34 protein-coding genes are annotated in these 46530 nt (G+C 60.2%); 12 read left to right on the top strand and 22 right to left on the bottom strand.

What is annotated here, in order from left to right; translation table 11 throughout:
• Positions 1-371 precede the first annotated feature (371 nt).
• A complete protein-coding gene (locus FJ398_04540) occupies positions 372-1286 on the bottom strand; it encodes a redoxin domain-containing protein (protein MBM3837224.1) in 915 nt (304 codons plus the stop codon).
• Between FJ398_04540 and FJ398_04535 the strand changes: the two genes are divergently transcribed.
• From FJ398_04535 to FJ398_04525, 3 genes are read left to right on the top strand one after another with little or no spacing between them, the layout of a single operon-like run.
• Positions 1273-1644, top strand: coding sequence for a hypothetical protein (locus tag FJ398_04535; GenBank protein ID MBM3837223.1), 372 nt, complete (start codon positions 1273-1275; stop codon positions 1642-1644). The genes FJ398_04540 and FJ398_04535 overlap by 14 nt on opposite strands.
• Positions 1645-1674: 30 nt before the next feature.
• Positions 1675-2766, top strand: coding sequence for a 3-dehydroquinate synthase (locus tag FJ398_04530; protein MBM3837222.1), 1092 nt, complete (start codon positions 1675-1677; stop codon positions 2764-2766).
• Positions 2767-2799: 33 nt separating this feature from the next.
• Complete coding sequence (locus FJ398_04525) at positions 2800-3438, top strand: hypothetical protein (protein ID MBM3837221.1); 639 nt, start codon at positions 2800-2802, stop codon at positions 3436-3438.
• Between the two features lie 8 nt (positions 3439-3446).
• Here FJ398_04525 and FJ398_04520 read toward each other — a convergent pair whose 3' ends face one another.
• The 8 genes from FJ398_04520 to FJ398_04485 form a co-directional block, all read right to left on the bottom strand.
• The gene (locus FJ398_04520; protein ID MBM3837220.1) at positions 3447-4661 is read right to left on the bottom strand and encodes an ATP-binding protein; all 1215 of its coding nucleotides are present in this window, start codon (positions 4659-4661) and stop codon (positions 3447-3449) included.
• 44 nt (positions 4662-4705) lie between these two features.
• On the bottom strand, positions 4706-7411 hold the full coding sequence (locus FJ398_04515; protein MBM3837219.1) for a VCBS repeat-containing protein: 2706 nt from the start codon (positions 7409-7411) through the stop codon (positions 4706-4708).
• A complete protein-coding gene (locus FJ398_04510; protein MBM3837218.1) occupies positions 7347-7766 on the bottom strand; it encodes a YjbQ family protein in 420 nt (139 codons plus the stop codon). The genes FJ398_04515 and FJ398_04510 overlap by 65 nt, the downstream gene beginning before the upstream one ends.
• Before the next feature lie 13 nt (positions 7767-7779).
• Positions 7780-9801 (bottom strand): DNA topoisomerase IV subunit A, encoded by a 2022-nt coding sequence (locus FJ398_04505; protein MBM3837217.1) that lies wholly within the window; start codon positions 9799-9801, stop codon positions 7780-7782.
• 1114 nt (positions 9802-10915) lie between these two features.
• The gene (locus tag FJ398_04500) at positions 10916-12487 is read right to left on the bottom strand and encodes a methionine--tRNA ligase (GenBank protein MBM3837216.1); all 1572 of its coding nucleotides are present in this window, start codon (positions 12485-12487) and stop codon (positions 10916-10918) included.
• Between the two features lie 586 nt (positions 12488-13073).
• On the bottom strand, positions 13074-14111 hold the full coding sequence (locus FJ398_04495; GenBank protein MBM3837215.1) for an undecaprenyl/decaprenyl-phosphate alpha-N-acetylglucosaminyl 1-phosphate transferase: 1038 nt from the start codon (positions 14109-14111) through the stop codon (positions 13074-13076).
• Positions 14108-15262, bottom strand: coding sequence for a glycosyltransferase family 4 protein (locus FJ398_04490; GenBank protein MBM3837214.1), 1155 nt, complete (start codon positions 15260-15262; stop codon positions 14108-14110). The genes FJ398_04495 and FJ398_04490 overlap by 4 nt, the downstream gene beginning before the upstream one ends.
• Positions 15263-15413: 151 nt before the next feature.
• The gene (locus FJ398_04485) at positions 15414-18488 is read right to left on the bottom strand and encodes a tetratricopeptide repeat protein (GenBank protein MBM3837213.1); all 3075 of its coding nucleotides are present in this window, start codon (positions 18486-18488) and stop codon (positions 15414-15416) included.
• A gap of 132 nt (positions 18489-18620) precedes the next feature.
• On the opposite strand from FJ398_04485, the gene FJ398_04480 reads away from it, so the two are divergent.
• Positions 18621-18863, top strand: coding sequence for a hypothetical protein (locus FJ398_04480; protein ID MBM3837212.1), 243 nt, complete (start codon positions 18621-18623; stop codon positions 18861-18863).
• Between the two features lie 83 nt (positions 18864-18946).
• Here the strand turns inward: FJ398_04480 and groL are convergent, their stop codons facing one another.
• The 4 genes from groL to FJ398_04460 form a co-directional block, all read right to left on the bottom strand.
• Positions 18947-20584, bottom strand: a complete 1638-nt coding sequence (gene groL / locus FJ398_04475) for a chaperonin GroEL (protein MBM3837211.1) — start codon at positions 20582-20584, stop codon at positions 18947-18949.
• A gap of 38 nt (positions 20585-20622) precedes the next feature.
• The gene (locus FJ398_04470) at positions 20623-20916 is read right to left on the bottom strand and encodes a co-chaperone GroES (GenBank protein ID MBM3837210.1); all 294 of its coding nucleotides are present in this window, start codon (positions 20914-20916) and stop codon (positions 20623-20625) included.
• A 138-nt stretch (positions 20917-21054) separates the two neighbouring features.
• Entirely contained in the window at positions 21055-22992 is a 1938-nt protein-coding gene (gene dnaK, locus FJ398_04465; GenBank protein ID MBM3837209.1) for a molecular chaperone DnaK, read from the bottom strand.
• Between the two features lie 204 nt (positions 22993-23196).
• Positions 23197-23907, bottom strand: a complete 711-nt coding sequence (locus FJ398_04460; GenBank protein ID MBM3837208.1) for a redoxin domain-containing protein — start codon at positions 23905-23907, stop codon at positions 23197-23199.
• Between the two features lie 254 nt (positions 23908-24161).
• On the opposite strand from FJ398_04460, the gene FJ398_04455 reads away from it, so the two are divergent.
• Positions 24162-25649, top strand: a complete 1488-nt coding sequence (locus tag FJ398_04455; GenBank protein MBM3837207.1) for a response regulator — start codon at positions 24162-24164, stop codon at positions 25647-25649.
• A gap of 6 nt (positions 25650-25655) precedes the next feature.
• On the opposite strand, the gene FJ398_04450 is transcribed toward FJ398_04455, so the two are convergent.
• Both FJ398_04450 and FJ398_04445 read right to left on the bottom strand, forming a co-directional pair.
• Positions 25656-26102, bottom strand: coding sequence for a type II toxin-antitoxin system VapC family toxin (locus tag FJ398_04450; protein ID MBM3837206.1), 447 nt, complete (start codon positions 26100-26102; stop codon positions 25656-25658).
• 18 nt (positions 26103-26120) lie between these two features.
• Positions 26121-26312 carry a hypothetical protein gene (locus FJ398_04445; GenBank protein ID MBM3837205.1) on the bottom strand — a complete coding sequence of 64 codons (192 nt, stop codon included), beginning with the start codon at positions 26310-26312 and terminating at the stop codon, positions 26121-26123.
• A gap of 517 nt (positions 26313-26829) precedes the next feature.
• On the opposite strand from FJ398_04445, the gene FJ398_04440 reads away from it, so the two are divergent.
• A complete protein-coding gene (locus FJ398_04440) occupies positions 26830-30681 on the top strand; it encodes a tetratricopeptide repeat protein (GenBank protein MBM3837204.1) in 3852 nt (1283 codons plus the stop codon).
• Between the two features lie 547 nt (positions 30682-31228).
• Entirely contained in the window at positions 31229-32338 is a 1110-nt protein-coding gene (locus FJ398_04435; protein ID MBM3837203.1) for a glycosyltransferase family 9 protein, read from the top strand.
• Positions 32339-32430: 92 nt separating this feature from the next.
• Here FJ398_04435 and FJ398_04430 read toward each other — a convergent pair whose 3' ends face one another.
• The 5 genes from FJ398_04430 to FJ398_04410 form a co-directional block, all read right to left on the bottom strand.
• Entirely contained in the window at positions 32431-33216 is a 786-nt protein-coding gene (locus tag FJ398_04430; GenBank protein ID MBM3837202.1) for a sigma-70 family RNA polymerase sigma factor, read from the bottom strand.
• A 228-nt stretch (positions 33217-33444) separates the two neighbouring features.
• Complete coding sequence (locus tag FJ398_04425; GenBank protein ID MBM3837201.1) at positions 33445-34092, bottom strand: hypothetical protein; 648 nt, start codon at positions 34090-34092, stop codon at positions 33445-33447.
• A gap of 451 nt (positions 34093-34543) precedes the next feature.
• The gene (locus FJ398_04420) at positions 34544-34819 is read right to left on the bottom strand and encodes a hypothetical protein (GenBank protein MBM3837200.1); all 276 of its coding nucleotides are present in this window, start codon (positions 34817-34819) and stop codon (positions 34544-34546) included.
• On the bottom strand, positions 34816-35076 hold the full coding sequence (locus FJ398_04415) for a hypothetical protein (GenBank protein MBM3837199.1): 261 nt from the start codon (positions 35074-35076) through the stop codon (positions 34816-34818). The genes FJ398_04420 and FJ398_04415 overlap by 4 nt, the downstream gene beginning before the upstream one ends.
• Positions 35077-35752: 676 nt before the next feature.
• The gene (locus FJ398_04410) at positions 35753-37495 is read right to left on the bottom strand and encodes a response regulator (GenBank protein ID MBM3837198.1); all 1743 of its coding nucleotides are present in this window, start codon (positions 37493-37495) and stop codon (positions 35753-35755) included.
• A 184-nt stretch (positions 37496-37679) separates the two neighbouring features.
• On the opposite strand from FJ398_04410, the gene FJ398_04405 reads away from it, so the two are divergent.
• From FJ398_04405 to FJ398_04385, 5 genes are all read left to right on the top strand, one after another.
• Positions 37680-37940 carry a hypothetical protein gene (locus tag FJ398_04405; protein ID MBM3837197.1) on the top strand — a complete coding sequence of 87 codons (261 nt, stop codon included), beginning with the start codon at positions 37680-37682 and terminating at the stop codon, positions 37938-37940.
• Entirely contained in the window at positions 37930-39135 is a 1206-nt protein-coding gene (locus FJ398_04400) for a murein L,D-transpeptidase (protein MBM3837196.1), read from the top strand. The genes FJ398_04405 and FJ398_04400 overlap by 11 nt, the downstream gene beginning before the upstream one ends.
• A 469-nt stretch (positions 39136-39604) precedes the next feature.
• Complete coding sequence (locus tag FJ398_04395; GenBank protein ID MBM3837195.1) at positions 39605-39916, top strand: DUF3506 domain-containing protein; 312 nt, start codon at positions 39605-39607, stop codon at positions 39914-39916.
• 123 nt (positions 39917-40039) lie between these two features.
• Positions 40040-42496 carry a DUF1800 domain-containing protein gene (locus FJ398_04390; GenBank protein MBM3837194.1) on the top strand — a complete coding sequence of 819 codons (2457 nt, stop codon included), beginning with the start codon at positions 40040-40042 and terminating at the stop codon, positions 42494-42496.
• A 318-nt stretch (positions 42497-42814) separates the two neighbouring features.
• Entirely contained in the window at positions 42815-44278 is a 1464-nt protein-coding gene (locus FJ398_04385; protein MBM3837193.1) for a DUF1501 domain-containing protein, read from the top strand.
• A 149-nt stretch (positions 44279-44427) separates the two neighbouring features.
• Here the strand turns inward: FJ398_04385 and FJ398_04380 are convergent, their stop codons facing one another.
• Positions 44428-45810: an FAD-binding protein gene (locus FJ398_04380; protein ID MBM3837192.1), complete on the bottom strand. Its 1383-nt coding sequence runs from the start codon at positions 45808-45810 to the stop codon at positions 44428-44430.
• An 18-nt stretch (positions 45811-45828) separates the two neighbouring features.
• Complete coding sequence (locus tag FJ398_04375) at positions 45829-46062, bottom strand: DUF2007 domain-containing protein (GenBank protein ID MBM3837191.1); 234 nt, start codon at positions 46060-46062, stop codon at positions 45829-45831.
• Positions 46063-46530: the final 468 nt, after the last annotated feature.

Genomic DNA, 46530 nt, shown 5'->3' with positions numbered 1-46530 from the left:
TGAGCCGACGCCGGAGACCGCTGAACAGCCGCAGCCAGCTTAGTGGTCCATTTCATAAATACGCTCACGTTCGCGGCAAGGGATTTTTCGGCCAGACGAGGCGCGAGCGACGAGCATATCCCGAAGTAGATCTGTAAGGAGCAAGCAACGAAGTCTGGCGAAAAAGAACTGCCGCCCTTCGGGTTGCGCCGAATTTTGCCTGGGGCTGCGTTGCTCCTCGGTCACAGCCCCACTGGCGGGGGATGCTCGCTCGTCGCGCCTTGCCCCAGGCCAAATTGGGCGCAACGAACGTGAGCGTATTTACGAAACGGACCACTTAGGGTCATTGTGAGGATATGAGGAGCAGGCAGGATGCCGGCAGGATGCCTGCCCTACTTTTCACCCGCCGCCTTCATGATTTCGGAGAGCAGTTCGTCGGCGGTCCATTGATTGCCTGGGAAAATTCTCTGAATGCGGCCCGAGGCGTCGATGACCACGGTCCGCAGCTTATGTTCCCAGTTTTCTCCCTGTTTGACGATCGGCAGATCGAACTGCTCCGTGATCGCATCGATGTCGATCATGGCGCCGGTCACGAAGCTCCAATGCCTGGGATCCTGGCGATACGTATGCGCGTAGGCCCGTAAAACCAGCGGCGTATCGAAATGCGGGTCGAACGAGATCGAGAGCAGTTGCCAGTTCGTCGGGGCATTGGGCGTCGTCGTGAGCTGCTTCTGAACGGCCCCGAAATGGCGCGACATCAGTGGGCAAAACTCCGGCACGGGACAACGCGTGAAAATGAACGTCAGCGCCACGGCCTTGCCTTTGAAATCGCTTAGGCTGACCGCCTGCCCAAGTTCGTTTGTGAACCGATAATCCGGCATCGGGTCGCCGGCGTTCAACGGCTCCACATCGCGCACCAACCGCACCGGCGGACGCACGGAGGGAGAGGGGGGCGCGGGGGACGTTGCTTTTCGGATCTGGTCGATCCACGACGCGTCTTCCGTCACGTGAAGCTGGAAGACGATGGAGTCGCCAACCGCCACACCTTGAAGTTCCTTCGGATCTTTGGCTGTGAACGGCATGGTCATCGCGGGCATGTAATTCGGCACTTCCTCGTGTTGAATCGTGACCGTGGGGTTGCCGGCTTCCAGTTTCTTCAAAACGCCTTTCACCGTAAAGGTCCGCAGATTGGTCGCGGACTGGCTGTCTGCGGCGGGCTTCGATTCCGGGCCGCGGCTGCACGAAGCGAGTGTGGCAGCCATCGCCAGCGACAGCAAAAATACCGATGCTTTCATGGGCGTCACCATAAGCGCCACGAAGTCCAAAGACAATCCTCGCGCGGTGCGGACGGTGCGGAGCTTTGCCTCCCACGTCGCCTCTTCCTGGGAACCCGACGGGAGGGCTGCGTTGCCGCGCAGCCGGTCTTCCGTCGATGCGGCGCCGCAGCAGCACCGCCCTACCGGCGACAGGTTCAAGGGCCGAGTGCATGGCGTCGTCGCCAATGCGGCTTCCCAGGAACCGGACGGTAGGGCGAGCCTGTCCCCAGCGAGCCGAGTCGGACGTGTTTCCACGCACGCCGAGCGGCTCGCCGGGACGGACTCGCCCTGCCAGGCCCGTGAGGAACAGGGAACTTCCCATCGATACCATTGTGATGGGAACCTTTGACAGTGCCCGTCCGCTCAATATCCTTCGCTCATGCGCACGGTGAACGTCCCGCTGGGGGACCGCAGCTACCCTATCCTGATTGGCCCGGAGGCTTTGTCCCGGCTGGCCGCGGAGTGCAGCCGCCGGAATCTGGCCTCGCGTTGCGCGGTCATTTCCGACCGCAAGGTCGCCCGTCTTTACGGCGCGACGGTGCAGCGCTCGCTGCGCAACGCCGGTTTTGATTCCATCCTCATTGCCGTTCCCGCTGGCGAAACCTCCAAACAGTTGAGCACGGTTCAACATTGTTACGACCGGCTCGCCGCCCACCGTTTAGAACGCGGCTCGTTCATCGTCGCCTTGGGCGGCGGCGTCGTGGGCGACCTGGCAGGTTTCGTGGCCGCCACCTATTTGCGCGGGATTGCGTTCGTGCAAGTCCCGACGACGCTGCTGGCCCAGGTGGACAGCTCGGTCGGCGGCAAGGTGGGCGTGAATCTGAAAGCCGGGAAAAATCTCGTCGGCGCGTTTTACCAACCGCGATTTGTCCTTTGTGATCTCGCCACGCTGGATTCGCTGCCGGCGCGCGAATTTCGCGCCGGCCTGGCGGAGGTCATCAAATACGGAATCATTTACGACGCGGCCTTGTTCCGGCGCCTCGAACGCGATCTGGAGAAGATTCTACGGCGGGACCGTGAGACGCTTTCGGCCGTCGTCGCGCGGTGCTGTCAGATCAAAGCCGAAGTCGTGAGCCAGGACGAAACGGAGAGCGGTCTGCGCGCGATCCTGAACTTCGGCCACACCATCGGTCACGCGATCGAAGCGATTTCCGGCTACGGCAAGCACCTCCACGGCGAAGCGATCTCCATCGGGCAAGTCGCGGCCGCGCGAATCTCCGCGGAGCAGTTTGGATTACCGGCGCGTGACGCGGAACGCATCCGGACTTTGTTTGCGCGCGCCGGATTGCCCACCGAAATCTCGCTGACCGCCGCGCGGTTGGAACGCCTGTTCAACGCGATGAAGCTCGACAAAAAGGTCCGCAGCGGCGAGATCAAATTCGTTGTGGTGAAGAAAATCGGCCAGGCGAGCTTCGGCCACCGTGTGCCCGCAGACTTGATCGAGCGTGTGCTGATTGATCTCAAATCATAAATCATCAATCGTAAATCATAAATCCCCGACTGAATGTCCGCCGTCAGCGAAACCATCGTCCGCGAATACTTCGAGCTGCACGGCTTTCTCGTGCGGCAGCAGCGGAAGTTCATCCCGCGCACCGGGCGCGAGGATGCCGAGATCGATTTTCTGGTTTTCAATCCGCAACCGAAGCTCTCCGACTTGCCGCTTCCGCCCGTGCTCAGCTCGGACGACTTGCGCCAGGTGGCCCGCGCCATCGTCGTGGTCAAGGGCTGGCACACGGAGACGTTCAGTTCCGCTATGCTGAGCCGGCAGCCAGAGATTTTTCGTTTCGTCGATCCGAAGGTTTTTCAGAGAGCCGCGCGCGCTTTCGGGGCGGAAGGAGCTTTGGCGAAAATTCTGGTTGTGCCATCGCTGCCGCAACACGAAGAAGGCCGCAGCCAGACTTTGGATCTGCTCAAGTCCAAGGGCATCGATGCCGTCATCCCGTTCGGCACGCTTCTGGCGGATTTGATCGACAGCGTGGAAACCAACCGCAACTACCAGAAGTCCGACCTCCTGCAAATCCTCCGCATCCTGAAGAACTACGAATTCTTCAAAGAACGCCAGATGGAACTGTTCAAACCGAAGCGCCCGCGCAGCAAGAAAACCCCGCCCGCTGAATCCGGTTCTCAAGCGCAGCAGAGTTGAGACTTGGTTCAATCAAGCCACTCCCAGGCCGGCAGCACGGTGATGTTCTGGCCATCTTCCTTGAGAGCATCGCGCTGATTGAGCGTGAGCACCAAGAGCCGGCGTTTGCGCCCGCCGGCCCCAGGCAGCCGTCCGGCAGCCAGCAAGCCGCGCAGTTCGCGAGCGCGATTCGCGGGCGTCAGTTCGGCGCAAACCTGGATCACTTCGCCCGGCGTGACGAAATCGCATTCCCACTGGTGGGATTCGGCGGCGAAAGTGGGCGCCTCCCCGCGGCGGCGCAAGGCAAGCAAAACCGCGTTCTCCAGCCGACGGCCCACATCCGGCGTGGGATTTGGCGTGTTGGCGGCGCAGAAACCAGGATCGATCGCGTAGTATTTCGGCGGGCTGACCACGCGCCGTTTGAACGATGGGCTGAACTTCGGCACCACCAGCAGCAGCCAGGCGTCCTGCAAATATTCCACGTAGCGTGCGGACTGCGCGACGGAAGGGATGGCCAGCCCCTTGGCCAGAGACTGCAGCGAGAGGGGTTGACCGGGGTGTGCCAACAGATGCAGAGCAAGGTTCATCAAATGCCTTGTGTCACGCAGGGCATAGCGCGAGACGATGTCGCGCTGGACCACGTCCCGAAGCAATTCGCGCAGCAGTGCCGGGCCGGCGGCCGGTTCGCGCAACGCCCCGGGAAAGCCGCCTTCGTCCAGATAACCGCGCAACGCCTCAGCGCCGCGTTGATACTTGCGAAAAGTCAGATATTCGCCGAACGAAAAAGGGTAAACCGCCGTGGAGACATGGCGGCCCGTGAGCCTGGCGCCTAGTTCTCGCCCCAGCAATGACGCGTTCGAGCCGGTCACGCAGACGCTACGCCCGGCGTCGAGCAACGCGCGCACCAACCGTTGCCATTCGGGCGCCTCCTGCACTTCGTCCAGATAGACGGCTGCGCCGGCATGGTGTTCGTCCAGGACAGAAAGCAAGGTCGGGAAATCTTCCGGCCCCAGTCCGTAAAGCCGCGTGTCCTCCAGGTTGCAGAAGACGGCGGCCCCGCGCGTCTTTCGGCAAAGCTGTTGCTGCAACGTGCTCTTGCCACAACGCCGGACGCCGGTCAGCACCAGCGCATGTCCGGCCACGCGTTGGAGGGACTGGACCACCCGGCGCGGCACCTCCGTTGGGAGCGGGCTGACCACGCTCGGACTGGCCAGCGCGGTCACCAGTGTTTCACGCAGGAGCACACCGGTGTTCTATTACAAGATACACCGGTGGACAATCGTAAAGCTCACTCCTGCGGATACAGAATGATCCGGTCGTGGACGACGACGATCAGGTCGTTCTTGCCGTCGTTGTTGAAGTCCGCGATGAGCGCTTCGCGCGGTTCGGCGGAGTCGGCGCGGCGGCTGCGGAACGTCCGTTCCTCGAACACCTGCCACCGATTGGCCGGCACGAGCCGATGCGGCGGCTCGTACGTCACCACGTCGATGTAGCTTTTGCCCACTTCCAGAAACACGAGATCCTTGCGCCCGTCATTGTTCAAATCGCCGGACACGACATCGTGCAGGAAAGCGTCCTTGATGGGCGATTCGTAGCCGTCGAGTTCCGTGAATTCCCACACGTCCCCGTGAAAGGTCATCCACGCGGCCAGATTTGCGCCGAGGCAGGCGATGCTGTTCGGCCTGGAATCGCCGAGCGCGACGGCTTGCAAGCTTTGAAAATCACTGACTGGCAAGGGCAGATTTCTCGCGACCTTCCATACGCCGGCCTGGTCGCGTTCGCTCAAGGTCAGCGCCTTCCCTTCCGCGTCCAGGAGGAAGATTGAAGCGATGGCGTTGGCGCCGTTGCGCATCGCGGCGGCGCCGACAACGCGGGAATTGCTGCCCGCGCCATTGATTTGCTCCTTCACTGTGAACGACCATTCGGCGCCTTTTGGTTTGTCGGAATCGGCGCGCGGATTCTCCAGAACGACGGCGCGCAAAAAGTTCTTTTGCGCCAGGAGCAATTCCGGTTTGCCGTCGCCGTCCACGTCACTCGTGGTCACCCAGGGAAGTTCGGCGCTGCCGCCGGGCGGGGTAATATCCTTTTCCTCGAAATCTTTCTCCGCGGCCTGGAGAAGCACTTTGATTTTCTCGTACGGAATCAACACCACGACATCGGCCAGGCCGTCCTGATTGATATCGTGGATCAAGACGGATTTTGGATTCGATTTGAAACTGGCGTTGAGCGGTTGGCGGCGGAGTTTTCCGTCGGCGCTCAAGATTTGCAGTTCGCGCTTGCCGTCGAGGTCCGTGATCACGGCAAGCGACGGTTTTTCGTCCGGCTTGAGCGGCCCGATGTCCATGGCCAGCGGCCGGCCTTGATGCGGCAATAGCCTCGGGAAAGCGATTCGTCCGTTCTGATCGAAACGCGTGAGGCCCACTTGCCGTTCATCCGCGCTCAGGACAAAGATCTCCGACTGGCCGTCGCGGTCCCAATCCGCCACGGCCAGTTCGCTGACCCCGGTAAGGGTGGGAAAAAGTCGGGCCGCGGCAAGCGAACCATCCGTTTGCTGCAAATACACCGTGAGCTGCCCGCTTTCCGGCTCCGCGACCAATAGATCGGGCAACTGATCGCTGTTGATGTCCGCCCACGCGACGCCGCGTTTTGCCTTCGTCGTTTTGGCCAAAGGCAACACGTGGAACTGGCCCTGGCGCCAATCGCCGGTCAAGGCGTCGGCTGGCTTTTGCGTGAAGTGCGAGATTTGCGCGCGGCCGGATTTCTGGGCGATGGTGATCACTTCCGTCTTGCCATCGCGATCCAGATCGTCGGCCCAGTAGGAGCGAATCGGAGGCAAGGTGAAGTGAATTTCCGGCCCCAGTTGTTTGTTGGAATTCTGCAGCCGGAAGCGAAAAGGATTCGGGCTGTCCCAATTGACCAGCAACAAATCCTCGCGGCCGTCCCCCTGGATATCCAGCACTTGCGCCGACAGGACGGCGCCGGAGTAGGGAATCTTCTCCGGCTCGGCCAGCGAGTGGTCCGCGGTTTGCGCCAGCAAATAGACATGATTCTCCGCGAGCAAAAGCAGATCCGTCCGGCGATCGCCGTTCAAGTCGCCGTGCGTGAGCGCATTCTGGTTCAGCAAACCGTCCTCGATCGGCCAGCGTTTCGGCGCGCTCCAGCCGTTGGTCCCGCTGTTGTAAAGCACGACCAACTCCTTGGGTTCGCCGTAATAGGCGATGTCCGGCCGGCCATCTCCATTGAGATCCGCGGCGGTGAAAGCGGTGATGCGCTTTTCGGACGCGATGGATTCGATGCGGAACCGGGCATCGGGCGGCAACTGATTCAACTCGCGTTTGACTTCGGGTTTCGCTCTGGCAGCGAGGTTGGTCTTGCCCGTCTGATTGTAGAGCAACGTAATCTTCGACCGCAGGTTGTTCACAACGAGCAAGTCTTTCAACCCGTCTCCGTCCAGGTCCGCGGCGTTCAGATGGCTGATGCCGTATTCCACCGGGAAGATTTCTTTGCCCGCGAAGCCGAAGCGGTTGGTTGCGGAGTCCGCCGCGGCCAACATCCTGGTCGTGAAAGCAAGCACCAAGAGGGCCTGAGCGAGCAGCGCAAGCCGCGCCAAGCCTCCCAACGAAATTGCGGGCTCCGCAGCAGACGCCGCGCCGTTCCCCCTCACCCCGGCTCTCTCCCTCAGGGAGAGGGAGAATTCAATTCCACGCAGAGAGGAGTCGGAGCGTGTTGCCAGATCGGAGGGGGAGGCGAACGAACTCCCTCTCCCCTGGGGAAAGGGCCGGGGTGAGGGGAAAGGAGGCGTTCGCAGGTCGGAGCGTTGAGTTTCCCTCAAGGCATCCGACACAAGCATTGCGGTTTGTAGCAACTTCACCATAGGAAAATCACTTCGTTGCCCGGCAGCGTGGCAGTCCCATTTTTCTTTGGCTAGTTTATTCCCCCAGCACGTGCACGACCAGCCGGCGCGTGTGCGGGTGCGTGCGATGTTCCCACACATAAATGCCTTGCCAGGTTCCCAGCGTCATGCGGCCGGACGCCACAGGAATACTGAGGTTCACGGCGGTCAGCGCAGTGCGGACGTGCGCGGGCATGTCATCGTCGCCCTCCGCAGTATGGCGGAAAAGATCGTCGCCGTCTGGCACAAGGCGCGCAAAGAATCTCTCGAAATCGCTCCGCACCTCCGGGTCGGCATTCTCCTGGATCAAAAGGGACGCTGAAGTGTGGCACAAATGGAGCGTCACCAGGCCCGAGCGAACGCCGGACTGTTGGACCAACGCTTCCACGTCTTCCGTGACTTCACGAAAGCCGCGCCCGGGCGTCCGCACTTTCAGTTCATGGACGACTTGCCGCATGGTGATGGACGCTTCACGCAAACGCTACCCGAGTCGTTGGCCCTTCGGGATCCCAGCCGCGCGGCGGTTTGCTGTTGATCGAGGAAACATCCTTGATCGAGATTTGCCGCCCGCGTGTCTTCACGCCTTTCACTTCCACCTCGGAGGGATTGCACGTCTGTTGATGGATCTTTTGATACGGCGCGGGTTTGTATTTGATGAACAATTCCGGGGGCGTGTCCGGCTCGAAGAACAGGATTTTCGACTTCGGCGGAATGCAATGGTAAATCTTGTTCAAGATCGTTCCGCCGAACGTGAACCGCTTGAGATACGTCGCCTCGCGATTCGTGTAAGCCAGCGTGAAAATCCGCTCGCGCTCCGGCAATCCGCAATAGACCAGGTCCGGCCCGACGAACAATTTTTCCGGCAGCTCCGTGACCTTGTAGTGTCCGTCTTTGAAAACCAGCACGACTTTGTCGAACTTCGTGCAATCGACTTTGAATTCGTCTCCGGACACTTTGTAGCCGACATAGCCAGCCTCGCGGTCGTACGCGACCTTGAACGCCTTGAACGCGACTTCCTTCGCGTCCACTTCGTCGTAGCGGCTCGATTTCGTCAGGCGCGGGTATTGCGGCCCGTACTTCTCGATCAACGCCTCCAGATGGCCGATGACGAACCGGGTGAGGCCCTTCAGATTCTTCCGTGTCTCCGCCAGGTCCGCCTTGAGCTTCTCCATCTCCTCGCGGTGCTTGTTGATGTCGAAAAGCGAAATCCGGCGAATGCGCACGGCGAGCAGCCGGTCCACGTCCGCGTCCGTCAACTCGCGAAGCAACTGGCGGCGGAAAGGCTTGAATCCGTCGTGCACCGCGCTGAAGACGGCCTCGTTCGTCTTGCACTGCTCGATTTTCTTGTAAATGCGTTCCTCGATGAAAATGCGCTCCAGCGTGCGGAAGTGCAGCTCGTCTTGCAGCTTCGTCTCCTTCAGCTCCAACTCGCGTTTGAGGATTTCCACGAGCTGGCTCGTGTTTTCCTTCAGCACGTCGGACACGGTCATCTCGACGGGCCGATTGTTGCGGATCACGATGATGCGGCTGGCAATGGTGACTTCGCAGTCCGTGAAGGCGTAAAGCGCATCGACGAGTTGTTCCGCGCTGACGCCTTGCGGGGCTTTCACCTCGATTTCGACTTCTTCCGAAGTGAAATCGTTGACGCTTTTGACCTTGATCTTCCCCTTGCGCGCCGCGTCTTCGATCGACGCCATCAAGGAATCGGTCGTGGTCGTCGGAGGAATCTCTTTGATGACAACCGTGGAATCGTCCTTGGTTTTGATCTTGGCGCGGACCTTGATGCTGCCGGCGCCGTCGCGATACTCCCGCGCGTCCATCAAACCGCCTGTTGGAAAGTCCGGCAGCAATTTGAACGGCTGCTTTTTGAGAATCGCGATCTGCGCCTCCAGCAACTCCGCGAAATTGTGCGGCAGAATCTTGCACGACATCCCGACGGCAATGCCTTCGGTGCCGAGCATCAGGAGCAGCGGCAGCTTTGCAGGCAGCACCACCGGTTCCTTGTTCCGGCCATCGTAGCTGGCCACGAGCTCAGTGAGGTCGTCGTTGAAAATTTCCGTGCGCGCCAGTTCCGTCAGCCGGCATTCGATGTACCGCGGCGCGGCGGGCGGGTCGCCGGTGTAAATGTTGCCGAAGTTGCCCTGGCCTTCGATGAGGCAGCGCTTGTTCACGAGCACGACGAGAGCATCGGAGATCGCGGCTTCGCCGTGCGGATGGTACTGGGCGCAATGGCCGGAGATCGTGGCCACTTTGATGAAACGCCCGTCGTCTTTCTCGTGCAGCGACCACAGGATGCGCCGTTGCACGGGCTTCAGGCCGTCGGCGAGATTCGGAATGGCGCGGTCGCGGATAACGTAGGAAGCGTACTGGAGAAAGCTGGTATCCACGCGCCGGTGCAGCGGGAGTTCGACGTTTGCGGGCTTGCCGTTGCGCGGTTTGGCGGGCGCGGCGCCGGATTCGGCGATGACTTCGGTTTTCTTGCGTTCACTCATGTTCGTGGGCGAATTAAACAAATGGAAGCGGTCCGAAGCAAGGAGGGTCTCGTTTTGGAGTCATTCTGTTTCCAGATGATCCCCCACAAATTCAGAGCGACCACTAATCCTCGAATTCCAATCGGATGTCGGTTTGAATTGGCGGGGAGATTCTCGGCAACCTTAACTTTTCCACTTCATCCTGCATAGCTCTGCACAGTGCGGATTCTTTCTTGCTGAGAGTCAACGCACGCGTAATCTCCCATCGTTCCGCAGCAGAGATGCTTAGCCGGCACGCGGATCAGACCATTGCAAACCATGTCTTACGCGAAAGAAAAGGGAACGGTCCTGCCGCACGAGGTCGATGACCTTACTCACTATGTATTTCACAATTACTTTTCGCTCATGACACTTGCGGAGAAGATGACATACAAGGCACTCGTGGCCGAGCGGAAGGCGGAGCATTCGTCCACAGATGAGATGAAGCGACTCATTCGACGGCGATTCGGGTCCAGTGAGCCACAGGTGCTGGCACTCCTCGACAAGGGCGCGGAGGAGTTCTTGATCTCTACTCGAGATCGGATTTTGAGAACTCGCAGTGAGGAGGTATTCCTGAATCGGTGTCCGAAGTGCGGGGCGCTTGCGAGAACGCCGAAAGCGTGTCTTTGTCCCAAGTGCTCCGATGCTGGAGGCAGGCCCAGGCGCGGACGAGTCTGAAAGAGGCGAAGCGGCGATTCCCGGTGGATGGGCCGGGGAGAGAATTCGCCGAAGGTGCTTCGCGCATTCAACCGCTGAACCCACCCCTGCCCCTCTCAGGAGGGGAGCTTCGTTTTCAGCGTCACTTTCAAGTTCCCCTGCTGGGAGGGATGAAGGGGTGGGTTCGTGGGGAGAGTCCGCCGAAGCATGTTCGCCCCATGAGCCAGGCAGGGCGAGTCCGTAGCGGCGAGCCGCTCGACGTGCATGGAACACGTCCGAATCGGCTCGCTGGGGAGAGGCTCGCCCTACCGCAGATTCACAGGAAGGAGATGCGTGAAGGCCGAGCAGATCCCTCCGATAGGAAGAAGCAATTTGCCCTCTCCCCGACCCTCTCCCACTTCGTCGCGGGAGAGGGAGAAGACCGCGGCGGCATGCACCGTCAGTTTCTCCTCGGGAACAACGCCGCAGGTTCGCCGATGGTGTGCCCGGCGGGCAAGCCGCCCCAAGCGGCGCGCGCCAGTTGGTTCGGCTCGTCCGGGAGTCCGAGTTGCTGGAAAATCTTGGTCGATGTCGTCGGAACGAACGGCCACAAGAGCACGGCCAGGACGCGGCAAGTCTCCGCGAGGTTGTAGAGCACTTCATCCAGACGCTTGGCTTGCGCGGGATCTTTGGCCAGCTTGAACGGCGCGGTGTGATCGACGTATTGATTGGCGCGGTTGACCAGCGTCCAGACGCTTTGCAGCGCCGTTTGCAATTGGCACCGCTTCAGGTGCTCGAGAGTCGCGCGCACCACATTTGCCGCTTCGCTGGCCAATTCATCCGAGCGCGCCGGCACGATCCCGTTGCGATAGCGTTTCAGCATCGAGAGCGAACGGTTCACCAGATTGCCCAACCCGTTGGCCAATTCTGCGTGGTAACGGGCCTGAAAACCGGCGTCGGTCCAGTTTCCGTCCGGGCCAATGTCGAGTTCCCGCACGACGTAATAACGGAACGCGTCCAGGCCCCACTCCGCGATGACCGCGAGCGGATCGACGACGTTGCCCGTGCTCTTGCTGAGCTTTTGCCCGTCCTTTTGCCACCAGCCGTGCACGAGGATTTGCTTTGGCAAGGGCAGTTCCATGGCTTTGAGCATGATCGGCCAGAACACGGCGTGGAATCTCGATATGTCTTTGCCAATGACGTGGACGTCGGCAGGCCAGAGGCGCGGCGCGGGTTGAGAGCCGGGAGTTGAGAGTGGAGAGTTGGGAAGGCCTTTGAGGGCGGCCAACACCGTAGGATCTCCGAGGTGCGCGGGGAGCGTGACGTAGTTCAGAAGCGCGTCGAACCAGACGTAGGTCACGTAGGCCGGGTCGAAGGGCGTGAGGATGCCCCAGTTCAATCGCGCGGCGGGCCGCGTGATGCAAAGGTCCTCGAGCGCGCTGTTCTTCAGAAAGCCCAGAATTTCATTCCGGCGCTCCGGCGGCGAGACAAAGTCGGGATGCGTTTCAATGTAGTGGGTTAACCACGACTGGTGTTCCTTCATCCGGAAGTAATAGTTCTCCTCCTCCAGTTCGATGACTTCGCCGTATTGAGGATCGAACGTTCCGTCCGGGCGTCGGTCGCGATCGGTCAGGAAGGTTTCCTCCTTGGGCGAGTAAAAACCCTTGTAGGTCGCCTTATAGAAGTGGCCCGCGGCATGGAGCTTGGCCAGGAACGCTTTCACGAAATGTTTGTGCCGCGAATCGGTCGTGCGGATGAAATCGTCGTTGCTCGCTCCGAGTTTGCCCGCGAACGATTGGAAGCTCGCCGCGAGTTCGTCGCAATAGACCTGCGGAGCTTTGCCTTCGTTCAAGGCCGCCTGCTGGACTTTCTGGCCGTGCTCGTCCACGCCGGTCAGAAAGAACGCCGCTTCGCCCAGGCTTCTCCGCGACCGCGCGATCACATCTGTGACGACCTTTTCGTAGCCGTGTCCGAGGTGCGGCTGGCCGTTCACGTAATCGATCGCGGTCGTGATGTAGAAAGCTTTCGTCATGCGCTGGTAGTCTCGCTGACAGACACCCGGTTGGCAACTTCGGGGAAAACCCCGCGACGCGCGGTAGGCGTGCGGTTAGAGCGTGTCCGAAAATTGCGCGGGGTCCTGCGGCGAGGGATTTTGGCTGTGGCCAAGGCGGCGAGGTCCGAGCATCCCCAACGCGGGCTGTAAGGACCGAGCCAACGCAGGCCACGGACAAAAGACCCGCCGCCCGGAGGGTTTTCGCGCCAAAGGCCGCCTGGCTTCGTTGCTCCTCAGTCGAAGATCCAGGGAGGATATTCTCCTTCGTTGCGCCTCGCCATCCGGCCTTTGGCGCGAAAACAGGACCCCGCGGAATTTTCGGACACGCTCTTAGAAGTTTCGGTCAGTCGCGATTCGATTGGCTCCTCTCTCTCCCCGCGAGGAACAAGTAGAGAGAGAGCTGGAGAGGAGCTGGAGAGAAGGGTTTCTTGGAAAAGCGAAATCGGACGCCCCTCCTCTCCCCAGCCCTCTCCTCCCTTCGGGAAAAGAGGGGGAAGACTTCGCTGACCGACAGTTTGAATCGCACCCTCGCCGCAGCAGGCCTGTGGACAAAGGAGCGCAGATTTTAGAGGAACGCCACGCTGCCCACCGCCGCTGCGATGAGCCAGATGACGGCCACGGCTCGGGCGCGGCTCAGGCCACGGCGGACGAGGCGATGCGACAGGTGATTGGTGTCGCCCACGTAAAACGGCTTTCCGATCCGCCAGCGCAGGATGACGACCCAGGCCAAATCCAACAGCGGAACGGCGAGGATGAGCAGCGGGGACAACACCGCCCACGCGTTCTGATGTTCGCGGGAGTAAAAGTGCGGAAGAACCGCGAGCACCGCGAGGAGGAATCCCACCAGATGGCTGCCCGCGTCGCCGAGAAACGCCGTGGCTTTCGGGAAGTTGTAAGGAAGAAAACCCAGAAGCGCTCCGGAAATCATCAAAGCGAAGGACGCGACCAGGTACTGGCCGTGCAGCGCTGCGCTCCAGGCGAATTGCCATGCGCAAATGGCCCCCAGGCCCGAACACAGTCCATTCATGTTGTCCATGAGGTTGAACGCGTTCGTCACGGTCAGAATCCAGAGAATGGTCACGGCGTAACTGAACAGAACGCTGGGCACGAACAGCGTGATCCGAACGCCCGAAGCTGCCACCAGCGCCGCGATGAAAAGCTGGCCGCTGAACTTCACAGCGGGTTTCAGTTCGTGTTTGTCGTCCAGCCAGCCCAGGAAAAACATGGCGGCCGCCCCGAGAAAAATCGCCACCAACTGAGCCGCGCGGCGGCGAAGCCCGTATTGCAGCAAATCGCTCGTCTCTGCATCCAACAAACCGCGTCCCATCCCAGGCGCCTGGCTCATGGGATTCGGCAGGCCGCTTCCCCAAAAATAAGTGCTGACCGAAACGGCAACGATACCCCCGATCAAGGCCAGCGCGAGCGCCGTGAGCACGGCGAAGCCTCCGGCCAGCGCGATTGGCTGGTCGTGGATTTTTCGGTGCCCCGGATCATCGACCAATCCGGTCCGATTACACCATCGCCGCCACGCCGGCAGTGAAATCAGCGCCGCCAGGAATGCGGAAACAAACGCCAGGAGATAAACGTTGAAGGGGAAGGTCATCGGTTGAGCAACTTCAGATAAAGCTCATACTGCGCGTCCACCATCTTCGCGACAGAGAATTGCTCGGACGCGAGCGCCCGGCCTCGGCGGCCCAGTCTTTGCCGCAGTTCTTCATCGGCCGCCAGTTGAAGAAGGCGTTCAGCCAGCGTTTCCAGATCCCCGGGCCGGACCAGAAAACCTGTTTCGTTGTCGAGGCAGACTTCGCGTGCTCCGTCGCAATCGTAAGCGACAACCGGGCGCGCAGCCGTCAGAGCTTGCGGCAAGGCGCGCGCCAGGCCTTCCCGGCGCGACAGATGGACGAGAACACCCATGATGCCGATAAAGGACGGGATCGCGTCCGGCGGAACCAACCCCGTGAAGAGGACGTGCTTTTCCAGGCCCAGATCGCGCACCCTTTGTTCAAATCGCGACCGCCATGCGCCGTCGCCTACGAGGAGAAACTTCATTCGCGGACACGCTTTCACGAGGCGCGGCGCCACAGTCAAGAGATCGTCGTGCCCCTTCAATTTGAAGAGCCGCGCGATCTTGCCGACCACGAAATCCGTTTCCGCAAGACCGAGCCTGGCGCGCAGTTTCGAATCATGGGACGCAGCCAGAAATGGCTCCAGAGCGAAGCCGCTGAAAATTCGCGTGTAGTTCTCGGGCTTTCCGATTCCGGCCTTGAGGTACTGGTGGATCATTGCGTTTGCGACCGCGATGAAATGCGTGGTGAATCGGGCCGCGTGGCGCTCAGCGCTTCGGAAAACGAGATTGAGAAGCCACCTCTGGAAGCTGCCGAATGACGGGCCGTGAATGGAATGAACGACGATCGGCACCCCGGCTTTAGCCGCGGCCAGGCGTCCAAGAATCCCGGCTTTGCCGCTGTGCGTGTGCACAATGTGCGGTCGCCGCTGGCGAAACAACTGGATGAGGCGGCGGTAAGCCAGCGCGTCCTTCCAGGGATGAGGAGTCCGGATTAGTTCCGGGACGACCGTGAGCAGGTCAGGAACGGCGGCGGCTTGATGTTCCAGGGAGCCTTCCGGGCCGGTGGTTAGGCCGGAGATCAGATTGATTTCCACGTCAGGTTTGGTTCGCAGCCCCAGAACTGACGCCAGGGTGTTCTCTTGGGCGCCGCCAACGATCAAGCGCGTGATGACGTGCGTGACGCGCATCCGTGAGTGTACTTATGAGATGGACCACTCAGAGTGTGTTTTGAAGGCCGCGGCAGCCGACATAAGGAGGCTCGCTTCTCCGAATCCGAAATCCGCAATATGCAGAGCCTCGTGTCCTCGGCAGCGACGAGCGGTGTTGATTCCCTCCATCTTAGCGACCGGCCGCGCGCAGCTCCTTGAGCCGGTCATTGACCATCTTCTTCTCCGCGGCCAGTTCGGGGCTTTCTGGTTCGGCGCTCTTCGGTTCAGGAACGAACTTCAAGTAGTACTCGTAGTTGCGAATGGCGGCCGCGGTGTCCTTCTTCCGGTAAGCGATCTCGGCCAATCCGTAATAGGGCACGTGATATTTCGGGAGTTGGCGCTGGAGTTTTTCGTAATCGGTTTGGGCTTCGTTCAGGCGACCACCCTGCAGATGGGCGATGCCGCGATTCTTCAGCGCGTTGACGTCGTTCGGGTTTATCTTGAGCAGTTGGGTCAATGGCCTGGCTGCGTCCTCGAACTTTTTCGTTTCAATCAGAATGATCCCCTTTTGGAGCAGCCCGTCGTAGTTGTCGGCCTCGATCTCCAGGACGCGTTCCACGTCGGCGAGCGCTTTCGAGTGATCTTTGCGTTCCATGTGCACAAGCACCTTGTAGAGCAAGGCCGAGATGTTTTTGGGATCTTTCTGAAGAATGCGGTCCAGCGAGGCCAGCGATTTGTCGTAGTCGCGGCTGTTGAAGTGAATCGTCGCCTGGTCCATCAGCGCGGAGCCATTGCCGGGATCCTTCTGAAGCATCCGGTCAATCGTGGCCAGCGCTTTGTTGGTTTGACTGGTGTGCGCGTAAAAGCGGGCCAGCGCCTCCAGGGCGGTCGAGTGGTCGGGAAACCTTTCCTGTGCCTTGATGAGGATTTGTTCCGCAGCCGGATAGTTGGTTCTGCTGAAGTGAGCGGAGGCTTCGAGGCGCGCCAGGGCCAGCTCGTCGTCCGGTGTCAATGGCGGAAAGGCCTTCGAGGCACGGACTTGTGCGATGCGTTCGAGTGCCAGATCGGGCCTGCGCCATTGCAGGAAGACGTTGGCCAGCCGCAATTGCGGGACAAGATTGGTGGGCTGGAGTTCCCGGACGCGGCTGAACTGCAGAGCGGCCTGGCGAAATAGGGTTTGCTGGAAGAAGATATCTCCGAGGTGAAGGCAGTAATCGGGTTCGTCAAACACGCCGTTGAACGCCAGCATGCTTTCCCAATCCCGGAACTCGCCGAGCCGGTCTTCCGCGCTTCGGGCGGAGCTTCCGGCGCTGCCCGCCTCGGCGCGGAGCAATCGGTTGAAAGCGACATTGACGCGCGCGGGTCTGTTATTCGTGTTCAGGCCGCTGGCGAGTTCAAACATGCGGCCGGCTTCGGGGAGCTGCCCGAACCGTTGCGCGGAAACGCCCCAGTCATTGGCGGCGCGCGAATAAAACACGGAGAGGAAAAGCGCGTCCCGGGATTCCCGCCGCGTTTGCTCTTTCACGAGATTCAAGGTGTCTTCGAGGCCTCGCCAAAAAAGCTGGTTGGTATCGAATTCCTGCCGGGTCAAAGGCGGCGGGTTGATCAAGTTGGTCGGATAGAGCACCAGGCGCGACGCCAGCCCCAACGGACGCGGGTAGAATTTCTCGAAGTAAAATCCGAAGCTCGGATGCAGGTAATAGATTTCGTTCGTCTGGCTCAGGCCAATCAGCGTGGCCAGCAAGTCCACGTCATCCACGATCTCGCCTTGCGGTTGGCCCGCCAGGATGTCGGGCCAGCGCGCCGGATAGCGTTTGACGAGTTGCCGGTGGTACTCCGGAATCGGCAGTGACCGGCTGTGAACCAGGACTCGTTCGTTGGACGCGGAGGCGCGGCCCATGTGAGCTTCCAAAAGCAGGAGGCTGTTCAGGTCGTCGCTGAGGACGATGGCGTTTTTTGCGGGCAACGGCGCAGCGCACTGTTCCGCGAATTGCTTGAGCAATGGGGCGCTGCTGTTCCAGAAATGGTGGAGGTTTTTGTAAATCAGGCCCCCGGGCACTCCGATCAACGCCAGCCAAACGGCGGCCGTCAAACCGCGATCCACCAGCAACGTTCCCTGGCCCCGGCGTTTCCAGGGCCGGTCTTTGCCCGGCCCGAACACGAGCAACACGTAACCGCTGAGATAACCAATGCTGAGCGCCGTGAGAAAATGGAACGTCAGCAGCGCGTCGTACGGGTAGCGGCTGGTCACCAGCGCGCGCGGGCTGAACTTCTGGTCGAATACCGTCCACACGCACGCCGCGAGCAGGACGACATGGATGAGCCGGAACATCAAATTCGAGATCATCGCTCCGGCTGCGCTGGTGTCGCCAAAACTCGAAGGCCAGCGAATGCCCAGGATGAACACCGGCAAGATGGACGTGAGCGACAACAAGAGCGCCCGGCTGCGCAGGTCGGGCCGCAACAGGAAGGCTTTTTGACTGGCTAACTCGGCCTTCAGCGATTGCCAAAAACCAACCGAGGCGGAATCCGTCCATGCCCAGACGGCCGGCAGCAACAGGTACAGCAGCAATCCTATGGCGCCGAGCGCTGCCATCCGTCCCATGAAACGGATCTGGAAAAAACTCGCTCCCTTGATCCAAACCAGCGCGAACAGGAACAGCGGAAAGAAGCCGATCATCGCCCAGTTGTTCGTGACGCCCACTCCGTAAACAAGCGCCAGGCGCGTCAACCAGGATTCGCGCTGATCGACGCGGTACTCCAGAAGACAACGGATCGAGTAAGCAAACACCAGGAGGCTCAGCGCTTCGTTCGTGACGGCGACGGAGTGTTCCCAATACGTCAATTGCAAACCGCAAGCCAGCGCTGCCAGGAGCGGCGGAACCCAGGCCGCGGGAATCGTGAGGAAAGAGAACTCGCTCCGTTCCCGCTGACGCTGAGCGTGGGTGCGGTCGTGCGGCAGGAGTGAGACGGATCGGGCGAGCAGGCCCAGGCTGAGCGCGGAGCAAACTGCTGCGAACAGATTCAGCGCGATGGGCTGCCACGCTTCCGGAAACCCGCGGATCGGAAACGTCAGCAAAAAGAACAGCGGCGCGTGCAGCGGCAACACCCAGTCCCACCCCGTCACCTTCGCCACATAGGGCAAGCTGTCCAGCGTGACCCAATGGTTGAGCGTGATGGCGTAAACCAGGAATGCCCCTCCTGTAATAATCCACGGCAGGCGGGTGTGCACAAAGCCATCCAAGGGATGCTGCTTGTCTTGCATAGATCGAGGTTAAACCAGTTGAAACCATGTTCGAGCTCTTGGCAAGAGAAGTTTGTTTTCCGTTTTCCGCCTGAATTCTCTTGATTTGACCTGTCTCTCGACGCTGAAGGCCAGGCCTTTTGTCTGCACGGATTGACGGCGGTCTTTCTTACGCGCCACGGCTGGTACCGGGTCGATCCGCGCGGCGACAAACCGGGGATCACCACCGATTTCTGTCCGCCGGCGGAGCGGCTGGCTTTTGCGCCCCGACTCCCGGGCGAAGCGGACATCCCAGGCCGCTATTCGGACGCGCTGCCGTGCGTGGTCTCGGCGCTCCGCCGATGGCGAACCGCGGATGAAGTGGCGCGGAATCTCCCCGACTGCGCGCCTCGGTGACGCGGCGCGGCTTCGAAAAGAAAGCGAGGCTGGCTTGCGCCAGCCTCGTATGATTGCCTCGGTTCCTCTAAGGCGCTGCGCGCTTAGTAGTCCATGCCGCCCATCCCGCCGTGGCCACCGCCCGCCGGAGCCGGTTTTTCCTTCTCCGGAATTTCGGTGATCAAGCACTCGGTCGTGAGCAACAGCCCGGCGATCGACGCCGCGTTCTGGAGCGCGGTCCGCGTCACTTTCTTGGGATCGACGACGCCCGCTTTCACGAGGTCTTCGTAGTCGCCGGTCGCGACGTTGTACCCGTCGTTGCCCTTGCGCTTCTTGACTTCTTCCACGACAACGGAGCCTTCCACGCCGGCGTTGTCGGCCAGGGCGCGCGTTGGGAACTCAATCGCCTTCTTCACGATGGACACGCCGATCTTCTCGTCCTCGTCCTTCAGGTGGAGGCCATCGATCGCCGACAAGCAACGGAGCAAGGCCACGCCGCCGCCGGGGACGATGCCTTCTTCGACCGCGGCGCGGGTCGCATGGAGCGCGTCCTCCACGCGAGCTTTCTTTTCTTTCATCTCCGTCTCGGTCGCGGCGCCCACATTGATGACGGCCACGCCGCCGGCCAGCTTCGCGAGGCGTTCCTGCAGTTTCTCGCGGTCGTAGTCCGAGGTGGTTTCCTCGATTTGCCGGCGAATCTGATTGACCCGGCCCTGGATCTCGCTGGACTTGCCGTAGCCTTCCACGATCGTGGTGTTCTCTTTGTCCACGACGATGGATTTGGCGCGGCCCATGTCATCGAGCTGCAAGTTCTCCAGCTTGATGCCGAGATCCTCGGTGATGCACTTGCCGCCGGTTAGGATGGCGATGTCTTCCAGCATGGCTTTCCGGCGATCGCCGAAGCCAGGCGCCTTAACGGAACAGACGTTCAGGGTTCCCCGGAGTTTGTTCACGACCAGCGTCGCCAGCGCTTCGCCTTCCACTTCTTCCGCGATGATCAGGAGAGGTTTGCCGACTTTGGCGATCCTTTCCAGGATGGGAAGGAGATCCTTCAGGCTGCTAATCTTCTTTTCATAGATCAGGATGTAAGCTTCCTCGAGCTTGCATTCCATCGTCTCGGCGTTCGTCACGAAGTAGGGAGAGAGGTAACCCTTGTCGAATTGCATGCCTTCGACCACTTCGAGCGTGGTCTCGATCGACTTGGCTTCCTCGACTGTGATCGTGCCGTCCTTGCCGACTTTATCCATCGCGTCGGCAATGATCTCGCCGATCGTGGTGTCCCAGTTGGCGGACACGGTCGCGACCTGCTTGATCTCTTCTTTGTCTTTGACCTTCTTGGAAATCTTGCCCAGGTGCTCGACGGCGGCGCCGACGGATTTCAGAATGCCGCGTTGAATGCCGATGGGGTTGGCGCCCGACGTCACGTATTTCAGCCCTTCGCGGAAGATCGATTCCGCGAGCACGGTCGCAGTCGTGGTGCCGTCGCCGGCGGCGTCGCTCGTTTTGCTGGCGACTTCACGCACCATTTGTGCGCCCATGTTCTCGTAAGGATCTTCCAGTTCGATTTCCTTGGCGACGGTCACGCCGTCTTTGGTGACGGTGGGCGAGCCAAATTTCTTGTCGAGCACGACGTTGCGGCCTTTGGGCCCCAGCGTGGCGGTCACGGCCTTGGAGAGCTTGGTGACGCCTTTGAGGATCGACTGACGGGCTGCGTCTTCGAAGAGTAATTGCTTTGCTGCCATAGTTTAGTTCCTTCGTTTTCCAGTTGGTTCCGTTTTGGTTATTCGATGATTCCCAGGATATCGTCGGAGTTGAGAATCTTGAACTCCTTGCCATCCAGTTTGATTTCAGTGCCTCCGTACTTGCTGATCAGCACGCGGTCCTTCACTTTGACTTCGAACGGGACTTTCTTTCCGTTGTCATCGGTCTTGCCGGTGCCCAGGGCCACGACAATTCCTTCCATGGGTTTTTCCTTGGCTGTGTCCGGAATGATGATCCCGCCTTTCTTGACTTCCTTTTCTTCCACTGGCTCGACCAGGACCCGGTCACCCAGTGGCTTTACGTTAATCGCCATACGCTTTGTTAGTTCCTTTGTGTTGTTGGTTGAGTTCGAATCAAATCCCGCCGCACCCGCTGCGGGAAAACTGTAATGTCTGGTTTTCGAGGCGCGGAGGCCATGAGTCTCGCGAGATGAAACCCGGATCCAACGGCCCTACTTCTTTTCATCCACGACTTCGGCGTCGATAATCGGGCCTTCGTCCTTGCCGCCTTCGCTTTTGCCGCCGGCGCGCGCCTCGGTGCCGGCGCCGCTCTGGCCGCGTCCCGCTTTGGTTTTTTCCGCCGCCGCTTTGTACAATTCTGCCGAGACGGCCTGCCACGCCTCGGTCAAACGCTCGCTGGCGGTCTTGATGGCGCGCATATCGCTGCCTTTCAAGGCGTCCTTCACGTCGCTGATCGCCTTTTCGATTTTCGATGTGTCGCCGCTGGAAATCTTGTCGGCGTTGTCGCGGAGCATCTTTTCGCTGCGATAGACGGCATTATCCGCTTCGTTGCGGGTCTCGATCTCATCTCGCTGCTGGCGGTCTTCCTCGGCGTGCGCCTCGGCATCTTTGCGCATGCGTTCGACTTCGTCTTTGTTCAAGCCGCTGCTGGCGCTGATGGTAATCTTCTGTTCCTTGCCTGTGCCCAGGTCCTTGGCGCTGACGTGCAGGATGCCGTTGGCGTCGATGTCGAATGTGACTTCGATCTGCGGCACGCCGCGGGGCGCCGGCGGAATGTCCGTCAAATGGAACTTCCCGATGGTCTTGTTGTCCTTGGCCATGGGACGCTCGCCTTGCAGCACGTGAATCTCCACGCCCGGCTGATTGTCCGAGGCCGTCGAGAAAATCTCCGATTTCCGCGTCGGAATCGTCGTGTTGCGCTCGATCAATTTCGTGAACACGCCTCCCAGCGTTTCGATGCCCAACGACAGCGGCGTGACGTCCAGAAGCAGAACGTCTTTGACTTCCCCTTTGAGCACGCCGCCCTGAATGCCCGCCCCCACGGCGACGACTTCGTCCGGGTTAACGCCCTGATGCGGCGGCTTGTTGACCAGCGTCCGAGCCGTTTCCACCACTCGCGGCATGCGCGTCATGCCTCCGACCAGCACCAGTTCGTCGATTTGATCGGTGGTGATCCCGGCGTCTTTCAAACAGTTCTTCACCGGCACCACGGTGCGCTCGAACAAATCGTCGCACAACTGCTCCATCTTCGCCCGGGTCACCTTCAGGCTGATGTGCTTCGGCCCGCTCGCGTCGGCGGTGATGAACGGCAGGTTGATCTCGTATTGCTGGGCGCTGCTCAACGCGATTTTCGCCTTCTCCGATTCCTCCTTGATCCGCTGGATGGCGTCGGGTTGCTTGCGCAAATCCATTCCGTGCTCTTTCTTGAACTCATCCAGGATCCAATCCATGATCCGCGCATCCCAATCATCGCCGCCCAAATGCGTGTCACCGTTGGTCGCTTTGACTTCAAAGACGCCATCGCCGATTTCCAGGACGGAGATGTCGAACGTTCCGCCACCGAGATCATAGACCGCGATTTTTTCGTCCTTCTTCTTGTCCAGGCCATAAGCCAGAGAGGCGGCGGTGGGCTCATTGATGATGCGCAAAACCTCCAGACCGGCAATTCGGCCCGCATCCTTGGTCGCCTGGCGTTGGGAGTCGTTGAAATAGGCGGGCACAGTGATAACGGCCTGGGTGATCTTTTCTCCAAGGCGCATTTCGGCGTCCGCTTTCAATTTTGCCAGGATCATCGCGGAAATCTCAGGCGGGCTGAACACCTTGGGTTTGCCTTCGACCTCAACCTCGACTGCGGCATCGTTATTGGACGCACGCACGACTTTGTAGGGGACGCGCTTTGTCTCTTCGGCGACCTCGTCGTATTTGCGGCCCATGAAGCGCTTGATGGAGTAGATTGTGTTGCGGGGATTGGTCACAGCCTGGCGCTTGGCGGCGTCTCCCACCAACCGTTCTCCGCTCTTGGTGAAGGCCACGACCGAAGGCGTGGTTCGCTTGCCTTCGCTGTTTTCCAGGACGACTGGCTCACCGCCCTCCATCACTGCCATGCAGGAGTTGGTCGTTCCCAGATCAATGCCTAATACTTTTGCCATAAATTCGTCGTGTTAAAGTCGCGAAGTTGGTTAGCACTGCGGATGCCAGCGCCAAATCCTCCGCCGCAAGAGGCTTGCTTAGAAAAGCTTGGAAGCGAAAACCTCGTGCTTGTGCATGGCCTGGGACCGGGCCAAACGCGTCAACGTGGCTCAGCTTAATCCTCCTTGTCCCGGTTTCCGTGGCACAACTCGAAAGATTTCGACTCAGTCTGAAATGTAACAGCCCACGCCTGGAACGGGGGCGTTCGTCACCGGCTGGTTGGACGCAATCGATGTTAGAACAGCTAAAAGGTCGCGCCGCGTCGGCGCCGGACGTTCCTTGCCGAAATCGACGTACCGATCATCAATCCGGCCGTGATAAACGAGCTTCGGCCCCGGAACAAACACTGCGACTTCCGGTGTCACACGCACTTGGGTTCGCTTGACCAATTCATGCCGTGGATCACGCAAAGCGCTGCAAGGGTATTGATACTCCTCCAGATGTTTCCGGATCGCACCGGGTAACTCACTCGCGCTTGGGTAAATGAGCCAGAACCTGATTCCCAGGGGCGCGAACTTCTCGTGAAGCCGGCGAATTTCCGGCGCGTAACGATTTGAAATTGGGCAATCGGTGCTTACGAAAACGAAGACAGTCGTGTTGGTGCTGTCTGGCGGAAGCGGGTCAACCCCATTTCCGTTCAGATCTTGAAGCCCCGTCAGTTCCGAAGTGCGAGGAGATCCGTTCTGGAGTGAGGGAACGCGGGAACATCCTGCGCTCAGAACCAAGAGGCCGGCCCACGCCAACGCGAGCACGAGCCAGAAGTTGCCGATTCCAGTCCGATTTGCCTGGTTGCTACATGTGAGAGTCACGTGATTTCTTCGGGGCGCCAGTATTAAGGCGTAAAGAACCCCCTCCGCAAGCATCAAGGAAGGCACTGTGAACTTCCTGCAAGTTCAGCGCGGCCGCTAATTAACTAATTACGGGTTAGATTAGAATGGTTTTCGTGGCCCCAATCACGCCGCAGAGCCGCCTCAATTCCCCGCGCACGAGTAGGTCAGCTTGGCGTCTTTGACGGTCCGGATGAATCGGTCGAGTCCTTCACCGGGGTCATTCAAGAGGGTATGGCCGGCAATGATCAGCTTCCATTTGCTGTTCCACACGGAGCGGCCGCGCTGGCAACCCTGGAGAAATGCGGTGCGTGACGCCACCTGCTCGCGATGGCTTCAGTGGGCGCTTCGGAGAAGGGTCTGAGAAATGCTTTGCTCGAACGGTTCTTGTCGTACTTGACTTTCGCTGGGCTAAGCGAAAAGGTCAGGCTCTAAAATTTAGGAAACTTATGGCTGCAAAGTCGGCATTGATCGATCCGAGTGGGGTTAGGGTTCTCCTCGTGGATGACGAGGACATGGTCCGTAATGTTCTCAAAGACCAACTCCAGCCGGAGGGCTACAACATCACTGAGGCCGATGGCGCCAGCAAAGCCCTGGACATCCTCCAGCGCGAGAATTTCGCGGTGATCTTGTGCGACCATGAGATGCCCGGCATGACTGGCCTGGATTTCCTGACCAAAATCAAGGAGTCCCACCCTTCCATCACGCGGTTGCTCCTGAGCAGCAAACTGAGCCTCACGGCGCTTTCCGAGGCCATCAAAACGGATTTGATCTACCGCTTCGTCACCAAACCGTGGCTGCGCGAAGAAGTCCTCGTCACGCTGCGCAACGCGATCACTCACAACCGTCTCGTCACCGAGAATCAGGCGCTGCACGAGCGGAACATGAATCTGAATCTGAAGCTCACCAAGCTCGCAGAAGCGGAACAAGCCGCCACCGAGGCCCGTCAGAGGGGCGCGTCTGATTCCGGCGCTTCCGAAACCGATTCACAAGGGGTGGCCTTGGGAGGGGAAGGGGAAACCTCCGCCGGAAGTCTGACGGTTCCCCCGCCGCCGGGAGTGGATTTGGCGATCCAGGCCTTCACCAAAATGCTTTACACTTTTCACCCAAACCTGGGCAACACCTCCCAACGGGCCGTCGCGCTGGTGCAAACCCTTGGCGAAGTCCTGGAACTTCCGTCGGACCAACTCAAAAGCCTGAGCTGGGCGGCCGCGCTGCACGACATTTCCCTCGTCAACGTCGATCGCGGCATCGTGCGGCGGTGGCTCCGCGGGCCGGAGAAATGCACGGACGAAGAACTGGTCATCATCAAACGCCATTGCGAACTCTCCCAGAAAATGCTCGAAGAGTTCGAGTTCTTCAAAGAGGCCGGAGAAATCATTCGCTCCCACCATGAAAACTGGAACGGCACCGGTTACCCGGACGGCTTGAAAGGTGAAATGATTCCGCCGCTGTCCCGGCTTCTGGCGATCGTGGTCGCATATTGCAGCAAGCACGCCGCAAGCATTCAGGCCATGAGCGAGATCGAAGCCGAGGTCGAAACGCGCTGGGATCCCGATGCCGTCCAGGCGTTCGCCAAAGCCGCGGCGCTCACGAAAATGCCGCGCGGCGAACGCGAAATCCTGCTCATCGAACTCAAGCCGGGTATGGTCCTGGCGCGGGACATTTTCAACGCGAACAATTTCCTCCTCCTCCCGAGGGGCCGGGAGTTGTCGGACGCCTCCATCAACAAGCTCCTCAGCATCAATCGCATCACCCCGCTCGATCCCCACGTTTTGGTGTACTGCTGAGCTGCCTCAGAACCAAAACCGGAAGTCGCGCCCTGCGTCCGCGATCAGGCGCACCTCCATCTTCCGGAAATTCCGCCAGGCCACATGGCCGTCGTCCGGCTCGGTTTCATCCCCTTTGTGATCGATCCGCGCTACCAGCAGCGCGACCTTATCCACGGCATGCGCAGAATTGGCGCTCAACCGCCGCAGCGAACCCGATCCGCGCGGCGTCGTGCTCCAGGTATCGTAATCGGGATTTCTCGTCAGGCTGGTGGTGAACGTCACCGGACTCTCAACGATCATCTGGCTTGAATATCGTCGAATCAGGCGGTCGTCACAAGCCAGGAATCTCTCCGCACCGGCAGCTTCAGCGCAGGCGAGGTGCAAAGCGTCCAGCGCCTTGAAGCCGGACTGTTCCAGCGCCAACGCGCGGGATTTGATCGCATCGTTCAGCGCGACGCTCGCTTCCGCCAAGCGGAGACAGTTTTCAATCTAACGCCGCCGCACTGGGAACGGGTTGCGACTGTTCTCCAAGTCGTGAATGGGCGAACGAATCAGCTTGGCGTCGCCTGCTTCAATCAGTGTCAGCACGAGACTAAACGAAAGCGTTTCGAGCCAGATGCGCGGCTGCCGCTGGTTGTCGAACGGCCGGTTCAACACGCTGTTGTCCAGGTAAAGCAGCATAGTTGGTTTGGATGTTTACGCAGCGGACACCGCCGTGAAATGGCCGTGCCGGCCGAAGATGTTGCACCGCGTTTTGTTGACGACATCTTCGGCGAAGCAGACGCGTGAAATGTTGGCTGAATCTCGCGAAGAACTTTGTCTTTCACGTCGGTCAGAGGCCGTTCTTTGTTTGGCGCTGCTGCGGATTCGCTCATGTTGCATCGTCTCTCGATGTGCGTCGCTTCACCTTCGCGTAAACTTCCGCGCTCTTTTCAACCAACTCCTTCGACTGCTTTCCACGCCCCGTTTGCGGGCTTCGTTCTCGGGGATGCTCTGCCGAGATGTCGTTTCCCCATTTCCGCAGCCGTGAGCTTCGTCTTCATGTCAGTAAGACTGGCTGCTTGCCGATTTCTTCGCAAGTGCCCTTTCCCGCTTCAGCGAGCTCGCGAGACTTCGATCGAGGTCACTGAGATCACAGCAAACCGGCCGGCTCAGTCGAAATTGGACAATTCGGAGGTTTCCGACTTTAATCCCAGCCGTGGCGAAGGCGACCGTTGGAAATGAAAGCATCGACGCGCTGATCGCCGCGGCCCAAGACGCTTTGCGCCGCGGCGATCTGTCCCAGACCATTTCCAAGTACCGCGCCGTCCTGGCCATCGATCCGGAGCACGGCCTGGCGAACTACTGGCTCGGCGTGCTCACCTTGAAAGCTTCGATGCCCAAAAAGGCGGTCTCGCTGCTGTCCATCGCGGCGGCCAAGCTCCCGGAATCGCCCGATGTTCACATCGATCTTGGATTGGCCTGGCTCGCTCTGGCCGACCGGCAGCGCGCTAAGAATTGCTTTCAAGCCGCGCGCGCAGCCGCTCCCAACTACGCCGCAGCTCAACTGACCCTGGCTAACGATTTCGAGCGCGACCGCAAACTGGCCGAAGCCGTGGAAGCCTGCCAGCGCGGGCTGGTGGTTTTTCCGCACGACGCCGATCTCCTCCGCAAGCTGGCCGATCTGCATTCACAGAGAGGCCAATGCACCGAGGCGCTCGGCGCCGGGAAAGCTTTATTGGAAGTCCGCCCCGATTGTCCGACGACGCATTTTGCGTTTGGCCAGAAATGTTACCAGGCCGGCGCGTTCGATCTCGCGGCGACCGCTTTTCAACGCGTGCTGGAGTTGCGCCCCAATTTCCTCAATGCGCTGCTCAACCTGGGCCTGGCGCTCCAGAAATTGGGCGAGCCGTCGCGCGCCTTGGAATGCTTTCAACGGGGCATCGAGATCGACCCGGCCCACAGCGGCATTTACAAATGTCTGGGCGACGCGCAGCGAGACTTGGGGAATTGGGCGCAAGCCAACGCCGCCTGGAAGAGAGCGGTCGAACTTCGTCCCGAGAACGCCGACGCCTGGCAGAATCTCGGCCTGGGCCTCGAACGCCAGGAGCGCCTGGAGGAAGCGCTGGCCTGTCACCGGCGTGTCGTCGAACTGCGCCCCAAGGACGCCACCGCGCATCGTTATCTGGGAATGATTCTCCAGGACCTGTGGCAACTCAAGGCCGCAGGCGATTGCTACGAAGAATCGCTGCGGCTCGATCCCGGCGACGCGGAATCTCATTGGCAAAAGTTCTCCCTGCTCGCGGCTCGCGGCGATTTCCCGCAGGCCTGGGAAGAACACGAATGGCGCTGGGAATTGAAGCAGCGCGCCACGCCCAAACGCGAATTCAAACAGCCGAAATGGACTGGCGATAATCTCATCGGGCGGCGGATTTTGCTCTACGCCGAGCAAGGGTTTGGCGACACCATCCAGGCCGTACGCTACGTCCCGCAGGTCAAAGCGCGCGGGGGCACCGTGTTGTTGTGGTGCCCGCCGGACCTCGTTTCCTTGCTGCGGACGCTCCCCGATGTCTCGGACGTTTTTTCCGAACTGACGGCCGAGAAGGTCTTCGATTGCCACCTCGCGCTGATGAGCTTGCCGCTCGTCTTCGAAACGACGCTGGCGTCGATTCCCAATTCCGTGCCGTATCTTCGCGCGCCGGCGGAGTCGAACTTCGTGTTGCCACGCTCCAGCACGTATTCCCTCAGTGAAGGTGCGGCGAGTGTCCTCGCGAGCCAATGGCCATCGACGAACGGCTCGGCGGGAGCCTCGCCCCACCGTCGTTCACTGAGGGATTACTCCAGCACCTCTGCCCCGCGTGTCGGCCTCGTTTGGAGCGGTTCCCGCAGCCAGCCGCACGACCGGCGGCCGGTGCCCTTCGAGAACTTGCGGCCTTTGCTTGGAATCGAAGGAGCGGAATTCTACAGCCTCCAAAAAGGAGCGGATGCGCTGAGTAATCAGACTCTTCCGGCGCCGGGCGAAATCTTCGATCTTAGCCCGCACTTGACCGATTTTAGCGCCACGGCGGCCGCGATCGAACAATTGGACCTGGTCATCACCATCGACACTGCCGTTGCGCACCTGGCCGGCGCGCTCGGCAAACCGGTCTGGGTGCTTTTGTCATTTGCGCCGGATTGGCGGTGGTTGTTGGGCCGCGAAGACAGCCCGTGGTATCCGACAATGCGGTTGTTCCGGCAAACGACGCCAGGTCGCTGGGATGACGTGATCCGCCGGGTTTGCCTGGAATTCTTGAACTGGCTGGCGTCGTATCAACGGCCTTCCGTATGGAAACCCTGGCTGACGGAAGGTCTCGCGCACCATCAAGCGGGCCGCCTGGCGGAAGCGGAAGGCTGCTACCAACGCGTTCTGGCCTTCGAACCGCGCCAGCCCGAAGCGTTGCGTTTCCTCGGCATCATTTGCCGGCAGCGCGGCGAGTTGACGCGCGCTCGCGAGTGCCTGGAGAAAGCGCTAGCGGCGCAGCCGAGCGACGCGCACGCGCACCACGACCTCGGCCTGGTGCATTTCGAGTCAGGCGATCTGGAACAAGCAGCGGCGGCGTACCGCAAGGCGATCGAGATTCTGCCGGGCTTCCCGGATGCGCACTACAATCTGGGCAACGCCTGCTACGCGCTGAAGCAACGCGAGGAAGCCGCGGCCAGTTATCGCCACGCGCTCGAACATCAACCGGACCTCGCCGAGGCGCACTATAACTTGGGCCTGCTCGATCAGGAAAAGGGCGATCTCGAATCCGCGGCGCAGCATTATCGGCGAACGATGGAATTGAATCCGTCCCACCTCGACGCTCGGCTGAATTTGGGCCTCGTGTTGAAAGAATCGGGAAAAGCCGATGACGCCGAGGCGTGTCTCCAGCAATTGCTCGCCTTCGATCCGAAGCACCCGAAGGCGCGGATCAATCTCGCGGCGCTGTGGGCCGCCCGGGACGAACTCGAAAGTGCGGACCAGACCTGCCGTGACGTAGTGCGCGAATATCCTGCGCTCGCCGAAGCGTGGTTGAACCTGGGGGTCACTCGCCAGGCGTTGGGCGATCCCTCCAACGCCATCCGTTGTTTCGGGCGCGCGCTCGAATTGCAGCCGGGTTATGCCGAGGCCGAATACAATCTGGGAATCGCGCAATTGCTCACAGGCGATTTCGCCGACGGCTGGAAGAATTACGAGGCGCGCTGGCGGACCGACATTCCCATCTTCAAGCCGCGCCGATTCGCCGCGCCTTTGTGGCAAGGAGAAGAATTGAACGGACGCCGCGTGCTGGTCCACGCCGAGCAAGGCCTGGGCGATGCGATCCAGTTTGCGCGCTACATTTCCCTGCTCGCCGAGCGCAGCGCCGAAATCATCTTCGAGTGCCCGGCGCCGCTGGTGAGATTGCTGGCCACGGTCCGGGGCGCGGCGCGAGTTATTTCGCGTGGAGAACCGTTGCCCGCAGTTGATTTTCAGATTCCTCTCCTGTCTCTGCCGCATCGGATGGGAACGATCTTCGGGAACATCCCGAATCAAGTTCCATACCTCCGCGTTCCGGATGGAACGGCGGTGAAACTGACGCAGACGGCGTCCGCCAGACTCAGAGTCGGTTTGGCCTGGGCGGGAAATCCTTTCCACGGGAAGGACCGGAGCCGGTCGATTGCGTTGGAGAAATTCTCGCCGCTCCTGGCGTTGTCCGGCGTGGCGTTCCACAGCTTGCAGGTCGGCGCGGCCAATCGGGAGTTAACCGAAGCGAAATCTGCCGGCGCTGTCATCAGCCTGGAATCGCAGTTGAATGATTTCGCGGCGACGGCGGCGGCGATCCAACAACTCGATCTGGTCCTCAGCGTCGATACTGCCGTGGCGCATCTGGCCGGAGCGTTGGGCAAACCGGTCTGGGTTCTGATTCCGTTCGCCCCCGATTGGCGCTGGTTGCTGGGACGCGAGGACAGCCCGTGGTATCCAACGATGCGGTTGTTTCGCCAGCCGCGACGAGGCGACTGGAGTTCGGTGATCGAACAGATCCACGTGTTCTTGAATGAAGCCATCGACTGATCCAGCCACGGCGCATCACAATGAGGGCATTCGGTTGGCTTCGATGGGCAACCTAGCGGAAGCGATCAAACACTTCCACGCCGCCGTCCAGATGAGGCCTCACGAACCAACCTGGCAATTCAACTACGGCCTGGCGCTTCAGCATCTCAAGCAATTGCCCAACGCCATCGCGGCCTACCGGAAGGCCGTCCAACTGAAGCCCGATTTCTTCGATGCGTGGAGCAACCTTTCGGCGGCGCTCAAAGCCGCCGGCCAGGCGAACGAAGCCGTTGCCGCAGGCCGGCACGCCGTGAAGCTGGCCCCGAATTCTGGCGGCGCTCATCTTAACCTCGGCAATGCGCTCAAAGCCGCCGGTGATTGGACCGCCGCCGAAGCCGCGTACCGGCGCGCGTTGATCTTGGAACCGAACAATCCCCGAATCCGCCTCAATCTCGCCAACACTCTGCGCGAGTTGGGCCGCTTGCCCGAAGCGATCGCGCTGTTGCGCCAGGCCGTGGAACGGAGTCCAAACTTTCCCGAAGCGCACCGCGATCTGGCTTTTGCGCTCATGCTCTCCGGAGATCTCCGGCCCGGCTGGATCGAAAACGAATGGCGCTGGCAAACGGAGGATATGATCAAGAAACGGCGGTCCTTCGAAGCCCCGGCGTGGTCGGGGGAAGATTTGCCGGGGCGCACGATTCTGGCCTATACCGAGCAAGGGTTTGGCGACGCGTTCCAATTTGTCCGCTACGTTGATCTCCTCGCGCAACGCGGCGCGCGCGTCATTCTGGAATGCCAGTTGGTTTTGAAACGTCTTTTCGAGACGGTGCGCGGCGTCAGCGAAGTCATTGCCCGCGGCGAACCGGTCCCGCGCGTCGATTTCCAAGCGCCGTTGTTGAGTTTGCCGCGCGTCTTCGAGACGACTTTGGAGACGATTCCCCGCGAAACGCCCTACATCAAAGCGCCCGCCGCGGCTTCGAACGAACTGCCGGCCTTTGGCGGTGAATCGTTCAAGGTCGGCCTGGTCTGGGCCGGGAATCCGGATCACCTCAACGATCAGAATCGTTCCATCCCATTGGCGCTGCTCCGGCCTCTTCTAAATTTAGAAGGCTTCCAATGTCCTGAGGACAGCCTTCTTCCCCACGAACGTCCCCCTCTCCCGTCCTACGGACACCCTCTCCCCCTCCGCGGGGGAGAGGGAACCGGCGAGGGGGCCGTCCAGGGGGACAATGTGCGAATTACTTCGGAGAATTCTCACCCTGAAGGCAAGGCGGACCTGCAGGTACGCCGTGCCTTCAAGGTGAGTCCCGCCTTCTACAGCCTGCAGGTGGGCGAACGGGCTTCGGAACTGAAACGCGAAAGCGGTCTGTCGCACGTCATCGATCTCAGCCCCCACTTGCGCGACTTCGCAACGACCGCGGCGGCCATCGAACGCATGGACCTGGTGGTCAGCGTCGATACTTCCGTCGCTCACCTGGCGGGCGCGCTGGGCAAACCGGTCTGGCTGCTGCTCCCCTTCGCTCCGGACTGGCGCTGGATGCTCGGCCGCGACGACAGCCCGTGGTATCCGACGATGCGCCTGTTCCGGCAAAACCAAATCGGTGATTGGACCACGGTGGTTGTGCGACTATGTGCGGAGTTGGGCACGGTCCGCCATCACCGCGATCACCCACATTGACGGAGTCAAGCACTGCGGCTCGCCGCACGGTCTTCAGCCTGCTGAGCTAGTCCCGCAACAAGCCAGGTCTCCGGTTTCAAACGCGGCAGGCATCAGGTTTGACCAAGCGCCATCAGCAGATTGCTGATTTCCTCATCGATGTCTCTGGGATCGGCGACGGTCCGGCCAACTTCAATTCTCAGCAACTGTCCCAGCCGCTTTCGCAGCCGATGCACGGCCACGCGCACCGTTCCCTCACTCAGACCCAGGCGCGCGGCGGATTCGTCATATTTCCCGGCTTTGGGTTCGCCGGATAAATAAACCTGCAACACTTCGAACTGCGCGCCTTTGCCTTCGTCCTGGCATTCGGCCTTTAACTGGGCATGCACTTTCTCCAAGAGCGTTAGCGCCCAGCGCCGCTCGAAAATTTTCTCCGGTGTCAAATCATGCGCGGGCGCCAATCGATAGCGGTCTTCAGCCGTCGTGTCATCAAGGGAGAACGTAAACGCTTTGCCGCCGCGCTTCTCGGCTCGTTGCCGATCCCATTCGTTGTTTAAGAAATTCTGCAACGAGCGGAGCAGGAATGACCGGAATTTTCCCCTGGCCGGGTCCGCGGCTTTGAGCACGCTCTTTTCCAAGAGCCGCGCGAAAAAATCCTGGGTCAAATCCTGGGCTTCATGGGGTGCGAATCCTTTCCGCCGTACGAACGCGTAGAGCGGGTACCAGTAATCCTGGCAAAGCCGGGCCAAGGCTTCCGCGGCCTCCGGCGAATCGCTGCCCGCCGCCGTCAACACCACACTCCAGTGCGTGGGCGCAAACTGCGCGGCCTGACGCATGCCGGTGGCGAAATTAGATCGCGCTGGCGAATGCTCCGAAGCAAGATTCGTATCCGAGTTCATGCGTTGCGCGTTTGGAACGCGGGTTGGGGCGAAGCCCCAGGGTGTGTATCGCGGTCCTCAATTTCAATCCGTCCGTCAGGTGGAAGAGCCGGGCTGTCGCGGCAGCGCTTGGACTGCGTGCGCTTCAGCGCTGCTCTGTCGCACGGTCGAAACGCAGCGGCCAAAGCGCGCGGATAGTCCTGCGGACCTATCCGTGCTCGGTTGCTCCAATGTTTGAGTGCGAGCATGTCACCGAGCCTTGGGATGAATTTTGCCGAAGTGAATCAGCAGGCAGCCAGCAGCGATGCCGGCGAGGGTGCCCGCAAGCATGTTGGCCGCCATATCGAAACCAGCCCCGATCAAATATGCCAGGAACGGACAAATGCTCGAAAGTGCCGGAAAAAAGAGCAGCACCCAAAAGAACTCCTGCCTCTTGCCGGTCGTGGCGCGAAGGGCAACGATCACCGGAGGGAAAAGCGCGCTTTGCACGCTAAAGATCGCAAAGGCAGGAACCCAGTCGTAATTCAGGCGCCAGATCAACCAGACCAGCATCAACCAGCCGGTCACCACCGCCGACGAGGTCCACTTCAAGGCCTTGGCGTCCCACTGCAAGAATTCTCCCAGGCGGAGCGGCGGCAATTTCTCCGCCGGTTCCGCCGCCCGGATTTTGACGGTCTTCACGAGGACGAACCCATCCAGCAAGCCAACCAGTGCCGCGAACAGGACAAATCCCTTGGGCGGTGTCACCTCCCAGATCAGGCACCCCGCTCCAACGAACAAGACCGCGAAGAACATCAACACGGGCCCGGACACTTTGGCCACCTTCCGTCGCGCATAGATCCACGAAGCGATCGCAACGTGAAAGGCGATCCAGATGAAAACGATTCGCGCTCCCAATTCTTCATAGGGATTGTTCAGGTATTCCCGCCAAAACGGAACCGTGAAATGCGCGATGGCCAGGAAAATGAGCAGAACGAGAATATTCGCCGCCAGAAACGCCCCGCTGTGATAGTGGATGGGTTGTCGGGGCGACCAAGCCGAAGGATTCAGTCGAAGATGGGGATCGGACCCCGTCTCGGTCGCTCCCGCCGGCCTCCCGCCGGCTGGTTTGGCAGGGTTGCAGTCAGAACCAAATGGTGCGGTTACACGCCGCGCAAAGGTTTTCGGCGGGAGGCCGAAAACTTCGCAACCCGGCGCGGACGCTTCGCCCCGTTTTCAGGTATTTCGGTGTCCCGCCGACAACCGTCAGTTGGCGTACAGGCGCACCGTTTGGTTTCGCCCCGGGCCGCTCTGGGAATGACAGTGACACGGAGCGCGGCACGACAGCACCAACCTGTGGAGCGCCCGATCAGAAACTCCGTAGCCAGGCTTTGAGTTCGTCGTGCGTCATCACGTCGTAGGCAGTCAGCAATCCTTTCTCGGCCAAAAACACGATCCGAAATTGCAGCCCGGCGCGGCACTCAAACAGGTCTTTGCGCAAGCGCCGGATGCCCAGACCGGAATGCCGGTGCGGATTTCCGAACCCGCCGGCCAGCGGGCGCAACGATTCCGCAATCTGTTCCAGATCGGCCGCGCTCATCTTCCCGATCCGCCGCTGTAAGCGCGGATGGAGTTCGATCCTCACACTTTGCCCGTGAACGGCTTGGATTCACCGGCGCGTCGGGCCGCGTGCACGTCGGCCTTAACCCGCCGATACGCGCGTTCGGCCTGTTTCTCGGCCACGCCGTACTCTTGCAGCACGTAATCTTCGGAGTGGACCTGGACCGGCCGCAACGCCACGACCCTGCCCTCCACCAGGAAACCAACGTCTTCACCCTGCAGCGCGCGTTTCAGCCATGCGCCCAGGTTCTGCCGCCCCTCAGTTACGGATAGCGTTTTCATATCGACAGCATAAAGTCTTGGGCTCTCCCGTCAACTGGCCATTCTTGCGCGTCTTGCGCGGACGTGTACCGCGCGAGTTTGAAATGCGATCGCGCGGCGACACCTCCGGCAGCGGCCGTTCGTGGAAGTCGTCCATCAACCGCTAGCCACAGGCACATAAAAGGCAATGGTGGCAAAAATGAACGCGAGGCTCATCTTTGCCTCGCGGGAATCACCCACGAGATTCGTCCCCGAAATAACGCACCGAGGAAGAAAGGGACTCCCGGGCTTCGTCGGGTCCAGCGGACGAATTCGCGACGGTCTCACTGGTGTCCAGGTCCAAGGCGACCAGCGCCAGGCAGGACGGGCAAAGCCCGCGCAACGTTTTCAGAGTCAGCACGGCGCCACACTTGGAGCACTGGCGTCGTGGAAGGGGTTCATTTGCAGGTCTCATGGTACCCTTCTTCACGTAGAAACCCGGCGACGATTACAGACTTTTTGGTTTTTCAGGGGCCGCAACCCCGCAATGCTGACATCAGCTGAATCCATAAGATGAGAGCCGCTACGCATCGTGCTCGCATTGTTTTCTCTTGTCGCTATGGCGGCGCAGAGCACCGCCCTACCGGCGATGGGCCAAGGGTCATAGGCACGCCTTGGAGACCGTGGAAGCTCTCCGATCGCAATCAGCACGACCCTCTCAAACCTCGAATGGTCCGTCGTGAAGTTTGAGGTCGGGCGGGGTCAAGGGCGGGGATGGTGCGAGCTTTGCATCCTGGAGGCGCGACGGAGGACGAGCCGGGGCTTCCTTGACGGGCGCGGACTCGATGACTTCCGCAAGGGTCTCGAGCAGTTTCTCCAAGGCGAAAGGCTTCTTGAGGAACGGGATTTTCTTCTTCAACATTTCCGGCAGATTCACCTCTTCGTTCAGTCCGCTCACCGCGACGATCTTCACTTTCGAGTCGATCTGGAACAGGGCCCGGATCATTTTCGCGCCGTCCATGTAAGGCATCGACATGTCGGTGACGATCACGGAAATCTCATTCCGATGCTGGGTGAAGAGCGCGAAACCTTCGGTGCCGTCGCACGCCGTCAGAACCTGATAACCATTCTTCTTCAGCGTCGAAGCCGTGATGTCGCGGATGACGCGTTCGTCATCGACCACGAGCACGACGCGGCCGTTGCCGGAGGGCAGGATGAGCGAAGGCTCGGGCGCCGCGGCCGGCGAGGCGGTCTCGATGGTGGGAAGATAAATCGTGAATCGGCTGCCTTTGCCCAGCTTGCTGCTCACGTCCAGGAAACCGCCGTGGCGCTTCACGATGCCCAGGACTGTGGACAAGCCCAGCCCCGTGCCTTTGCCGGCTTCTTTCGTGGTGAAGAACGGATCGAAAATCCGCTCGATCACGTCTTCGGGAATGCCGACGCCATTGTCCGAAATGCGCAGCGACACATATTCTCCGGGCGCGGCGGGGGGATGCCGGCTTACGAAGCCCGTGTCGAGCACGATATTGGCCGCTTCGATCTGGAGGATGCCGCCGTTGGGCATGGCGTCGCGCGCGTTGACGCACAGGTTCATGATCGCCTGGTAAAGCTGTGTCTTGCTGCCCAGCACCGGGCGGAGGTCTTTGCCGAACCGCGTCACAATCTGGATCGAGCGCGGAAACGTGTCCTTCGCGACTTTCTGGAATTCGTGGAGCAGTTGTTTGACGTCGAGCGGCGCGCGCTCCGATTCGGTGCCGCGCGCGTAGGAAAGGATCTGGTGAACCAACGCGCCGCCCCGGCGGGCGCTGACCTCGATCGAACGCAGCAATTCGGCCTGGCCCTCGTCCTTGATGTCGTTGAGCAGGTTTTGCGACGCCATCAGAATCGGCGCCAGAACGTTATTGAGGTCGTGCGCAATGCCGCTGGCGAGCAGGCCCACGGTTTCCAGGCGCTGCATGCGGAGGAATTGCCGTTCCAGCTCTTTTTGCTCGGTGACGTCCGTGTTGACGATGAGAATTTCGTCTTTGCCTTCGAGATTGCGGCCCAGCGTCCAGCGCGTCTGCACGAAGATTGTCCGGCCCATGCTGGTCATGTGATTTTCCTCGGCCAGGTATTCCCGTTTGGCGATGGTTGCGGCCAGGTTGGCTGAGAAATGGTTCGACTCCGGCGGATAGAACAATTTGGATAAGAGCTTGCCGTTGGCGGTCTCGGAGGACCAGCCATAGATGCGGGTTGAGCCCTGGTTCCAGGCAACGACGCGCCCATCGAGATTGCAGACGATGACGGCGTCGGAGGTCATGTCGAGCAAGCCTTCTTGAGTGTGGAAATGATCCTCAACGTGGCGGCGGGCGCTGACTTCGGTTTGCAGAGATTGGCTCAGGCGGGAGACTTCCGAAGTCAGTTCGGTGACTTTCTCGACCAGACGGTCGCACTCGCCTCGGAGTTCAGCTTCGTTTTGCATCGGTTTGCGGCTTGGGTCTTGGGCAACGATTCAAATGTTTACCAGGAGAAGATCGGACATGACAAATGGCCCGGGTTCACACGATATTTCGTGACTAATTCACTGATGCTCTTGTACACCAAAACCACCGTGGGGCAAATCCGAATTCAGGAATGAAACCCCGAAGCGCGCCGGCCTTTCTCCTTTGCGCCGTGGCCTGGGCTTGGTTGAACGCTGGTCGCGGCTGTCGTGCCGAATCCGCTTCGCTGGTTTCGGAGCCTGCGGCGTTGGCTCCGAACGCCGCCTTCCGCCTTCCCATGAACTTGCCAGGGCGAGCCTGTCCCCAGCGAGCCGAGTCGGACGTGTTCCACGCACGTCGAGCGGCTCGCCAGGAAGGACTCGCCCTACCGGGTTCATGGGCCGAGTGCAGGTCCGAAAGGAACAGGCAGCTTCCCATGAATCGTAATCCTAATCTTACTCTTACTCGAAAAGCGCTTATCTCCGAACGATTAGGATTAAGATTAGGAGCAGGAGAACTCCACAAGCCTAATTCAATCGCAGTGGGAACAGGGGCTGGGTTCAGCAGTTCGGTGCGCGATGCTTTTTCGGAGAATTCTCTCCCCAGCCTACTCATCCATTACCAAGCTATCGGAACAAACGACGCCCGATCTGCCGTGCCCGAAAGTCCGGCTGTGCAAGCTGCACCTTTGGTTCCCACAAATCCCCCGCCCGCAACGGCTCCCGCGTCGAACTCCGTCTTCCGTCCGCGTCCGCTGCTTGTGCGCGGCCTGGCCAATTCCACCTTGCGGCCTCCGCGCAGCGGGTATGAAGCGCAACTGGCCTTGGCGCGGCGCGGCATTTCGCCCGGATGCATCGACGGCGCCGTCGGCTCGCAAACTCGCGCGGCGTTGCGAGCGTTTCAAGAATGCGAACGCCTTCCGGTCACCGGCCAACTCGATGCTCCGACCAAAACCCGTCTTCTCCTGAGCGATCCGACCGAACGAACTTATGTCGTGACGAGCAACGATCTGGCGCGGTTGCAGCCTGTGGGCGAAACGTGGCTGGCGAAATCGATGCAAGCTCGTCTCGATTACGAAACCATCCTCGAATTGGTCGCGGAGAAAGGCCAGGCGCATCCAAACCAGATTCGGTTGCTCAATCCCTCCATCAACTGGACCAACGTGGCCGCCGGCACACCTGTCCTCATCCCGAATGTCGAGCCGCCTCCCGTGCCCGCCAAAGCGGCCTGGGTACGGATTCGGCTGGCGGACCGCACGCTCCAGGCGTTCGGCGAGGACCACACTTTGCTGGGGCATTTCCCGTGCAGCATTGCCCGCCGGATCGAGAAACGTCCGCAGGGAGATCTGTTCGTCGAGAAGGTCGCTTCTTATCCGACGTATCGCTTCGATCCGGATATTTTTCCTGAGTCGGAGGAAGGACGGCGGTTGGGGCGCGTTCTCTTGATCCCGCCCGGCCCGAACAACCCGGTGGGCACCGCCTGGATCGGCTTGAATCGCCCCGGCTACGGAATCCACGGCACCCCGCGGCCGGAACAGGTTGGCCGCACCGAGTCGCACGGCTGCTTTCGCCTGGCGAACTGGAATGCGGATTATCTTGCCCTACTCGTAAGGGTGGGAACGCGCGTCCGCGTTGAGCCGTAAACCGGGCATTTCAGATTGCGGATTGCGGATTGCGGATTGCGGATTGCGGACGTCGGATGGGCGATTGGCGATTGGCGATTGGCGATTGGTTCTGGGGCGGAGACGGGGACAGGTTTGAACGGCTGCCTTTGAGCCAGAAGCTCACCCAGCCCAGAGTCACTGGCCCTTACGTTTTACGTTTTACGTTTTACGCATCACGCGTCACGAACGACGCCCGAACGCAGGTGCGATTAAAGCTGTCGGTCAACGAAGCCTTCTCCCTCTCTGCCCGCAGGAAGGAGAGGGCGGGGGAGAGGAGGTCCGCTGGCTCGGGTCTCAGGTTTCCAACCCCCCCCTCTCTCCAACTCTCTCCCCACTCGTTCCTCGCGGGCAGAGAGGGAAGTCAATCGGAGTCGTTGACCGACGCTTTTAATCGCACCCCGAACACTCCGACAATTTGCATCTCCCGCGACCTCGTGTAATTTCCCGCATGTCAACGATGCAATTCGATCTGACCGGAGAATGGATCGGCCATTACCGCGGCCACTACGACGAGGTGGTCAAGATCACCCAAAGCGGACGACGCGTTGAAGCGGTGAAGATTACCGGGGACGATTATGTGCCTGCCGGCGAGATCACCTGGCGTGCTGACTTGGGGACCGGGTTGGGTGAAGGCCAGATAGCAGAGGAAGGTTTTAGAAACCCTCGCTTCATTCCCGGCCAACTCAAGGTCGTAAACCGTGATCGAATCGTGTTCCACTGGATGAATTCAGGGCACGTCGAATACCGGCGCGACGAGTAGCCGCCTCGTTGGCACTACAAGGAGAATCTCGGTCAGAGGGAGAGGACCACGATGTCGATCCGTCGGCGCCGTCGAAGATGCAGAGTTGTGAGTTGTGCTGCATGCTTGACTGCGGCATAAGTAATGCTAGTTTTTCACCGTTCGCGTGGACAGGCTCAGAGTGCATTGAAATCTATGTCTTACCTCTGTGTTTCCCGGTGGTTATTGCCAGTTTTGGCAGGCAGTTTCGTCCTTCTCCCCGTTTTGGCCGAGGATCCTTCCCCACCCAGGATCGCCAGTATTGGAATTAAGAACGCGCAACAGGTTCTGCGTTTTTCTCCATACCCCGCGGCCCAGGAATTCAAGATCTTGCGCGCCGACGCGCTTGGGCTTCCCTTTTCAGTGGATGCAACCGGCGTCCTAACTGGTTACGAATGGAAATCACCCCTTCGCGCAGGGACTCCACAGGGGTTTTACCGCGTCGAGGTCACACCGATCAGCGATGAATCCCTGGCCGCGGCGACGGTCTTGAACCGGACCGCCTATGGCCCCACGCCCGACGAGCTGGAGCGCATCCGCACCATCGGCGTCCAGGCTTACATCGATGAGCAACTGTCCCCGGAACACATCCAGGAAGACCTGGACATCAACAAGGTCGTCATCCCGTCGGACTGGCAGTATGTCACGGCGAGCAGCACGGCGAGTTCCAGCCAGCTCTACATTTACCTCAACTCTCTAGGGGAAGGTTACATCGACGACATTCAACTCGTAGCCGGGAACGTGGCCGGTACCGGGCCAAACCTGCTCCGGAATGGGGATTTCGAAATGCCGCTCACCACAAAGGATTGGAAAGTGGCTTCCAATCACGCACGCTCCGTGATTTCAACCGATGTCAAGCGTTCCGGGCGCAGCAGTTTGCGCCTGGTGACAACCGCGCCGGGATCAACGGACACATCAGCCATCGTGCAGACGATTACGCCTGCACTCGCCCCTTCGCCGCAGAGGTACACCTTGAGCTTTTGGTACTTGCACACAACCAACGCCCTCAGCCGGGTGACGGTGAGGTTGTCCGGCAGCCAACCGAGCGGGTCATCGCCCATGTTGCCACCCATCACGACTTTGACTTATGGCATCGCCTCCCTCGCGGACCTCTCGACCTGGCACATTCTGCACGCGGTCCAGTCCAAACGCCAGTTGCTCGAAGTTCTGACCCAGTTCGTTGATAACCATTTCGTCACTTACCAGGACAAATCCCAGGACTACCTCGCCGGCAAAGTGCCTTCCGGGGCCGACGCCGCTTTCGCGACCGACCTCGAATATCGGGAGTTGAAGAAATGGCGCGAGGTGCTGATGAACCCAAACGGCACGTTTTACGACCTCCTCAAGATCAGCACGGAAAGCCCGGCCATGGTGATTTACCTCGACACGGTCGCGAGCAAGAAAGGCGCGGCGAACGAGAATTACGCCCGCGAGTTGATGGAACTCTTCACGATGGGCGTCGATAATGGCTACGATCAAAAGGACATCGAGGAAATGAGCCGGGCCTGGACGGGCTGGCGGGTGGACAAACTCCCGGTTGGCCAGGAAAACAATCCCTTCGCGACGCCGATCCCGACCGCCAGTCGGAACACGACTCCCGGCACCTGGACCTTGCGGTTCAATTCCAGCGCGAGCGAACATGACGCGACGGCCAAGACGATTTTCCCGGGCAAGACGATCGATGCTCGTTTCGGCCCGCCGCACGCTGGCAAATCTTACGAACTCAGGCTCCCTGCCCGCACCGGCACCGCGGGGATGCAAGACGGCTACGACATCATTTCGCACCTGGCGGATTTGCCTTACACGCAGGAATACATCAGCGTCAAACTCTGCCGCTACTTCATTCACGAGAACTTCGTCCATGGCGTTTATGATTACACTCAACCAAATTCGAGCGCCGAAGCCGCATTGATCCGCGATTGCATGAAGGCCTGGGACACGCCCGCGGCAGATGGGCGGAAGGGCAACCTTCGCAGCGTGCTGAAGGTGATCTTTAACTCCTCGACGTTCCGGCAACATGCGGCCTCGCAGCAGAAAGTGCGAAACCCGCTCGAATTCACAGTCGCCTCCGTGCGAGCCTTGCGTGCCGCCAGGCCAACCGGAGGGTTCACTTCGGACTGCACGGGCGCCGACTTGAATAACAAGATGATCACGCTCGGCATGCGGCTTTTCAACCGGGAAGAGCCCGACGGCTGGTCCGAGTTCGGCCAGGACTGGATCAATTCATCCTCGTTGATCGAACGAATGCGCTTCGTTCAGGAGCGGCTTCGCACGGCATCGGTTGCGGATCCCGTCGGGCTTTTGAAATTGAAACTTCCCTCGACCCAATGGCGGGACGCGGGCTTAGTGACGGATTACTTCCTGAGCATACTTTTCCCGGCTGAAGGCAAGGCCAATCTTACTCTAGACCGGGCCACGGCCTTGACCTTCTTGAACACGGCGGACAACGGAACCACTCCGTCGCTGTTCAACGCCTTGGACCCGAACTCCTCCACGTATGGGACGCGCGTGAGGGGGATGGTCGCTTATTTGATGGGACTGCCTCGATTCCAAGAACAATAGTGGAACGTAACCCATTGAGCCACGGATGAATCACGGATTAGACACTCGCTGGCGGGCCCTCTCTATCGCGTTTGAGAGCTGGCCGAACGGATCGTTGCAATTGCTTCAGTTCCTCCTGCGATTGCTGCCCAGGGTTTGGCCGACGCCGCAACCCTGTCTGATTCGTGGCATCCGCGGCTTACGGAATCACGAAATGCCGGAGTATCGAAGTGTCGGAGTATCGGAGTATCGGCGTGCCGGGGCGCCAGTGATGCACCGATACCCCGATACGCTGACACCCCAATACAGAATTTGGCGATCCGTGGCTATACAAGATCTATGAACATCCTGACCCGCCGAACCTTCCTCGAACGCAGCCTTCAAGTCGCCTTGGGCGCGACGGCGAGCGCGTTCCTCAACGTCCCTTCGTTCATGCAGCGCGCCCTGGCCCAGGGCACCATCCCGCAGCGGAACAAGAAAATCCTGTTCGTCTTCCTCCGGGGAGGCAACGACGGCTTGAATACCATTATCCCGTGGGGAGACAGCGCCTACAACCAGACGACGCGCCCGTCGCTCTACATCCCTCCGCCCGATCCGCTCACGAGCGTTTCCGGACGCATCCCGACCACGACTGACCAGACGCGCACGGTCGATCTCGGAAATGGCTTCGCTGGAATCCATCCCGGTTTGGCCGGACTGGCGCCGGTCTTCAATGACGGGCAGGTCGCCTTGATCCATCGCGTCGGTTACCCGAAGCAATCGCGCTCGCACTTCGATTCGCAGCGCTACTGGGAAAACGGCATGCCCAGCAAAAACCTCACGAGCAGCGGCATCTTCTATCGGGCGATCGCCAACACCGGGCTTGCAGTCGGGCGCAAGTTCCCGGCGATTTCGCTGGAGAGCAGCAATCCTTTGCTGCTGCGCGGTCCCGCGCCGTTGACGACGAATCTGGCGGATCCGAATCGTTACGACATGTACGGCATTACCGGGACGGCCGCGGAAAAGCAGAAGCTGCTCACGCTCATCACGGCGGAATATCGCATCCCGTATCCGGAGAAAGACAACCGCGAACTTCTGTTTCAAACCGGCGTCGGACTGAAGGACGCCATCGACTTGATCAAGACCATCGGCCTGACGGCGAACAATTTCTTCGACACCAACGGCACGACCCATTTGTTCCCCATCGACGCCGCGTCCAATCAGAAGGGATTCACGAGCAGTTCCTACGGCTATTTCAAGAACATCAAGACGGCCGCGCAGGTCCTTTCGAGCACCGACGCGATCATCGCGGGAACCAGCCTCGGCGGATTCGACACGCACAACAACCAGGGCGCGCTGACCGGCGGCCATTCCGACCGGATGAAATGGCTCGGCTGGACGATGTACGCGTTGCGGAAGTATTTCACGGCTGTGAACCCCACGCTCTGGGACGACACCCTCGTGGTCACGCTTTCGGAATTCGGGCGGACGACGAAGGAGAATGGCAATCAAGGGACCGATCACGCCGAGGCGGGTGTCATGTTCGTCGCGGGCGGCAAGGTCAAAGGCGGCGTGTATCAGTGCAGCAACGACTCGTGGACGGTTGGAACCTCAGGCTCCATGTTCCAGGTGAACCAACGCTACTTGAAACGAAGCGTCGATTACCGATCCGTGCTCGGTGAAATCATCCGCGACCATCTGGGCGCAACGCCCGCGCAGCTCGCCACGGTCATTCCGGGTTACGCCGACGCCCGCGAAAGCCTGCAAAACGGCGGCGTCACGCTGGATGGCACGCGCATTGTCGGAGAGCTGGGGATTGTTTGATAATACTCAGAGCCGGTCTGAAAATGGGTGGAACGGGCTACCAGCCCGTTTTTGGCGGCAACCTGCCGCCGAACATTGCGGCAGGCTGGTAGCCTGCCGTAACAGGCCAGTGGCCTGTTCCACCCAAAAGCCATTTTCAAAACGCGTGCTCAGACGAATTTGCCCGGATTCAGAATTCTCTTGGGATCGACGGCCCGCTTGACCGCCTCGTGCAGCCGCTGCACCTCCCGTGAAACTGCGAGCGGCCACCACGGCTTCTTGGCCAGACCAATGCCGTGTTCGCCGGTGATCACGCCTCCCAACGCCAGGACGCCGCGAAACAATTCGTCCAGCGCCGCATCGGCCCGCGGCCGCGCGTTCGGTTGGGTCGTGTCCACCATGATGTTGACGTGAATGTTTCCATCTCCGGCGTGGCCGAAACACGCGACCGGGAACCCGTGCTTCTTCCGGAGATGCACGGCCAGTTGGAATAATTCCTCCAATCGCCCGCGCGGCACCACGACGTCCTGGTTGAGTTTGGTCAGCCCCGTGTCGCGCAACGAGTAGGAGAATTCGCGGCGCAACTGCCAGATCCTTTCGCATTGCTGACTGCCCAGAGCTCGCCGCACGAAGAGCGGGTTCAGCGATTGCGCGATCCGTTCCATTTGCCTGGCTTCAGCCCGGACGGAGCGTTCCTGCCCATCCAATTCGACGATGAGGTGCGCCCGGCATCCGGAGAGCAGCCGGCTGCCCGTCCGTTTTTCGGCGGCGGCCAGCGTAAAGGCGTCGGCAAGTTCGAGCGCGGAAGGCAGAAAGCCGCTCGCAAAGATCGCGTCGAGGGTCCGGACGGCTGCGCGCATCGAGGCAAAGCCAATCGACAGACACGCCCGAAATGGAGGCAGCGGAAGCAGCTTCAACGTGGCTTCCGTGACGATGCCGAGCAAGCCTTCCGAGCCGACAAACAAACGCGCCAGATCGAACCCGGTTTTGTTTTTGTGCGTGCGCCCGCCCAGCCGAACGATGGCGCCATCGGCCAGGACCACTTCGACGCCCAGGACGTACTCGCGGGTGACGCCGTATTTGAGGCAACGCGGGCCGCCGGCGTTGGTCGCGATGTTGCCGCCGATGGTGCAGTCCGCCCGGCTCGCGGGATCCGGAGGATAGTAAAGGCCCAGTTTCTCGACAGCTTCCTGGAGCGTCTGAGTGATCACGCCCGGCTGAACGACGGCGACGAAATCTCTCGGATTGATTTCCTTGATGCGGCTCATCCGCGCGAGCGAGAGAGCAATTCCCCCCTGGCTGGGCACGCAACCGCCCACGTAACCATGCCCAGCGCCGCGGGCGGTCACAGGAATCGAGTGCTGTGAAGCAAAGCGAAGGAGCGTCGCAATGGTCTTCGCAGAACGCGGAAACGCGACCGCTTCGGGCAAGTGCGACGCAAACCACTTGTCGCCGGCGTGCGCTTCCAGAGCCGCCAAATCCATCCGGAATTCTCCCGGCGGCAGGCGTTTTCTCAGTTGGTCCAGAAGGACCCGCTTAGTGGTCATGGACATATTTATGCCCATGACCACTTAGTTGATTTCATCCTGAGTGGGAGGACCTGCGGTCACGAGCGACCGGGCGTCCTCAGCCTGGTCATCGGGCACTTGAACGAGGATGCCGCCGGTGGCCATGGAAGACGGGTCCAGGCCCATGGAAGCGAGTTCATGAGCGACCTCGGCCTGGTAACCCGCGACTTCAAGGCGCGAGCGAACGAGCTGCGCTTCCGCCGGGTTGAAGGTTTTGAATACGGTGACGAGCTGCATAGCTCAAGATGGAACGGGCCCGGGCAAAGTTCAAGCGTTAGGTGTTTTCGCCAAAGGCATCCGATGTGATGCTTCTAGTCGGACATAATCCAAGTCTGATCTGTGGCGCAACGGCAGTTGATCCTTGGCGGATGGGGGCAGTCCGCGTTCCACCATATCAAGTCAGGTCGAACCAGACCCTTCATCCCGGCGAGGAAAGCAGCGTGCTCCAACTCCAGGTTCAAGCGGGACAAACCATTGGAGACCTTAAGGTGTTAGTGCATTCTGCCACAATTCGGAACCCATAAGATTGGAGCGTCTCCTTGTCAGTTGCGGATTTTAAGGGCGGGCGGCGGATTGCGGCGCGACATGAGCATTCATTGCTATTCGAATAGCATCGACCTTGATCTGCCGGTTTCATCGCCATTGTCCGGTGAGAGTAAACGCCGCCCAAAAATACGGATTGGAAAAATCTTTGGAGCGCAAGAG

It is taken from the genome of Verrucomicrobiota bacterium (assembly GCA_016871535.1).
Lineage (GTDB): Bacteria > Verrucomicrobiota > Verrucomicrobiia > Limisphaerales > SIBE01 > VHCZ01.
Note: the sequence above shows the minus strand (reverse complement) of the source record. Positions and strands in the feature narration are given on the sequence as shown.

Bases quoted from the DNA above. Each gene is read 5' to 3' on its own strand.
- FJ398_04395 (MBM3837195.1), top strand. From the start codon at position 39,605: ATGTCAACGATGCAATTCGATCTGACCGGAGAATGGATCGGCCATTAC.
- FJ398_04535 (MBM3837223.1), top strand. From the start codon at position 1,273: ATGGGCGTCACCATAAGCGCCACGAAGTCCAAAGACAATCCTCGCGCG.
- FJ398_04485 (MBM3837213.1), bottom strand. From the start codon at position 18,488: ATGCAAGACAAGCAGCATCCCTTGGATGGCTTTGTGCACACCCGCCTG.
- FJ398_04375 (MBM3837191.1), bottom strand. From the start codon at position 46,062: ATGCAGCTCGTCACCGTATTCAAAACCTTCAACCCGGCGGAAGCGCAG.
- FJ398_04525 (MBM3837221.1), top strand. From the start codon at position 2,800: ATGTCCGCCGTCAGCGAAACCATCGTCCGCGAATACTTCGAGCTGCAC.
- FJ398_04495 (MBM3837215.1), bottom strand. From the start codon at position 14,111: ATGACCTTCCCCTTCAACGTTTATCTCCTGGCGTTTGTTTCCGCATTC.
- FJ398_04385 (MBM3837193.1), top strand. From the start codon at position 42,815: ATGAACATCCTGACCCGCCGAACCTTCCTCGAACGCAGCCTTCAAGTC.
- FJ398_04380 (MBM3837192.1), bottom strand. From the start codon at position 45,810: ATGTCCATGACCACTAAGCGGGTCCTTCTGGACCAACTGAGAAAACGC.
- FJ398_04540 (MBM3837224.1), bottom strand. From the start codon at position 1,286: ATGGTGACGCCCATGAAAGCATCGGTATTTTTGCTGTCGCTGGCGATG.
- FJ398_04470 (MBM3837210.1), bottom strand. From the start codon at position 20,916: ATGGCGATTAACGTAAAGCCACTGGGTGACCGGGTCCTGGTCGAGCCA.
- FJ398_04490 (MBM3837214.1), bottom strand. From the start codon at position 15,262: ATGCGCGTCACGCACGTCATCACGCGCTTGATCGTTGGCGGCGCCCAA.
- dnaK (MBM3837209.1), bottom strand. From the start codon at position 22,992: ATGGCAAAAGTATTAGGCATTGATCTGGGAACGACCAACTCCTGCATG.
- FJ398_04530 (MBM3837222.1), top strand. From the start codon at position 1,675: ATGCGCACGGTGAACGTCCCGCTGGGGGACCGCAGCTACCCTATCCTG.
- FJ398_04430 (MBM3837202.1), bottom strand. From the start codon at position 33,216: ATGAACTCGGATACGAATCTTGCTTCGGAGCATTCGCCAGCGCGATCT.
- FJ398_04435 (MBM3837203.1), top strand. From the start codon at position 31,229: ATGCTCTCCGGAGATCTCCGGCCCGGCTGGATCGAAAACGAATGGCGC.
- FJ398_04390 (MBM3837194.1), top strand. From the start codon at position 40,040: ATGCTAGTTTTTCACCGTTCGCGTGGACAGGCTCAGAGTGCATTGAAA.
- FJ398_04455 (MBM3837207.1), top strand. From the start codon at position 24,162: ATGCGGTGCGTGACGCCACCTGCTCGCGATGGCTTCAGTGGGCGCTTC.
- FJ398_04410 (MBM3837198.1), bottom strand. From the start codon at position 37,495: ATGCAAAACGAAGCTGAACTCCGAGGCGAGTGCGACCGTCTGGTCGAG.
- FJ398_04500 (MBM3837216.1), bottom strand. From the start codon at position 12,487: ATGACGAAAGCTTTCTACATCACGACCGCGATCGATTACGTGAACGGC.
- FJ398_04515 (MBM3837219.1), bottom strand. From the start codon at position 7,411: ATGTGTGGGAACATCGCACGCACCCGCACACGCGCCGGCTGGTCGTGC.
- groL (MBM3837211.1), bottom strand. From the start codon at position 20,584: ATGGCAGCAAAGCAATTACTCTTCGAAGACGCAGCCCGTCAGTCGATC.
- FJ398_04445 (MBM3837205.1), bottom strand. From the start codon at position 26,312: ATGCTGCTTTACCTGGACAACAGCGTGTTGAACCGGCCGTTCGACAAC.
- FJ398_04415 (MBM3837199.1), bottom strand. From the start codon at position 35,076: ATGAAAACGCTATCCGTAACTGAGGGGCGGCAGAACCTGGGCGCATGG.
- FJ398_04400 (MBM3837196.1), top strand. From the start codon at position 37,930: ATGAATCGTAATCCTAATCTTACTCTTACTCGAAAAGCGCTTATCTCC.
- FJ398_04510 (MBM3837218.1), bottom strand. From the start codon at position 7,766: ATGCGGCAAGTCGTCCATGAACTGAAAGTGCGGACGCCCGGGCGCGGC.
- FJ398_04505 (MBM3837217.1), bottom strand. From the start codon at position 9,801: ATGAGTGAACGCAAGAAAACCGAAGTCATCGCCGAATCCGGCGCCGCG.